The organism is Paenibacillus sp. MCAF9, from assembly GCF_052114265.1.
Classification (GTDB): Bacteria; Bacillota; Bacilli; order Paenibacillales; family Paenibacillaceae; genus Pristimantibacillus.
Map to the genome: position 1 here is coordinate 230,687 of NZ_JBFREL010000003.1, position 57,671 is coordinate 288,357.

Genomic DNA, 57,671 nt, shown 5'->3' on the forward strand with positions numbered 1-57,671 from the left:
AGCTCGTTCCCAAAAATGCTATATTCGGCTTGTTTAAAACTTTTTCAAATGAATTTTTCCCTTATTTTAAAAATATTTACAAATTAAAATAAAAAAAAAGAAATAAAGATGTCTTTATTTCCGAGATTAAACGATATGCTTTTGGTTTTTAGCTATCCCAGTATTACCACTTAACAGCTTCAGTTGCTGCCGTCTCTTGCAATTCCGCTCCTATCTGCTGTTCAAACCTTAGCACGACCATATTTTCTTGTCAATCGAGCCGGATTTGCACGGATTTGACAAGTAGAGAACTTGTGATAAAATTAACATATGACAAGAAAATATGGTCGTTAGCGGGCTGATTAGACATTCTATTGCTAATCAGTCTTTTTTATTGTCGGTTTGACAGTACCCCATTCGATTAGGAGGCAACAAATGATGAGCAATACTATCCAGTTAAACGAACGGGTCGATTTAAGCAAATCCAAGATTAATCTATTAAGAAAGCAAGGACAGGTACCAGCTATTGTATACGGCAAGGATGTCGGCAGCATTTCTGTTATCGTCGCTGAGAAAGAAATATTATCAGTCATAAAGCACAACCCGCGCGCCATTTTAAATGCAGCTATTCCGGAAAAAGGGAATAAGCCAGTATTAATTCAAAATATACAAAGAGATCCGTTGAGCAATAAAATTGTTCACGTTGATTTCTATCAATTGAATATGAATGTGAGTTTGGATTCGAAAGTAACGATTCACTTCTCCGGAGAACCAGTAGGTGTCAAAGAAGGCGGAATGCTTCAAGTTGAGATGTACGAAGTAGAGGTTCGCTGCATGCCAGACAATCTGCTCAGCGCATTCGAGGTAGATATAAGCGGCCTTAAAATAGGAGATCATCTACTAGTTTCTGACCTCTCCTTCCATGAAGGTATCGAAGTTTTGTCCGATCCTGGTGATATGTTAGTTAAAATCTCGCAGGCACAAGCCGAAGAAATAGTCGCTTCTGCATAATTATCATATAAATAGTAAAGGGAACCCTATACAAAATGTACAGGGTTCCCTTTTATTTATCCGGATCTCTATCTTTATCGTCATGAACGACTACAATAAACTGTCCAGGACTGACATCAAAATATTTGCATAACCTCCATAACAGATCCCGCGGATACTGAACCATCTCATCCTTATACATCTTCCGAACAGAATCAAAATGATAGTCAATATCTTTGGCAAGCTGCCTAATCGATAGGTTTGGATCTTTAGCTCTCATGATTTCTTTTAAATTGCTATGAACCCCCGACATTTGTACACCCCCACTTCGATAAATATATAACGGCCTAACTATATAATCAACCATTCCAACCTCTAGTATTCCCATTTCTTCAATATGACGATATGTAAGGTTTCTTTTTTGTTAGAACACACAAAAAAACGGCTCTATCTCTAGAGCCGTACGATTTATATACTTTGGTGCGGTAGACAGGATTTGAACCTGCACGTCCATGGGACACTACCCCCTCAAGATAGCGTGTCTGCCGTTCCACCACTACCGCACATTGTAAATTGTACGATCCTTCCCTCACATCTTCTTGATCAAGAAAATGGTGAGCCATGAAGGACTCGAACCTTCGACACCCTGATTAAAAGTCAGGTGCTCTACCAACTGAGCTAATGGCTCTCGTGTGATTGCAACGAGCTCCATAGAGCTGGTACACTTTGAGGATTTATGGTGACCCGTAGGGGACTCGAACCCCTGTTACCTCCGTGAAAGGGAGGTGTCTTAACCACTTGACCAACGGGCCGTCTGGAACTAAGAGAACAAATATGCTTGAGACAACAAAAATGATTATATCAGCTTATCATCAGAAGTTCAAGCATTTTTTTCTCAAGTTTTTTAAAATATAATTTTAGCCTTACGATTCAATCGTTTCAGCCTTAAATACATTGTCTAACTTGTCTTCAGGCGTAAGTCTTTTCTTAAGCGGCACCTTAACGTCTCTTCCCAATTCTTTGAAGAAGGTTTCAACGTCACATTCGATTTTGTCCACAAATACTGATAATTTGCCTCTTTCGATAATCGCTTCATTGCCTTCTGCTGGTACAGTTACTTCGATTGAGTATTTTTTCATTAAGGTATTGCTGTACCGTGCGAAAATCTCAAGCAATTCCTCGTTGTTAAATTTGCTAATCGCTGCTTGTCCCTTGTTCGTAAAGTTTAAGTTTATTTTCATGTTTACAGCTCCTCATCTCTAATGATGCATCTGTTTTCACGGCTCGAGCAACTTATAACGAAAAAACCACTCTCTAGTCAGATTTATGATCTGAATATAAAGTGGCATCATCTATCAGAAAAGTGCATGCAAAATGACACCTTCTAAGTTCACCTATATACATCGGCAAAGAGTAAGTTATGGTGCGGTAGACAGGATTTGAACCTGCACGTCCATGGGACACTACCCCCTCAAGATAGCGTGTCTGCCGTTCCACCACTACCGCACATTTATAAGTCGAACGTTCATCGCTCGCATCTTCTTAATCAAGAAAATGGTGAGCCATGAAGGACTCGAACCTTCGACACCCTGATTAAAAGTCAGGTGCTCTACCAACTGAGCTAATGGCTCTCGCTGTAATTGTAAACGAGCTCCGAAGAGCTAGTACATTTTTTTGTGTGAATAATTGGTGACCCGTAGGGGACTCGAACCCCTGTTACCTCCGTGAAAGGGAGGTGTCTTAACCACTTGACCAACGGGCCATACAGAACACTTCAAATGAAATTTCCACGATGCTGCAACCACTGTGGCAAATAAAAAAGACCGGATGAACGGTCTTCCCGTTGCAAACACTTGTGAGAAAAATGTGGCGGAGAGAGAGGGATTCGAACCCTCGCACCACTTACGCAGTCTAACCCCTTAGCAGAGGGTCCCCTTGAGCCACTTGGGTATCTCTCCAAATCTGGCTCCCCGAACAGGACTCGAACCTGTGACAACTCGATTAACAGTCGAGTGCTCTACCAACTGAGCTATCAGGGAAAAGTAAAAGTGACAAGTAATAATATATCATGTACTACTTTGATTGTCAATCACTTTTAACACTAATTTTCCGCGACATTTTCCACAAGCGTATTTAGCCGGATCAATCTTCCTTTTGCGCAGATACTCCATCCCGCATTTGGTACAAACAAGCTTGTACCGAAATGGCTGCTGCTTACGCTGCGCGCGTTCAGGCAAGGACTGACAATAGCGTGAGCCGCCTACTTGAGCAAGCAGCTGTTTAAATTCAATATCGCGATGCTGGTATCCCCGCTTCAATATATGCAAGTGATAATGGCAAAGCTCATGCTTAATAATTTTCTCGGTTTCTTCATGCCCGAAAGCCGAAAGCTGATGAGGACTGATCTCAATATTATGGGACCTTGTAAAGTAGCGTCCTCCTGTTGCTTTAAGTCGGCTGTTGAATGTAGCTTGATGTAAAAACGGACGATTAAAAAAGGTTATCGAAATATGCTCAACCCATTGCTGAAGCGCCTCATTATTCATTCATTATTCTCCCCCAACTACTTGAATTTTAAAGCTGGCATAGGCTACACTGTCAAGTAGGAATTATTAAATGTGCAGAAAATTTACAGTATATGTACGGTAACAAACTAAAGGGGAGATCAATAATTATTATGGCAACTATGCGCTACGTCCTATTGAAACAAAATGACATCATCTTTTTCGTGGAAATGCCTGAATCGCACGCTTATCAGCTAAGCGCGCTTAACCTCCGGCTTCATAAAGAAATTGACAAGCTAACGGCAGAGCATGTTCCAGTATTGCCTTATGCTGTAGCAGAGAGCAACGATGTTGAGCTTCATGATACTTCCATTAAAATCATCTCAGGCCTGGATTACATCAACAGCCTTGAGAAGGATTTTGCCAGCGTACAAGAGAAGTCCTATCCGCTTATTTCGCTTCTAACAGAAATTCGCGCCCTGCAAGCTCAGCTTGAACAGTGGTACGAAGAGTATGAAGAAGAACAGAGTATATAGGTAGGACCTGCACGGACACACGCCCTTCCCCATATTGTAATATTACAACAAGTTAGGCCTGGGGAAGGAGAACGATAGGTATGCCACAGTGGCTGTGCAATCAAATGATGCGTGCATTTCAAAAGAAAGACCGCAGACAAATTAAGCTGCTTAATGACTGCTGGTATTTTTACCGCAACAAACAAGGTTCAAAGGAAGATGGCACCGGAACCGAATTCACCGAATTTCAGTAATGAATCACTGCCCAACCACATAACCGTATACGGCTGCTGCCATACTTTTAAGGGATTAGCTCGTTTAAACGGTGAATCAAAGCAGAATGCAATGGCGAACTCCTAATTACTTATCGTTAGAATAACAAAAGCGACCCCCATTATCTGAGGGTCGCTTTTTTTGTTATTGTTTGGTTATCGATATATTAAAATTTGTTAAAAAATGTAACATCATCAACCGATAGACGAGTCGTTTCACGGCCTTCTACTGCTGCTTTGCCGATTGGAAGCATCAATGTCGGCAAATAACGATCCGAAATATTAAACAGTTCCATCACTTGATCACGGTTATATCCGCCCATAGGAACGGAATCATACCCTTTAGCACGAGCTGTCAGCATAAGCTGCATCGCCACTAGGCCTGTGTCAAATACAACGATTTCTTTCAAGCGCTCTGCTGGCAAAGCTGAGTACATTTTCGTAGAATTCTCAATAAAGTTGTTGCCCACTTCTTCAGTCATGAAACCTGCTTCAATCGCAGATCCATAAATTTTTTCGGACAACGTGTACATTTCCAAATCAGCTAGAACAATAACAATCGCTGATGCAGCAGCTACCTGCTTTTGGTTAAATGCGATGGGAAGCAGCTTTTGCTTCAGTTCAGGATCAGTTACAACGAGAAAACGCCAAGGCTGCATATTCGATGAAGATGGCGCTTTGATCGCAGTTGCAAGAATATCTCTGATTTCTTCCTCAGAAATTACTGCACTGCTGTCGTATTCACGTACAGAACGACGGCTATTTAAAACATCAAAGAAAGTTGCATTCAATTGTTCATTCGTTTGAGTTTCTTGTGAATTGCTTTGAGTTGTTGTCATATGGTTCCCTCCAAAGGAAAATTTTTATCTGTGCAAGATTCTACTCAGTTAATCTCGCGAATATACTGTGCTTCGCAGGGCACAGTTAATGAAAGATGAACTGTATCATTTATATACACAGTATAGGTCGTTCCGATACTTTTGTCAATCGACTAACTTTAGTAAATTTAATTACTTTTTAAGAAGAATTAGGCAATGTTTTTTGAGCAAGCTGCGCTATTGTAAACTGCTGCAGTGTTTCGATCGTATTTTGTTCAATCTCATTTGCAATATCCATGAATGCTGATTTCATATTCAATCCAGCATCATTCAGGCTGATTGTATCCAGCATGCCGCTGCAGAGAGGTTCTCCTACTTTGAGAGCAATGTACACCTCAGCGAGCGATATCGCCTCTGGAGGGCGTTTCAGCCTATAACCTCCATCGCGGCCTTCTCTTGTTTCAATCAATTGCCCAGCAGCCAGCTTAGCCAGTACTTTCCGCAATTGTGTTGCTTCCGAGTTCAAGCAGCCGGCAATAGCCGCACTTGGATAACATTCTGATTTGTGCGATAAAATGACGAGTGCCTGCAAAGCGAGTCCAAACCATTTTGAATGGGTCGAGCCGCTTGCCTTTTCTGTCTTCATAGTCATCTCACTCCTTTTGTAGGGTAGTAGGCGATGCCCATGCACTTGTTAAATTATAAAGGGCTTGCCTCCTAACAGGCAAGCCCTTTATATATGGAAACCGTTAGTTAGGCTTGCGCATTGTCAAGCTTACTCGGCCTTTTTTCGAATCGACACTAAGCACCCATACTGTAACCGTATCACCGACAGATACAACATCCATCGGACGTTTAACGAATTTATCGCTGAGCTGCGAAATATGAACGAGCCCATCATTTTTGATGCCGATATCGACAAACGCACCAAAATCGATGACATTGCGCACTGTCCCGTGAAGTTCCATGCCTGGAGCCAGATCCTCGATATTGAGTACATCCGTATGGAAAATCGGAGGAGGAAGCTCTTCACGCGGGTCGCGACCCGGACGAAGCAAGCTATCCATGATGTCCCGCAAAGTAGGTACGCCCACGCCAAGCGTTGGCGCGATACGATCTGCGTCTAGCTCCGCAAGCTTCGTTCTTAGCTCCTCTGAGCCTAACTGCTTAAGGCTAAGGCCCATCTCACTAAACAGCTTGTCTACAACCTCATAAGATTCGGGATGAATCGGCGTGCTGTCTAGAGGATTGACTGGTTCGGCAATTCTCAAGAAACCAATACATTGCTCATAAGATTTTGCGCCAAGACGCGGTACCTTCTGCAGCTGGTTTCGTTTAATGAAGCGTCCGTTTTCGTCACGGTATTTCACGATATTTTTAGCGATGGTAGCATTAATGCCCGCCACATAGGATAACAAGGACGCTGATGCTGTGTTCACATCGACGCCAACATGGTTAACCGCTGATTCAACTACACCGCCAAGCGTCTCATCAAGGCGCTTCTGACTAACGTCATGCTGATATTGTCCAACTCCGATTGCTTTAGGCTCGATTTTGACGAGCTCTGCAAGCGGGTCCTGCAATCTGCGGGCAATCGACACTGCGCTGCGCTCAGCGACGTCTAGCGCCGGAAACTCCTCCTGAGCGAGCTTAGAGGCCGAATAAACGCTTGCGCCTGCTTCGTTGACAATTATGTACTTAAGCTCAGCGCCGCCCGCTCCGGCCGCTTTGCGCTTGCCTATTAAGTCAGCAATAAATTGCTCCGTCTCACGCGAGGCTGTTCCATTGCCTATGACGATCAATTCTACTTTGTATTTATCAATTAAACCATTGATAAGCTTCTCAGCTTCAGCCACTTTGTTGTTCGGAGGAGTTGGATAGGATACCGCGACCTCCAGCAGCTTGCCAATATCATCAATGACTGCTAGTTTGCACCCGGTACGGAAAGCCGGATCAATTCCGAGCACGATATTGCCGCGAACGGGCGGCTGAAGCAGCAGATTGCGCAAATTTTCAGAGAAAATGGAAATGGCATGCTCCTCTGCCTTTTCAGTCAGCTCGCCACGAACCTCACGCTCAATGGATGGCGAGATAAGACGCTTATACGAGTCTTCAATGACCGATACAAGCACATCGCGTACAGATTGCGCAGTCCCGTTTCTAAGCAGCTTTCTCTGGATATGCTCATGAATGCGTTCCGTAGGAACATCAAAGGCAACACGCAGCACATCCTCGCGTTCAGCACGATTAATCGCAAGAACACGATGTGGAGGAAGCTTCCGAACCGGCTCCTGATAGCTGTAATACATTTCGTATACCGTTTCCTCAGCAGCATTTTTTGCTTCTGTCTTGATTAGCGCTTGATCAAATGTGAATTTGCGAACCCAAGCGCGAATAGATGCATCATCGGCAATATTTTCGGCAATGATGTCCGAAGCTCCATTTAAAGCATCCTGAGCGGTCGGCACACCTTTTTCCTCGTTCACATAACGGGCAGCTTCAACAAGCGGATCACCGCTGCGCGGCTGTGACCACAGCCATTCTGACAGCGGCTCCAGCCCTCTTTCCTTCGCGACGCTCGCACGAGTCTTCCGCTTTTGCCGATATGGCCGGTATAGATCTTCTATCTCTTGCAGCTTAACCGATTGGGTTATCGAAGCGCGCAGCTCTTCAGTCAACTTACCTTGCTCATCAATTAGACGAATGACCTCGCGTTTGCGCTCTTCCAGGTTCCGCATATATTGCAGCTTCTCTTCGATTGCTCTTAGATCATTCTCATCCAGCTCACCCGTCATCTCTTTGCGATAACGCGCGATAAATGGAATGGTGTTGCCCTCATCGAGCAAGCCAACTGCAGATTTCACTTTTGTTACCGGGATCGATAACTGTGTAGCTATTCCAGTAATGATTCGCTGACTTTCGGCAGCTTTCTGTTCCACTGTCAATTTCAATTTTCCCGTATTTTCTTCTACATCATCTGTAAAATGCTGTACCTTTGTATCCGCCAAACGTCATGCCCCTTCCTCATGCTTCATGCACCCGTATATGGGTTGTTCGCCATTTCAAAACCAATCGTCGTACGTCCGCCATGTCCTGGATATACAATGACTTCTGGGTTTAGTTTGTACAGCTTCAAGCGAATGGAGTCATATAAATCACGTTCACGTCCGCCCGGCAGGTCCGTTCGGCCAACTGACATTTTGAAGAGCACATCGCCTGAAAACAGATGGTTACCATGCAGGAAGCTTACGCTGCCGGGAGAATGCCCCGGTGTATGCATGACTCGGAATGATAATCCAAGCAGCGATAAGGTTTGACCTTCCGCGAGCGCATATTCAGCGGGGTCCGTTGAGAGCGGAGGCGTTACATCCTGCCATCTCATTGAACCATTTTTACGCGGATCCGTAAGCCAGTCTGCCTCCAAGTCATGGATGTACACAGGACAGTCAGCTAGCTTTCGCACTTCATCCACGCCGCCCATATGATCGAAATGAGCGTGAGTCAATAAAATTGCTTCCACCCTTACACCTTTAAGGCGCTCGATCAGCTTGCGCGGATTCATTCCTGGATCAATCACGATGCCGCGTTCCTGCCCCTCTTCACCACTTACCGTTGCAGGCTCCTTCACCGTGATGAGATAAGCATTCGTTTGCAGGGGACCTAATGTAAAAGTTTCAATCTTCATATTCTCACTCATATTCGTTTAAAATGACTCCAACAAAGTGCGGAGCTCTTTCACAATAACGGATTGATATTCAGTTCCTTCTCCATATCGACGGCCAATTTCCTGTCTTGTAATCGCCAGCTTCTCTTGATAGTCGGCTGCTTCACGATCTGGATTTTCTTTTTTGAACGCGAGCATAGCTTCCTGAACATGAGTAGGACGCGGTCCCCACTTGCCTAGCACTGCTCCGCCTGTATCCGCAACAATAACGACAGGTACAGAACGGCCGCCAAGCGTCAAAAATTGATCCATCGTGTCGAGATGCTCTTCCATAATGAGCACGTCAATCGGCACGCCGCTGTTCTCTAGCGCTTTGAATACAACAGGAATGTTGCGTACAACATCGCCACACCAATCAGCCATCAGGATCAATACACGAAGATCGTCACGATTGTTAAGCGAATCAAAATATTCCTTGTCGCTCTCATCGGTCCAAGCGAATTTTTCCGACCAATCCAAAAACTGCTCTTTATTTTTGGTCATGCCGTCAATAAATTGTTGCGGGCTAATCCCTTTGCCCAGTTTATCTGCAATGCTTTGGCTCATATGAATCCCTCTTTCGTCTATTTAATGGTTGCTTATCAGAAAAAATGCAAGGTTGACTGTTCTATTATACCGATTTGCGGCGTGAGCGTACAAATTTGAAAAGGACATAAATAATAAGGAGTGCAATTGCGATAAGAATAGCAGGCTGTACATAAGGCGCAGCTTTCTCATCGATTTTATCCCAGTTCTCGCCAAGCGATTTGCCCAGATAAATAAACAATATAGACCACGGCAGAGATGCAAGTGCAGTCAGCAATGTAAATAATCCAAAATTCATCCTTGCCATACCGGCTGGAATTGAAATAACCTGTCTCATTACCGGCACAAAACGTGCAGTAAACACGATGCCTACGCCATACTTGTTAAACCAATTTTCAGAAATATCTACATGTTTTTGTTTGATCTTTATATATTTACCGTATTTCTCGACGATTGGCCGTCCGCCATATCTGCCAATCCAATATAAAATCCAGTTTTGTCCAATTGCACCTAACGTACCAAACAACACTGCCCCCCAGAAGGAAATATCTCCTTTGTATACGAGATAACCTCCAAAGCCGAGCACAATCTCACTTGGTATAACTTCAATCAATAGTCCGATCAAAATACCAAAGTACCCTAGACTCTCTACCCATTGCAATACATTGTCCAATACTTCATGAATAAAATCCATTTCTGTTCTCAATCCGCCTTCCTGCATAAAATATGGCTCTCGCTTGCTTTTACTGCGCTGAAGCTATTCTAACATACGATACAGACAACCTTCCACTTTTGTCATGTGCTGACAAGCCCCTGCATAGACTAGCCTTAAATGATACGAATGGATGAGGTGAGCGTTTCATGTCAAAGGTCTTTATTGTAAGTAAACGACAAATTCAACTGTTTATTGTAGTTGCAGTCCTTATCGTATTCACCGGCGTTTACTTAAGCTGGGACAGATCAAAAGAGGTAGATGGACAACCGTCAGAGCCGCGAATTTTCCAGATTGTTACGGTTGAATACAAGTCACAAACCGCTGACGGCAAAGAGCATGAAATGTATCGCTGGGATCCGGGTCAAATTGTTGTCCAAAAGGATGAACTAACTGAGCTGCATATTAGCGGTGTAAGCGGGGCAAGCCATCCCTTTGTCATTGAAGGCCTTGACATAAAGGGAGAAGTACTAAAAGGCAAAACGACGGTTGTAAGATTCACTGCCAAAAAAGAGGGGACTTATCCTATTTTATGCTTGACCCATACTGATATGCGCCACGGCGGACCAATGGTTGGTTATATCACAGTAGATTAGCAGGCAAACAGCTGTAACGAGTGACCTCCTTCTCCCCGGGCGCATACATATGGGGTAGAGAGGAGTCGGTCTATAATGAAAGCTAACGCGCCAAAACATACAGCCGGCTTACCGACTGCGCGTAAAATTCGCAGAGCCTGCAGCAACGAGCTATACCGCACCGTGAAGCGCATGAAAGTTTGGGTGTCCAAAGAGAAAATGGAGCAAGCTGAAAAACTTTATTTTAAAAAGGTTATTGTCAACCTGATCTGGGTTCACGAAAATAAAGATAATCGGAAGATCCAATGCGACTGGTGGGAAGAGAATGTCAGCGCTGAAATTGCCGAGTTATGGGAAGTCGATCGCAACCAGCTTTGTATCGCGTTTAGAGAAGCTTTTGGCGGTTAAGATGGTTATTGGATAAACAAAAAAGAGGCTTTCCCCTTTATTATTGGGATTGCCTCTTTTTCTGTGCAGCTGCTTGTTGCTTAGCTTGTAACGATTAACCTTCTTCCTTCAATCGGTCACAGGATACCGTCTTTGTGTTCACAGGATTGTTGCCGACCATAACGGTTGCCATCCCATTCGCCTCGTCGACATTTTCAATCCAGACCGAATCCTCATCCAGATGAACTTTAACTGTCTGTTCAGATTCGTATATTTGCTTCGCGCGTGCTACGTCCATACTGCCTACCCCTCCTTTTTTATAAATGCATTGAACAATTGCTATCTGGATTCACGTTCCATCGTATCTGTTGTTGATTCGTCAATAAGGCCGTTTTGCAGCGTTACATTGCCGCCGCCCAATCCTTCATTAACCATCCTGTCGATATCCATAAAATAATCCTCTCGACCCTCATGCTTCGGATCTGCCGCCTCTTGTTTTTGCTCGTCGTTAGTATCTGTCATAGTTATACCCTCCCATTTGTTTTGGCGAATACGTATACCGTGTAGGCCTGATTTCGCATTCGCGGCGGTAATAACATGGTTTATCCACCTTCGAAAAATATGCCCGAAAACGCAGTCAAGCATGCATCGTTCACAATAGAGGCGATAACATGCGCAGTAATGCTTCTGCTGCCTTTTGTCGATTCGGTCGATTCTTAAAGGTCTTTTGGTCTAATTCTCGGCTATGCTTTAAATCCTCCATAAAATCCGTTTCCAGCTTCTTAATCGTCCCTTCGTCAAAAAGCACTGCGTTCAGTTCAAAATTACTTAGCAAGCTGCGCATATCAACATTTGCTGTTCCAACTGTGGCCAGCATGTGATCTACAATCATCACCTTCGAGTGAATAAATCCTTTCTCATAACGATAAACCTTCGCTCCCGCATCCAGCATCTCTTGCATATAGGATAGCGTGGCAAGCAGCACAAGCTTGGAGTCCGCAATGCCCGGTATAATCAACCTCACATCTACCCCGCTGAGTGCAGCAGTTCTGAGACCCATAAGCAGGCTGGAATCTGGTATAAAATAAGGTGTCGTTATATATATCCTAGTCAAAGCCGCTGTGATCGCTGCAAACATGACCTCGTCAATCTTATGAGCATGCTGTCCCGGTTTACTTGAGACCATCAGCACCCTTTCATTTCCTAGGCAATGATGCGGCGTCATATACGCTTTACCATCCAGCTCTTCTTTTGCCGCGAAAGCCCAGTCGTTCATGAACAGCTCCTGCAGGTAATATACGGAGTCCCCTTTCAGACGCAAATGAGTATCCCGCCAGAAGCCCAGCTTCGGATCCTTTCCTAAGTATTCATCACCGATATTGATACCTCCGATAAAACCTACGGTCCCATCTACTACAACGATTTTGCGATGATTGCGATAATTTAATTTTCTGTCAAAAAAGGCGATGCGCGGCGGTAAAAAGCAGCTTGTCCGAACTCCCGCAAGGTGAAGCTCTTCGATATATTTATCACTTAAATGCAGGCTTCCTATCCCATCATATACGATTCGGACCTCGACTCCTTCTCTCGCCTTACTCGTTAACACCTGCAAAAAACGTTTTCCAATTTCATCATCTCTAATCATGTAATAATCCATATGTATATGATGGGTCGCTCGCCTCAGCTCTCTCAATATCTCCTCGTATGTGTCATCACCGTTATTCAGAACGAATGCTTCATTATTACGGGTAATTGGAAACGGAGCTAAGCCAGTAAGCATGGCAAACAGTTTCTTTTGTGTCTCAACCTGCTCATTTTCCATATCCGCTGCCTCTGTAACCTGCTGGGATAATTGATTCGCATAGCGTATAGTCTCCTGCTTAAATCGTTCCATACGCCTGCGTCTGACAAAATCTTTCCCAAGCATGATATAGGCTATAAAGCCTATGAACGGGAACATAAATGTAATGAAAAGCCATGCAGTCAACTGTACCTGACGACGATGCTCCATCACAAAAACCACTGCGAGCTGAATAATATATACGATTAATATTGCCGACAGCCAAATGAACCCCATAGTTAAAATAACACCTCGTTTTCTCCTTACCGTGCAGAATCTTACATGTCCCTCTAGTTTGAACGCATGCTTACATACCTATTCTTATAAAATCTTATAAGATGAAAAAAAGCCCGCCGATTAATTGCTAATCGGACGAGCTTTAGAATTTGAAGTATTGCAGATTAATGATTAAATCTGATAATTGGATTATTGCTTCATTGTCACGCCAGCATTATTATTTTCGATATGAGTAAGGATAAGGCGGTGCATACTAAGCCTTCTAGTTACAAACTGCGGTAAAAGGCGATAATTCATGCCTAGCTTATAGCCGATCAGCTTAGCTGCGGATTCAGCGATCAGCTTGGGAATCAGATGCCATTTGCCGGTTCGATTGAGCTCATTCAGCTGCAGCTTAACGAGCTTTGAGCCTGCTTTGCCAACCGCGCTGTAAGGCGTGATCCATGTATTGCATCGCATAGAAATTCCATTATCGAAGTAACGCTTGAATTGCTGCTTTATCGAATAGTCATGTGAATGGAACACTAGAGCCTCTGCGGAATAAGCAACCTTATGACCAGTTAAGATGCATTTGGCAGCCATAAACAAGTCCTCATTAAAGATGACAGGCTCCTGAAACCGTCCCATCGTCTCAAACGTCTCACGCCAAATCGCTGAGCATACGTTGGAGCAAAAAAATGTTTTAATCCCAAGTTCCTCAATATCCTCATAAGCTTTCAATTGCGACTGTGCCGGATAGTTATGTTCCCTTGCCAGTCGTTCCAGCACATTAGCTTCTGGTCTCGGCAGCTGCCTTGCATAGGCATACGCAACATTATTCCCAGATAGAAGTGGGCTGGTCAGCTCTTCAATGAGCTTATCGTTGCAAGGGAGAGCGTCCTGCGTCATAAAAAGCAAAATATCGCCGCGCGCTTGCATCGCTGCAACGTTGCGAGTGCCGCCGTGATCGAAGTCTCGGCGTTCAACGCGCATCACTTGGGCACCTGCCTTGAGTGCTCGCTCCTGCGTTCCATCGTCCGAGCAGGAATCCATAATGATGATTTCATATGGAGGAAGCGACTGATACTTCAATCGCTCTAATAGCTCTTCCAGCTCTGGCCCTGCATTTAATGTAGGAATAATAATCGATACTCGGCATGCTGAATTGCTGTTAGTAAGCATTTTTGTTAATCAAGCCCTTCAGTACCGTTTTGAAAATAATTTTGATATCAAAGAAAAAAGTCCAGTTTTCAATATAAAAAATATCAAACATAATACGGTCTTGTATGGAAGTGTCGCCTCTTAAGCCATTGGTCTGTGCCCAGCCTGTTATCCCTGGTCTAATCTGATGCTTAACCATATATTTTGGAATTTCCTCTTTGAACTGATTCACGAAATAGGGACGTTCTGGCCGCGGACCAACCACGCTCATATGGCCGAGCAGAACGTTAAAAAACTGCGGCAGCTCATCCAGACTCGTGCGACGAAGGAAGCTGCCAAACTTGGTGCGCCTTGGATCGTTCTCTACCGTCCACTGTGTATCGGATACTTTATCCGTTGATACACGCATAGAGCGGAATTTAAACATATGGAACGTTTTGCGATCGAGTCCCATCCGCTCCTGCTTAAACAATACCGGTCCAGGCGATGTCAGCTTAAGCCCTATGATAGCGAACAACATGATTGGAGACGTTATAAGAATTGCAACTAATGAGAAGGCGATATCAAACCAGCGCTTTAATATTCGATTGCTCAGCTCATCGAGTGGAATATCCCTTACATTAATAAGCGGGATGCCTGCAAAATTATCAAAAAATGGCCTAGCCGGCAGCAGATCAAAGAAATCAGGAATGATTAACGTCTTCACGCCCGTTCGTTCACACATTTCAATAATTTCCGCATATTTCGCATGCGCTTCAAGCGGCAGTGCAATGATGACCTCATCAATAGGCATCATATCCAGCTTTTGCTTCAAAGCGTCAAGCCTTCCGATAATCGGCTTCATATACTGATGCTCAGGCGCATGCTCATCTTGATAATCATCCAAAAAACCGACTACCTCATATCCAAGATCCGGGTGCTGCTGCAGATTCGTGTAGAAACTGCGTCCCACTGAACCAGCCCCAACGATAAGCACAAAACGTTTATTAAAGCCTTTGCGACGAAACGAAGCGAGGACCGATTTGACCCAATATCGGTATGACGCAATGGCGATAAAATTCATGAAAAAGAAAATGGCTAGAAATTCACGAGAGATATGTACTTCACGGGTAAAGAAGAACAAGCTAAGTAAACCTAAAAAGCTAATCGTTTGAATCTGTAAAATACGAAGCACTTCGTAGGAATAATTTTTGCGTCGTTTGGGCGAATAAAACTGAAAGTAAAAACCGATCAGCACTGCTGAAAAGGAATAAATCGTTCCCCATAGTAAATAAGTAGAGAACGCTACCGAGTTAAAGCTTGGCAGCAGACCGCTATAAAATTTAAGCCAATACGCGGCCATAAAGACGACCAATGTGCAGGATAAATCCGCCAGCATATATAATTGCGTCAAAAACCGTTGGTTTTGCCTTAGCATTCGCCGTGTTCACCCGCATTCTCTCAAATTTCGACTCTATCTGCATTGTACCAAAAATAGGATAAGAGGAGAACCCCATATTTTCCCATTTAAAATTAATTTAATGTTTAGTATGTCGTTTATGAACTGCCTTTTCCTGAATCCATTTACGTTTTTGAAGCATGCTCGGAAGCGATTTGAAAATAGTTGACCAACAGCGTAACAATCCAGGCTCACGTAAAACAATATAACCAAGCTTCACCGCTTCCGTTGCTAGGATCAACGGCCCTATTAATAGAGAGTGCCAACCGATAGGTTCATTTTTTATAAGGGTGAAAAAACGGTTCTGATAGGAATGCTGACGAACAAACAGCGGAACGCTGCTCCTGCTTCCCTTTTTCCAGCCTCGATGGTGTACTGCGTTTGCTTCAGGTATGTAATATGAGGTCCAGCCAAGCTTCTGTGCTCGCCATGCTACATCTACGTCTTCCTTATAGGCAAAAAAGCGTTCATCAAAAAATTCGCCATCATATTCGATATCACGAATCATAGCCTTTCGATATATCGCTGCTGCACCAGATACGCCAAATACGGCTCTTGTTGTACTCCAGTCCGCTGCTTGGTCGCCTGCGGCTAGATCATATGCATTTCGAGTTCGTTTCATTCCAAGTCCTGCACTATCCATTACTTCAATATTAGACGCAAAAACAAGCCGTCCGGTTGCACTTCCAACCGCCGGCTTTTGTTCCATAAAACCAATAATTTCTTTTAAATAATTCGGGTCTAGCGTAACATCCGGATTTAACACAAGAACATAATCGGAGGATGTCTCACGTATAGCCTGGTTTTGGCCGCCGGCAAACCCATTATTGATTGTGTTCGCTATGAAATGGACATACTCTGCGAAAGGTTTCACTTGATTAGCTGTTCCATCGGTTGACGCATTGTCAATGACGACAATGCGTTCTACAGGGAAGCTTTGTTTTAAAACAGCTTGCAAGCAGTTTTGAATGTCTTTCGCACTGTTATACGTTACTATACAAACGCTTACTGTTGGCATTACATATATCACTCACTGTCTTTGAGATAGTGGTTAAGCGCTTCTCTCCACGGCCGCAGCAAGTTAAGCCCATTACTGCGGATAGCAGTATGATCCATAACTGAATATGCAGGTCTTGGAGCTGGCCTTGGGAAGTCAGCTGTCGTACAAGGCTCAACAAGAATAGTCGTGCTGCTGTCTTCAAATATAGCATTTGCGAACTCAAACCAAGAGCAAACTCCGCTATTGGATGCATGATAAATACCATAATAATCAGTTTGTACCAGCTCAAGCAAAAAGGCTGCAAGATCATAGGTGTAGGTAGGCGATCCGATTTGATCTGCAACTACTTTAAGCTTATCTCGCTCACCAGCCATTTTTAGCATCGTCTTCACAAAGTTATTGCCGTACTTCCCGTACACCCATGAGGTCCGAACAATATAGAAGCGATCATGTAGTGTCTGAACGGCTTGTTCGCCAGCATATTTCGATTTACCATATACCGTTTGAGGATTAATCTGATCATATTCATTGTAAGGGACAGTGCTGTTCCCATCAAAAACATAATCAGTGCTTATATAACAAAGCTTTGCACCGATCTCACGAGCAGCTACCGCAACATTGCGTGTTGCAGCTGCATTCACACGAAAAGCCTCGTCCGGCTCGGACTCGGCTTTATCTACAGCAGTATAGGCGGCGCAGTGTATGACAACATCAGGACGATGCAGTGCAAATAAATTCCGGCAGGCTGGGAGACTCGTAATATCAAGCTCACTTCGGCTTAATCCAATAATTTCAGCTGTCTCCGTCGTCCATTGCGACAATTCTCGGCCAAGCTGCCCATTCGCACCAGTAACTACGATTTTTAAAGTAGCCATATTATTCTTTCGCCTCCAGGCGATCCTTGTACTGGGTGTCATAATATTGTTGATAAGAGCCGGATGCAACCTGCTCCATCCACTCTGTATTGCTAAGGTACCAACGAATCGTTTCCTTGATTCCGTCTTCATAGTTAAATTTCGGCTGCCAGCCTAATTCATTACGAATCTTGTCAGCATCAATTGCATATCTGCGATCATGGCCAAGACGATCCTTCACGTAGGAGATCAGCGACTCAGGCTTGCCAAGCTCTTCAAGAATCGTGCGAACAACCTGCAGATTGTTCCGCTCGTTACGTCCACCAACATTGTATACTTCACCATTAACACCTTTATGCAGTACAAGATCTATTGCGCTGCAGTGATCCTCAACATAAAGCCAATCACGGACATTAAGGCCATCCCCGTATACAGGAAGCGGCTTATCTTGAAGCGCATTCTGAATCATTAATGGAATAAGCTTCTCAGGGAACTGATATGGACCATAGTTATTAGAGCAGCGTGTTATGTTAACGTTTAGCCCAAATGTCTCATGATAAGCTCTGACAAGCAGATCCGCCCCAGCTTTGCTCGCCGAATATGGACTGTTTGGCGCAATCGGCGTATCTTCCGTGAAAAGTCCCGTCTCACCCAAAGTTCCGTACACTTCATCCGTAGAAACTTGAACGAATTTAGTTACGTTATATTGCTTTGTAAGATCAAGCAGCGTCTGAGTACCAAGAATGTTTGTCTGTACGAAAATCTCTGGATGCAAAATGCTGCGATCCACATGAGATTCTGCTGCAAAGTTAATAACAGCGTCGATGCCTAGTTGGAATAACGGCTCCAATTCTGAACGTTTAGCAATATCTGCTTTCACGAATGAATAGTTTGAATGCTGCTCAATCGATCGCAGGTTTTCAAGATTGCCTGCATATGTGAGTGCATCAACATTAATGATTTCGTAATTTGGATAGTTCTTAATCATATACAATACAAAATTGCTGCCTATAAAGCCGGCACCGCCGGTAACTAGTAATTTCACGAGTCTAACTCACCCTTCATATACAAAGTTGATTTCCGCATCGGCAAGCACCGGATGCTTGCCATCCTTATCCGATAAAATCGGAGTAGATGTCGGCCAGTCGATTGCTAGTACCGGATCATTCCAGGCGATGCCACGGTCGTGTTCAGGGGAGTAGAGGTCATCAACTTTGTATTGAACTTCACAATTGTGAGTTAAAGTGCAAAAACCATGAGCGAATCCTTGTGGAACCAAAAGCTGAAGCTTATTATCTGCAGATAATTCAAAACCTTGCCATTTTCCAAAAGTAGGTGAGCCCTGTCTTATATCAATGACAACATCATAAATCTTACCTGCCGAAACTCTAACAAGCTTTGTTTGTGCCTTAGGTCCAAGCTGATAATGCATACCTCTTAGAACATGCAATTTTACTGAAAGGGAATGATTATCTTGTATAAAATCATGATTAAGCCCAAGCTCAGCAAATGTTCTAGCATTATAACTCTCCATGAAAAATCCGCGATGATCACCAAAAACTTCGGGTTCTAGCAATTTCACTCCAGGAAGATTAGTCTCTCTTACTATCAATATCAATCACCGCCTATTACAATTTGAATCTTCCAAATTCCTCACCGTAAATGAGGTCCTTTGAAAGTTCATTCGCCTTGCTATATGATGCATGAGTCCCTGCGTCCGTCCACCAGTTACTTAATACATCATATGACAGCTCATTGGAAGTGATATAGGCATTGTTAACATCAGTAATCTCTAATTCTCCCCGGCTCGAAGGTTTTAAGGAACGAATAATATCAAATACACGATTGTCATACATATAAATTCCAGTTACGGCATAATTACTTTTAGGACTCTTGGGTTTCTCCTCAATCGATACAATCTTTTCTCCTGCAAGCTCTGGCACACCATACCGCTGTGGATCTGGTACCTCTTGAATGAGAATTTTTGCCCCAGACTGCTGTTCTTCAAAACTTTCAACAAATGAAACGATTGAATTACTAAAAACATTATCTCCAAGAATGACAACCATGAGTTCGTTGTTGACAAATCGTTCTGCCATACCTAACGCCTGTGCTATCCCACCTGCTTCATCTTGAACCTTGTAAGTAAATGAAAGACCAAACTCTTTACCACTCCCTAAAAGATTCACAACATCACCCATATGTTCTTTCCCTGTTACTATAAGTATGTCTTCAATAGCTGCTTCTTTCAACTTAGCTATTGCGTGGAAGATCATAGGGTAACGTCCCACTGGAAGTAAGTGCTTGTTTGTTACTTTCGTCAAGGGAAATAGGCGTGAACCAGTTCCACCTGCTAGAATGATTCCTTTCATACTATAATCTCCAATCAGAAAATACTCTTATGTATTCAATCCATAAATAAGCAATAAAATAACAGTTTTTTTATCTTTTTTAAAATACATATTTATGCAGAATAATATATTTTCTTTACTTCTAGTTCAACTTCTTCCTCATTGATATGATTAGGATATTTATCAAAATTAATTCTTTCCTTCTCTATCACATGCGGCCTTTTCAAAACCTGTGTATGAATTGAACCTATATACTCGCCTATGATTCCAATGAAAAACAACTGTACTGAGCTAAATAAAAATAGTCCGATAACAAGGGGAGCAGTTCCTACAGAGAATGAATTCCAAAATAAAAGCTTTGCTAAAAAATAAATAATTGCAACTATAAAACTGAACGCAGACATTAAGAAACCAACCATGGCAGCCATTCTTAATGGTATTTTAGAATGATTAGTAATGCCAAGCATAGCCATATCGTATAATGTATAAAAATTATTTGCTGTTACTCCTCTTTTTCTAGAAGGCTGTATATATTCTATCTTGTAGCTTTCAAATCCAATGTCTGAAATTAATCCTCTGAAATAAGGATATGGATCATCTATTCCACGTAATATTTCAATAACTTTAGCATCATATAAACCAAAACCAGTGTTATTCTTCGTTAATTCAATTTCAGATACTCTATTTATAAAATTGTAGTACATTTTCCGAATAGCAAACATAAGTGCAGATTCTTCACTTTGTGCCTTTACACCAAGTACAACTTTATATCCTTCTTCCCACTTTTGAATAAAGTCCTTTATCATTGTTGGTGGGTCTTGAAGATCTGCAACAAGTAAGATTGACGCATCGCCTCTTGACTGTAGAAGTGCATGATAAGGGGATCTAATATGCCCAAAATTCCTTGCATTCGCAATTACTTTTACATTGCTATCTTGTTGGGCCATTTGTTTTAAAATTTTCAATGTATTATCTTTTGATGCATTATCAATAAATATATGCTCGTACACATATCCACTTAATGTATCAAATACACTCTTTACCTGAGCGTATACTTCTTCAACATTAGCTTCCTCATTGTAGCAAGGCGTCACTATACTAATAAACTTCAAATTTATCACCCGTTAGTGTATATTATTTTACTTGCTTCTTCCATAATACTTTCTAAGGAAGTTGAGGAAGGATAATAATCTATTTCTTCAGCTAGCTTATTTTCAGAAAAGTAAATTGATTTTTGACCGGTAGAATTGTTTTCAATAGAAGTTTCAATTATTCTATATTGCATAGAAAATTCATTATGAAAAAACTCTATCAGCTCAAATTTAGAAACTGGCGCAAGACTATACACATCGTAAGCGGTATTAACAATTGATTTTGCAATACATAAATTTATTAGGTTGCAGAAGTCTTTTGGAGAAACATAATCTCGTATAATATCATTTAATCCAGTATCAAATATTTTATTTTGCCTAATTGAATTAATCATTTCTGTGATCAAAAATTTCGAATTGAGATTAATGAATCTACTAAAAAAACTAAAAACTCTCAGATCGACAATATTGAAATTCTCTAACGATCTATGCTTCGCCTCTGCATTTAATTTAGCGACACCATAGTAATTTTGTTGTTTTAAATTATTTACTTGTATGTTTACCTTAGTATTGTAACCTGCTGGTTCACTAAATTCTGTTCCATAAGCTGCCCCGCTACTTAAATTAATATATAATGTCTGTCTTGATTTATTATTCAGATAGTCTATCACTAAATTGTCGTAGTACTCGGTTATATGGAATATTTGATGATAATCTTCTTTCAATTTTCCAGGATCACCTATTCCAATACAATTAATAACAACATCATAATAGTGATATCCAAATTCATTCAAGGAAAAACATTTAATTAGTGGATTGCGATCTTGTGAGATATCAGTTATGTATGATTTCATATTTTCAAATGACCTTGCATAAAGCAGCAAATTATATTGATTATTTGCAGCCAATTCAAAAATTATATTTTTTGCAATGTGACTTGTTGCACCTAATATAGCTATAGACTTATTTTGCAATTCAGTTAAGTTATCAGCCATTATTTTGGAACTTCCATTTCTTCTACAAGATCAATTAACATAATATCCTTTAATTCTTTGCGTTCTAAATGTGGTGACATGTCTTCAATTGGTCTATTTACTACTAATTTAGGATTAACAGCAGTATCCTGAATCAGAGTTACATTGACGAAAGATGGTCCCTCGCTTTCCAATACTTGCTTAAGAACATCCGTCACTTCTCTACTATTTGTAATATTGTAAGCAGGCACATCATAAGCCATAGCGATATCATTTAATCTAGGAGCAGTATAAACAGTGGATTGCTTCCGTCCTTCAAAATAGAGATCCTGGAACTGTCTTACCATTCCTAAACAATTATTATTCATAACAAATATTTTGATAGGTAAACCATATCTTACAATTGTATCAAGCTCTTGAATATTCAATTGAATTCCACCATCGCCAGCAATGACAATTGCACGTTGGCCAGTGGATAATGCAGCTCCTATAGCTGCTGGCAACGCAAAACCCATTGCTCCCATTCCACCTGAATTAAGCAGTCGCTGATTTTCTTTTATTTTAAAGGATTGTGAGGCCCACATTTGATGTTGACCTACATCAAGACATATTACATCGCCTTCATTAGATAAAACTGATAATTCCTCAATAAACTCATTGGGATCTATTTGTCCTGGATTCACTTTTCCTCTAGTAGGGTATTTTTTTCTATAATTATTAATTACTTGATACCAATCCTGAAGATCTAAAGAATAGTTATTTTCAATTTTTTCATTAAGCTTTACAAGAAAATCTTTCACATTTGAATGAATTGCAACATCTACCGCCACTTTTGCATTTAGTTCTAGAGCATCAATATCTACATGAATTTTTATTGCAGCTCTCCCAAAAGTATCTGGTCTTGTTCCTGTTTGTCGCGTATCTAATCTAGACCCTAATATGATGAGTAAATCGCAATTCGCTAACGTTAGGTTGCTATAACGATTTCCATAAGAACCTATTAAGCCAAAAAATGATTCATGCGTATGCGGAATGGAGTCTAGTCCCATTAAGGAGGATACAACAGGAATACCTGTCTTATTGATAAATTGTCTTAAAGAGTCTTGAGCACCCGCTATTCTTATTCCACCACCTACCAATACAACTGGTCTCTTTGATTGGCTTATAAGTGAAAGCACATTATTTAATTGATTATCATCTACAACAGCTGTTTGTTGTTCCTTTATCATTTCAAAATATTCTTGACTATCATAAAAACTTTCTAAATGATCTGGCTCAATATTATCTCTTTGAAGATTCATTGGAATATCCAGAAGAACGGGTCCTGGCCGTCCTGTCTGAGCAATAAATACAGCTTTTTCAAGATGAAATCTAATTTTTTTGGGATCAATAACCATTTCTGAGTATTTAGTTAAAGAATCTACCACACTAACAATATCCGTTTCTTGAAATCCTATCTGTCTCACGGGCTTATCAAATTTATATTCGTATGTATTTACTTGACCAGTAATAAACAGACAAGGAACGGAATCAAAATAACAACTGCCGATCCCTGTTACAAGATTTAATGCTCCAGGGCCACTTGTGGCCATTGCAACACCTAATTTCCCATTCAGTCGCGCGTATGCTTCTGCAGCAAATGCACCTGCTTGTTCATGACGGACAGAGATACATTCCATATCATCTCTCTTTGCTACAGAATCTAGTAAATGAGCAATCGCACCACCTATAAATTCAAATACATGTGAAACACCCTGTTGTTTAACAAAATCAATTACATAATCTGAAAGCTTCATAGTACAACTCCAATCTACAAGTTAATTATTCAGATTACATTACTTTGATTGCACGTACTCAACAATTTGTTTAATTGAAAAATCATACATATCCTTTTGGTCTCTATATGCGAGTGTCCACTCTATTATTTTATCTATTGTATAATCAAGTGACCATCTTGGCTTCCACTCTAATTGTGAATGTGCTTTAGAACAATCTAATTTTAAATAATGTGCTTCATGGTGATTATTAGCGGTATCTAAAATAAAAGAAGTATCTCCTCCCCATTTATCACACATCCGCTCAACAATCCAACTTACAGGCTTAGCATCTGAATCATTTGGACCAAAGTTCCATGATTCTGCGTAAGTTGTACCTTCTTCATAAAGTCTTTGCGCTAACTTCATATAACCACTAAGTGGCTCTAATACATGCTGCCACGGTCTAATTGCAGATGGATTTCTTATAACTATATCTTTTTCTGCTAATAAGGAGTTAATACAATCAGGAATAAGACGATCTTTAGCCCAATCCCCACCTCCAATTACATTACCTGCTCTAGCTGATGCTATAGCAACCCCATGATCAGCAAATCTATTTTTGTTAAAAAAAGAGTCTCTATACGAAGCGGTTACTAATTCTGAGCAAGCTTTGCTATTAGAATAAGGATCGTATCCTCCTAATACATCAACTTCTCTATATCCCCATTGCCATTCCTTATTTTCATAACATTTATCAGTTGTAACATTTACAACAGCTTTGACATTCCCTGTTAGTCGGACAGCTTCTAATAAATTAACTGTTCCCATTACATTGACGGAATAAGTCTCGACTGGTTCTTCATATGAATATCTCACTAATGGTTGAGCAGCCATATGAATGACTATTTCAGGACTTGAGCTAACCATTGCTTTATGTAGTGACTGAAAATCTCTTATATCACCAATGATTGATGCATGAATTTTTGTTTCAATTTTGCATTCATTGAACAAAGAGGGTTCAGTAGGAGCTAAAAGTGAATAACCAGTCACTTCTGCTCCCAAATGCTGTAACCACATCGCTAGCCAGCTTCCTTTAAAACCAGTGTGACCAGTTATAAATACTCGTTTCCCGTTCCAAAATGTACTCATCATTCCCAAACTTTCCACGGAGCATCACCTGTATTCCATAAGTCTTCTAGATGATTCTTATCTCGTAACGTGTCCATTGGCTGCCAAAAACCATTATGTTTATAAGAGTAAAGTTCACCATTTCTGGCCAATTGCTCTAATGGTTCTTTCTCCAGTATTGTCTCGTCATTCTCGATATAATCAAAAACCTCAGGTTGCATTACAAAGAAACCTGCATTTATCCAAGAACCATCACCTTTAGGCTTCTCTTGAAAGCCTTTGACCTCATTACCTTCTTCTAATTCAAGCGCACCAAATCTTCCGCTAGGCTGAACAGATGTTACTGTTGCTAATCTTCCATGCGACTTGTGAAAATATAAAAGCTCATTAATATTAACATTAGAAACACCATCTCCATATGTAAGCATAAAAGGTTCATTATTCACATATCTTGCGATCCTTTTCACTCGTCCACCAGTCATCGTGTTTATGCCCGTATTGACCAAAGTAACTTTCCATGGTTCAGCCGAATGGTGATGAATAACTGCTTGATTATCACCAGTAAAATCAAAAGTCACATCCGATTCATGTAAAAAATAATGAGCAAAGTATTCCTTTATATAAAACCCTTTATACCCTAAACAAATAATAAAATCATTAAATCCAAATGATGAGTATGTTTTCATGATGTGCCATAGAATAGGTCTTTCCCCAATTTCTATCATCGGTTTAGGTCTAAGATGCGATTCTTCGCTTATTCTAGTACCAAAACCTCCTGCAAGTATAACTATTTTCATATTTGCCTCCAAAATAATTAATGTTTAAGATATTTATTATTTTTCAGTAACGAAAGCATGAATTTTCTCAATTACATAATCAATCATCTCATCTGTTAAACCAGGATAAACACCAACTAAGAAAGTGTCAGCCAAAATTTTATCTGTATTTGTTAAATCACCATGAATCCGGTAATTCACCCCATCAAATGCAGGTTGTCTCGTTAAGTTCCCAGCAAACAACATTCTAGTTTGTATTTTATTCGCTTCTAAATAATTAACGATCTCATTTTTAGTAAAATGAACATTATCTTTTAATGTTAGTATAAATCCAAACCAACTCGGATCGGCATTTTCTGTAGCCTTCGGAAGAATAAAATATTGTTCCAAGTATTGTAATCCTGCAAGAAGACGATTGAAATTTTTAATCCGTGCTTCAGTAAAGGAAGGTACTTTCTTAAGTTGTTCTACCCCAACTGCAGCTTGCATTTCAGTAACACGCAAATTATAACCAATGTGAGAATATGTATATTTATGGTCGTAACCTTCAGGTAATGTACCTAGTTGCCAACCAAATCTCTTTTTACAAGTATCATCGCAACCAGAAGGACACCAACAGTCCCTTCCCCAATCTCTAAAGGACTCTATTATCATTTTTAATTTTGCATCATTTGTGTAAACCGCTCCGCCTTCGCCCATTGTCATGTGATGAGGCGGATAAAAACTAGAAGTAGCTATATGACCAAACGTTCCTGTGAGTTTGCCATTGTATTTTGAACCTAGAGCGTCACAATTATCTTCAATAACCCATAAGTTATATTTTTTTGCGACTTCCATAACCTTATCTAATTGAAAAGGATTTCCCATCGTATGTGCAATCATAATTGCTTTTGTCTTAGGAGTAATAGCTTCTTCAATTCTATCTGCCATAATATTATATGTACCTAAATCAACATCAATAAATACGGGAATAGCACCATTTTGCACGATTGGCGTTACGGTAGTTGGAAATCCTGCAGCCACTGTTATGACCTCATCGCCAGGCATAATTCTTCTGTCACCAAGCTTTGGCGATGTGAGTGTTGAAAATGCAAGTAAGTTTGCTGATGACCCGGAATTGGTTAAAAGTGCATAACGAACCCCTATAAATGCAGCAAATTCCTTTTCAAATTGCTTATTATATCTACCCGCTGTCAACCAAAAATCCAATGAGGAATCAACTAGGCTTTTCATTTCAAGTTCATTATAAACACGACCACCGTAATTTAATGGCGATTTTTCAGGTTCAAATTGTTGCTTCTTTTCATGAAACAAATGATAGAACTGGCCAACTTTTGATAATATTTCTAGACGCATTACTTTTTCAAATACAGCAGTGGGCAATTCTTCAATTATGGTAAGTTCTTCTTTCATATAAATACTTTGATTCCTTACATCACAAAGGTATAACTCTTGATATTTTTCACTAAATATCTTAATTTCGTATTTCTCATCATTCAATATTGCATCACTTAATTCAATTACATAATATTTATCATTCACAAAATTTATAGTAACAGCTTTCTTTCCTTCTTTCGTATGCACAAGACTTCCGTTAAATATCACTTCTATTCACTCTCCATTATTTTTACTTTAAAACTCCAATATTTTTGACCAACGAAGCTAATCGCTGTTGTAATAACCATTGAGAATAACTGTGATATGACAGGATTTTGTTTGAAAATCTCAACCAATAAAACCAATAACGCAGAATTGATTATAAAGGTTAATAGATAAGTTAAGCCAAACTTTAATACCATACTGAATGAATGATAGCGGATATTAAAAGTCCAACTTTTATTCCATAGATAACTATTAGTGACGCCAATAATATGAGATATTACCAATGAAACCAAATAATTAAAATGAAAAACCTCTAAAGAAAGATAAAATACAGAAAAACCAACAATAGTGTTTAATATTCCCACAACAATAAACTTCATAGTTTGATTCATCATAAATTTTCTTTCGAATCCTCTCCCTATACTATGAATAATTTCATTAAAATACCAATCTTATTTTATTTTTTTGATAATTTTATTGTAATATCCTCTTTCCAATAAAGAATATTTAGATTATTTACTTTATAAACTTCATCAGGTTTTCCAAATGTAGAGGTGGCTGTCTCCAAATTAATATTTCCCCAATTTGTATCATCAAAGATGAGGAAATGCGACTCTTCATCATACCAAGTAGACTTCGATAACCAATTATAAGGAGTCATACTTTCATTAAAAATAACAGGCCTTACCTTTACATCTCCCTTACTTTCCATTGTTATAATAGAGGAGTGCCAATATGCCCCATAGCCGTTTTTAGCGCCGATGTCAGACAAAAGATCTGCTACCTCTATATAAACAGAATTATTTTTAGAAAAATCAATCTTTTGCAATGAAAACAAAGAATAACAAATCATTATACTTAGCACAATTTTACTTAGCCCATTCCTTAGGAGCCTACTAGGAATATACATTCCCACATACAATGCAATATATATATAACTTGGAACTAAATATCTTGTCGTCCATATATCGACAGGCATGTTGCTCAAAAAGTATTCTAGTGTATTAATAGCAATTGCACACAAGAGAAACATCTCAAATGTTGTATATTCAGTAACCTTGAATTGTCTTATACTTTTAAATATTATCCACCCCACAAAAAACAGAACAGATAAACTTATCATAAGAATAAACGTTGAAATAGGGGATACAAATTCCCCAAAAAAGTTTGCTTGGTACAATTCTAAATATCCTTGAACTAATAAAGAAATATTCTTTTTTATTTCTGTTATTTCTAAAAATCTAACATGCCCAATTGAAGGTATATTAAAGTTAATGGCAATTAAAACTAGTTTTGAAGAAATATATGCTGCAACTATCGTTACAAATGAATATAATTCACTTCGATTAACTATGAGTTTGTATAAACAAACTAGGCAAAATGGCAATACAAAAAACCAAGTTGCAAAAGGATCAGCAATTAACGTTAATGTTACCAAAAAATACAATAATCCATATTTCAAATACGCATTTTTAGCACTTTCCCAAATAAACAATGCAGTTATTATATATAATAATGAACTAACATGTAATGGGCCTGTAAAAATCATACTTGATAAAAAAAAGCTTGGAACACCAATTAGTGTAAAAGTATAAAAGGCACTCAGATAAGAAATCCCTTTTTGTCGTTTCAAACTAAAGAGAACACATACTGCTACTAGCAATGTGTAAAATAAGGCGGAAACAATATAAATTACATTCGATGAGAATCCAAACAATTTTATAGCTATTGCATAAAATAAGAGATCAGTTGTTATATATGCCCCTGTAGACAAAAACCAATCTCTCAGTAATATATTTCCATTTGCTATTTCCTGAGCCTGTAATAAAATTGAGGCAGCATCAGAATTCATATTCATTTTCAATGCTATTCCGTAATAATATATAAACAGAATAATAGTAAATAGTAATAACCCTATCCACTTATATCCTAAATGTATATTTTTCTTTTTAATAATATTTTTGTACATTTTAAGCTAATATCCTCCTTATAAAACTTTATATAACATTAATATGAGTATTTTAATTTCACTCAGATACTTAGGGTGTTTGAATTAATACACTTTTTAATTCTATAGCCTCGAGTATACGGAGTTAACATTCCTAAATGAAAGAGTAATCACCTTAATAGTAGAATAGCTTCCAATGCAAATTGAACTATTTTCACTTTAGAAGAGCTAATGTGTCTGATAATTTATATATTTCTTTTTCATCAATATTAGCCCCAAGGTTACTTCTAATATACTCAACGACTTTATGTAGCATAATTTCAGTTATAACAGATGGCTGGGCATCATTTATAAATTCTTTATACCTTTCTGCTATCATTTTAATGTCTAATTCATTAACCGCATATGCTCTAGCATTAGTTCCTATTGATAGTATTAATTCAGGGTTGTAAACCAACTCTTTTAACTTTTCAGTAATCATTTCAATCTCATCTAACTCTGTAAGCATTTCAGGTGATTTTAACTTTACACAACATTCATCTGGAACTTCAGAAAAACTACCCAAATCATTTACTATTGAACACTTACCTTTAGAAAGTATTCTCATAAGACTACCAGAAGTCTCACCATTATATGGGTACCTTAAATTCAAGCAAATATCAGTAATATCAATATAATCTTCAAATTCATCTAAATTTGTATAACCTGTGATATTCACCTTATTTGAAAGATTATTGTCTTGAATATATCGTTCTACCTCATTTTTAATACTCGGAGAAGGTTTCCCAACTAAATACAGTATAGTTTGATCATTAAACTCTGAAATATTCTTGTATGCTTTCAAAATTGGTAAAATACGTTTGGTTTCATGTATATGTCCAAATGCTGAAATAACAATTTTATTCTCATCAATTGATAACCTTCTACGAATATCATCAGTATTATCAATATCTTTGATACGAGCATAGTGCGGTATTTTTTTAACATTCCTCTTTATATCTTTTTGTAATAATAGTTTTTTTGCATAATCACTATGTACGATGATTTTATTTGCATAGTTTGTTACTGCACCGTTGCATGGAAATTCAAACTCTTTTAAAGAAATATTTCCAGAAACAAGCTCACTAATATAATCATCTACTATTTTCCTATCAAAATCTTCATATAAGAATTGTTTATATTGTTCGATACCACTATTTTTTGAAGCTAAAAAGTGCAATATTCCATGTAAATTATAATCGTGTAATACAACTGTTCCTGGATATTGTTTTAGATAATCTATCATGAAAATATGATATTCACTATTCCCCACTTGATAAATTATATCATCATACTGATTACTTCTTTCTTTAAAATAACTGTGTTCATATACCGAAACATCTTCTGGTAGTCCACCATCATGTAAATAGTTTGTATCGATAAAAACATCTATAATAAAATAATTGGAGAGTTCACATATTATATCTACACTATAATCTGATATACCAGACTTCACAGGTGGTAGTGGTGTGAAGAATGCAATTTTTTTCTTTTCTCCTGTCTTTGTCTTCTCACTTTTTAAAGTTTTAAAAACATCCAACGTACTTTGAGAAACCTTGTCCCAAGTGAATTTTTTAATTCTTTCATATCCCATTTTTTTCAAATGTTCTAAATCAGTATTTTCTAATATTTCTATTAAGCCTCTAGTAATATCCTTTACTTTAAAAGGGTCTACTAGAACAGCTGCCCCTATAGCTATTTCTCCTAGACTTGAGTTGTTTGATGTCAGTACTGGAGTACCACAAGCCATTGCTTCAACTACAGGTAAACCGAATCCTTCGTATTGCGAAGGAAATGCCACAATATGAGCAAGATTATAAAGTTGGATGAGATGTTCTAAAGGGATAAAATTAGTTAGTATTACTCTATCTCTAATATTGTGTTTAGCCGCGATATCATAATAACGCTCTTCTGATGCCTTGCTTAGCTTACAAGCAACAACAAGTTGATATTGAATAATTAAATGATTTGGCATTTTTGAAAATGCGACTATCAAATCACCTATATTTTTACGATCATCATCCCCACCAGTGCACATAATGAATTGATCTTTAATATCATATTTCCCCATCAATTCACTAGCACTCTCAGAAGGTATTTCAATACTCGTATAACATTCATCCGTACCAGCATATATAACACTAATTTTATTAGAATCAATATTTAAATGTTTAATGACATCGTCTTTTGCACTTTGTGATATGGCTAATAAGTTATCCATCTTTTGAATATTATTTATTTGTGACATGTATTCATCATGCATACCTTTGTTGTTTAGATACTTTTCTTTATATATATAAGGTATGATGTCATATAAAGTTGCTACTGTCTTAACTCCATCAAACCAATCCATATCATAGGAAATACTTCCATCAAATATTGATGTAAAATAAAATACCTCTATATCATATGTGCTAATAAACTTCTTAACTACTCCACCTAAAATATCTTTAAATTGCTCACGTTTCCCTAAAAAACCATCATCGCCTAAATAGATATAAATCTCTGTAACGTTATTGGAATAATTTAGTATTTCCTTTAAATTTGTATCCTCATAGAAGTTCAAAAGGAAATAATTATTAACCTTATCTAAATCAAACATTTTTTTTAATTGACTTGTACTATAATTACCTATTCCTCTGTTCTTTGAGCCAGGTCCTAAAATAGCTAAAACATCAATTGCTATATTCATTTTGATTTTCCCTTTCTCTAAGAAATCTTCCATCTATGAAGATTGAGTTGATTCCTGTAAATGCATACTCATCATAGCCTTTGCTTTCTAAGAAATCTTTTATATCCGTTTTTTTTGTTTTGTAATTTAGTTTAATATCATAACTGATCATTTCTGTTACTATTATTAAAGGTCGCTTTTCTTTATAATCTATAGATTCCAATATCTCCATATCCTTACCTTCAATGTCTATTGATAATATTGTAGGGGCCTTACCAAGATATTTCTCTACAATTGTTGAATATGAAATAGTTTCAACAACTTTTTTATCTATAATTTTTAAATCAGGATTTTTCTCACAGAATGACGTAGCCGCTTCAAAATCAGGAGTACTCATTCCATCCCCATTTAGAATATAAAATTCAATATTTTTATCAGTCTCTATATCCACACATTTATTTAATATAATATCTCTATGTCGATAAAAGCTTAATTCAGGTATGAGGTTAGAATTAGCTTCAACTAAAATTCCTTTAGCACCTTTGCTATAAAAATAATAAGTATTGCTTAATTCTTTGGCATGGTTTGCACCTAAATCAATATAATCAACGGATTCAACAGGAATTCCTAACACATGAATAATATAAGCTAGAATACTATCTTCACCCGATTGTGAATGAGTTTTTTTATCAAAGAATAGATCATTACTTTTCTTAAACAAATCGATCTCATCCAGTTTTTCAAATATACTTCTAGTATTCTCACTTAATTGTTCTTGTACTTTTTGTTTCTTTTCAAGAAATCTTACTTCTTCTGTTAATTTAATAATTAGGGAAGTTTGTTCTTCTTGTCTTTGCATTAACTGAGCTACTACATCGCTGTGTTGCTTTTGCTTCTGCACTAAATGAGCTACTGCATCATGCTCTTTATCGTGCTTCTCAATTAGCTGAGCAACTATATTGTCAAAGTGTTCATGTTTTTTCATTGTCTTCTCTTGATTCTCTTCATAACTTCCCTCTATCTTATTTGTCTTTAACGTAAGCTCACTTACTATTTCAGTCATTCTACCTATTGCAGGTGTAACCGCACTATTAAACTTCGTCTGTTGAAATGCAATCGGTTCCACATACCACTTAAGTAGCTTCCTTACAACTTTCTTAGCAAAAATAATTAGTGGACCAATAACTTTTCTATGAGAATGCAAATATCTATAAGCATAGTTTTCTCGTGTTTGAAGCATACTATTTATATAGCCTCGAATTTCTAATAGGAACAGATTCGTATCAAGAGATGTTTCTTGGTGTTTTTCTATCTGTTGTTCATTAATATTCAAACCTTTTAATAATTTTTCAAATATGATCTCTTGTTCGATATTTCGAAATAACTTTTTCAATTGGAAACACCTCATTTTCACATTTAACAATCTTTGAATTAATTCACTTCCCAGTTATGATTTATAGAAAAAAGTCCAACTGCTTTATCATTTGACACAACTGAAAAGTCCATGTAAAATTTGATGAAATCTAACGCTATATGATTATCATCAACAATAGCAACATTGAGCTTGTAGTTACCTGTTAGTAAATTAAAATCATGTATATAAAATTTAACTGTTCCATTTTGATTTAAAGATTGAATCTTTAATTTATCGAGTTGAGTATTGTTTCCATATACGAGTACTTTATCTGATGTATAAATTCCCACACCAAATATATATTCTTTCTGTGGTTTTATAATTTTATAGTCGATTTCAATAGTTATTAATTCACCGGCGGCAACGATATTCGTGTTTTCTCTCAATTGGTTTAATATTCTTGCCTCTGTAATAATAACTTCCTTCGATCCCCATCTAGTCTCATCTGTGAAACTCGAAACATCATTATCATCTTGAGACGACTCAACTTTAGTAGCTGAATCGTTAGATTCTGATTCTTTACGGTACTCTTCTTGCCGTTGATTAATATATTGTTTATTCATACGTTGCGTATAAAGATTTACTACTCTATCTGCTTCACCATGTTCTATAACACAACCTTCATTTAACCAATAAACTCTATCGCAAATTTTTTCAATTGTTCCTAAATCATGTGTAACAATAACAATTGTTGCTCCATCTCTTTTAAATCCTTCTATTTTTTCATAACATTTCTTTTGGAAATTAGCATCTCCTACAGAAAGTATTTCGTCGATTAACAGTATTTCCGGTTCCACATTTATAGCAACTGAAAATGCTAGTCGCATGTACATACCTGACGAATAGGTTCTTACAGGGTTTTCAATAAACTCTCCTAATTCAGAAAACTCAATAATTTCATCGATTTTTTCGTTAATCTCTTTTCTCGATAAACCAAATATTGAAGCATTAATATATATATTTTCTCTTCCTGTAAAATCCGGATGAAAACCTGCTCCTAGTTCGATAAGACTTGATATTCTTCCATTAACTTTGATTTCCCCACTATCCGGGTATAGTATTTTTGTAATAAGTTTAAGTAAAGTGCTTTTCCCACAACCATTGTGTCCAATTAATCCAATAGTTTCGCCTCTTTGAATGTCCAGGCTCACATCGTTCAGAGCATAGAAATTGCTATACTCATTACTTCTTAACTTTAATATTTTTTCTTTTATTGTTAGTGGCTTATCACGATATATTTTAAAGGCTTTGCTCACATTTTTTATAGATATTACAGTCTGATTATCCATATTACAGGTCCTCCGCAAAGGTTTTTTCACTTGCCTTAAAAACAAGAAGCCCTATTATTATTAATACTATTCCAACTATAAGTGCATATAATAATGAACTCCAATCAGGTTGTTTACCATCTAATAGAATATTTCTAAATGAATTTATGATAGGCACCATCGGGTTCAATTCTATTATATTAGCGACTTTATCGGGAAAAATAGTAATTGGAAATACAATAGGTGTTAAATAAAACCAAACAAATGTTATAACACCAACTATATGTTCTAAGTCTCTAAATTTAACATAAAGTGCTGATAAATTTATTGCTAATCCCAATATAAATATTATCTCAATCAGTAAAACGACAGGAAGCCATAAGACATTAAACGTCAAATGAACACCTGTCACCAAAAGAGCTGCAAATACAATAATCAAACCGTAAATGTAGTTCATTAAATTTGTACATACAACTGACAATGGAAGTATTAATCTCGGAAAAAAAACCTTCTTTACTAAACTTCCACCGCTAACAATACTAACTGTAGAGACCTGAACAGACGTAACAAAAAAAATCCAAGGTAACAATGCAACAAATAAGAACATTGGGTAATTCTCTTGTTCAATACGTAATAAATATGGGAATACAATTGAATATACAATTAGTTGTAGTAATGGATTAACAAATGTCCATAAAAACCCAAGAAATGATCCTTTATATCGTGAACGCAAATCTCTTCTTACAATACTAAACAGCATCTGTCTAAAGTCGTAAATTTCTTTAAAGTTATTCAACATAATCTTTCAATGCCACCGTTCTATAAAATCTTATGTTTGTTTCTTTTTCCAATATTGATAGATATCATAGAGGCTAGTTTCTAATTGAATTCTTGGTATCCAACCTGTTTCTTTTGTTATTTTTTGGTTAGATCCGTAGTATTCTGGAACATCGTTTGGTCTTAACTTCTTCTCGTCAATGATTATTTCAATAAACTTAGAGGACATATTAACTAATTGATCAAGAATAGCTCTGATTGAAGTACAAGCTCCAGAGCAAACATTATATATTTGCCCTGAGACTCCTTTCTCAAATAATAAGCGATATGCTTCTACTATGTCCCTTACATCAGTGAAGTCACGTTTGCTACTAAGATCTCCAACATATAGTATTGGATCTGCTTTACCCAGTTCTATATCAACCACTTGTTTTGCAAAGTCACTGGTAACAAAGCCGAGCATTTGGCCCGGCCCTATATGATTAAATGCTCTTGCATGTATGATCTTTAGACCAAAATGTTCACTATAATAATGCGCTAATGTACTAACAGAATACTTCGAAAGGCCATATGGGTTTATTGGGTTTGCAGATGTTTCTTCAGTAATTGGCAATAGAGATACCATTCCATATTCTTCTGAGGAACCAATAGAAACAACCTTAACAGTATCTATTAAAGATGAATGTTTAATTGCCTCAAACAAACCAATTGTATCCATTAAATTAGATTGAAAGGTTTCCTCAACACGATCCCAAGAATATCTAACTGAACTTTGCCCCGATAGATGAAATATAACATCAGGCTTGATATCCTCTAATGTTCGCCGAAGTTTTTCATGATCAGAAAAATCTATTTCAATAATATGTAAGCCTTCAATTGAAATTGTCGATTCCTTTCTGGTGCCGCCCCATACTATATACCCATTAGCTAATAAATTCAATGCTAGATAATACCCTACGAAACCACTCACTCCTGTAATTAAAGCTCTCATAGATACACTCCTTAAATACGATTAGCGAGAGAAATCTTTTTCATATCACTATCAACCATCATCTTCACTAATTGATCAAATGAAACTTCCAATTTCCAGCCCAGCTGTTGTTTTGCTTTTGTGCAATCCCCTAGTAATAAATCAACCTCTGCTGGACGTACGAATCTAGGATCAATAACAACATAATCTCTCCAATTAAGATCAGCATGACTAAAAGCGATTTCTACAAGCTCTTCTACCGTATGAGTTTCACCTGTAGATATTACGAAATCATCCGGTTTATCTTGTTGCAGCATCAGCCACATAGCCTTAACGTAATCACCTGCGAAGCCCCAGTCCCGTTTCGAATCGAGATTTCCCATCCGAAGTTCTGTTTGTAACCCCAGTTTAATTCGCGCTACGGCATCTGTTACTTTTCTAGTTACAAACTCGACGCCGCGACGAGGAGATTCATGATTAAACAAAATCCCTGAACAAGCAAACATATCAAAACTTTCTCTATAATTTACAGTTATCCAGTGCCCATAGACTTTAGCAACGCCATAAGGACTGCGCGGGTAAAAAGGTGTCGTTTCAACTTGAGGTGTTTCTACAACTTTACCAAACATCTCACTGCTGGATGCTTGATAAAATCTAGCTTCAGGCTTAGTCAATCGTACAGCCTCAAGCATATTTGTTACTCCAATTCCTGTAACTTGTCCTGTTAAAACAGGTTGATCCCAAGACGTGCCAACAAACGATTGTGCTGCTAGGTTATATACCTCATCCGGATTAGAAATTCGAACGGCATTTATAAGTGAACCTTGATCAAGCAAATCCCCATCTATAAACTCAATTTCATTTTTTATATGTTCAATATTCTCTAGAATTGGAACACTCGTTCTTCTACGTAGTCCATATACTTTGTATCCCTTTTCTAGTAATAGCTCTGCCAAATAAGATCCATCTTGTCCAGTAATACCTGTAATTAGTGCATTTTTAGTCATTGTGATTCATTCTCCTTATATATGTTTATAGATATTGTTCCAGCTTTTGCATCCTTAATTCCTTAAGCAGCAGCTTTACTTCCTGCGCTTTATCTTTAGTACAAATTAAGGTTACATCTTCTGTATCAACAATAATTAAATCCTCGATTCCTAAGGTTGCTATTAACTTACCATTGCTTTCTATAATGCAACGTTTAGTATCTATATTTAATATATTTCCTTTAATCACATTTCCATCTTCATCCAAATCATCAATTCTTTCTAGCGCTGTCCAACTGCCAACATCATCCCAACCAAATAAGCATGGAATCACGAATATGTCGTCCGCCTTTTCCATAATGCCGTAATCTATCGATTGATCTGGCATTTTGACGAATTCCATTGCAATTATATCATTTTGATTTGTTTTTCCAAAAGCATACTTCATCGTTTCTAAAATATCGTGCATTTCAGGCATAAGCTCTTTTATGTATTTTCTAATCACTGTTGTTTTCCATACAAAAATACCGCTATTCCAATAGAAATTCCCAGCCTCTAAATATACTTGGGCTGTTTCTAAGTTAGGTTTTTCTACAAATTTATTAACTTTAAAAACACTAACTCCGTTTAATGGATTATCCATACCGGTGCTTTCTATGTAACCATAACCCGTTTCTGGATAGGTTGGTTCAATACCCAAAGTTACTAGGTTCCCATTTTCATTTGCAACTTCTACAGCCGTCTTGAGAATTTCGATAAATCCCTTATCATTCTGAATAATGTGATCAGAAGGCATAACAATCATCGTGCTATCAGGATAACGATCTTCAATAATCAAAGAAGCAAGCCCAATACAAGGAGCTGTATTTCTGCCTACTGGTTCAATAATGATATTTTCGTGAGGTAGATGAGGTATTTGTGCTTTCAATAGCTCTGCATAAAGCTCATTGGTAACAATAAAAATCTTGTCTATAGAAATTAGTAGTTCCAATCTCTCTATTGATTGTTGAATCATAGACTTATTGCCTGATATGTTTAAAAATTGCTTCGGCAGGTTAGTTCGACTCTTTGGCCAAAAACGCTCGCCTTTGCCCCCTGCCATAATTACACAAGTAATTGTCATATTAACCTCCATTATTCCATTTCATTATGTATTCCAAGCGTTTCGTCATGAGTTGTCCTACTTGCTCTGGCGAAAAATCTGTTTTTATCGTATGCTCGCCTTCTTTAGCAATCTCATCACGATAATCTGGTTCATTAACTAGTTTCTTCATATAATAACTCGCATGATCAACGTCTGGCTCTGCCCAATACTGATACGCTTCATATGGCCCAAAAGTGCTGCCAAGCTTTACTAGTTCATATTTCACTGGACATGAGTTACTATCATTCATAAAATCTGTATTAGATGACCAATTCGTTCCAATGACTGGTTTTCTCAGAAACATAGCTTCTGCTAAACCAAGACCAAAACCTTCACTTCGATGAAGGGATATGAAACTATCTGATACATTGATTAATGCATTTATATCATTTCTTGATAGTACCTCTTTTATTAAGTAAATATTTGTATAGTCATCGATTAATTTTTCTAATAACTTCATTTCATTAGATTCAGCATTACTAATGTTCACTTTAACAATTAGTCCCACATTAATATCATCCTTACCAAAAGCTCTTTTAAAAGCTTCGATTGACGCTTGTGGATTTTTACGTTCCTGATAGCTTTTTACATCATACATGGTTAAAAATAAAAATGTATCTTCAGGAAGATTATAATAACTTCTGTTTCTGTATTGTTCTATTTTCACTTCAATACTGTGGGGAATACGAATAACGGGAACTGGACTTTTAATTGAAATCGCTTCTGCAACAAATGTAGAAGGTGCCCAAACTTCATCTACTAGGCCAAAACTTTCTGTCCATTGATCAGGGAAATCAGGTAATTCCCAGTGCCAATAACCAATATTGTATTTATTATTGAATATTCGATTCCCATAGTGAGCATAAATTTCCATCATTTGCTCAGCATTAATATGAAATACGTTTATATCATATTTGGGATCTTCAATTTCCTTATGTACCCAAGATGTATCTGACATCCTGGCGCTATTAGTTCCTTTGAAATTTATAATTCCAAACTCCAAATTACCTGCTGTCAGTGATTTAGCCGCGATTCTGCATGATTCTCCAATTCCCATTTCTGCTCTAGCATATCCAATTAAATTAATTCCCTTTTTTCCAATGTGAATTTTTATAGATTTATTCTTTTGCTCAATTGGAAAAGCTGATTTTAATAATGCTTTCTTTACTTGCCTCATAATATGCGCAGGTACAATTATTCCAGCAACTTTTTTAGTTGGCACTGCCATTTTATATAATATTTTTGAAATTAACCTTTTCATAAAGACACCACCGCAAATTTCATTAACATCTTTGTAATCTCATAATGCATATTTGTATTCCCATCATATAGAACAGTGGTTCTTTCAAAAATGTTGCTTAATATGTAAGATTGCACAAAGAAAATGTCTATATACCCCTGCTATCTTACCAAAATTCCTCCCACATTAACACCTTATTCTACCTTTACACCGAATAAATTGTAGAATTTTTCCGATTTCATCTCTATTTCGACAAAACCTCATATTCTACAAATTTGTAAACTACATACAAATCGCATCTCCTAATATAGTAATCTACTCCCCCATTTGTTAAAATACAAATAAAGCTAAATGTTTCATATCTACATAACGATGGATGAGGAGTACATACGAATGAGTGCACGGAACAAATCAAAAAGGAATACGAACACTTTAAATGCTGATTTTGCGCTTTTGAGGTGGATTGGGGCGATTGGAATCGCTCTATTTCTAGTCATCTTCCCCTATGAGAGAGCATTGTTTAACGGTTACGAATTAAGCTTTGAAGGCCCTATTTATGGAGCACTCATCTTCGGTTATGTGATGCTTGCCTTTACTGCATTTTATGTGTATCGCAACTCACAGATGAACAGTTATCGCGGAATTTTGTCGATTGCCGTCATGCTGCTTCCATTCATTTATTGGTTGTCATCATTACAGGCGGTTTCAACCTATTACGCGAAGTTTATGACTCTCGTATTTTTCCTACTTGCTGCTTTATTCATAGGCGCTCTGTATTTTGCAGAAAATAAGCTTACGCGCAAAACGATCGAATATGCGGTTATGCTCTCCTCCTATTTAATTGTACTATTTGGTTTACTCAACCTTTTTGGTCAAATCTATTATAAGGATGCGCTATGGCTTGCACATGACGGCTACCGGCTTTCATCGGTATTCCAATACTCAAACTCATACGCCGGCTTCCTAGTCGCTTTATTTCTAGTTAGTTTGTATTATGCCGTTCACTGCGTGCGTCCATCTGCAAGAATCATTCATGCTGCCATGCTTGTACCGATTTGGATTTCATTCATGCTCACCTATTCACGCGGTGCAATTGTTATTATTCCAGTTATGCTGCTTATTGTGCTGCCTTTCTTACGCTTAACGAAGCAAATTACATACATCGTGTTTATGGGCGTATCTGTAGTGGTTTCCATGGCTGTCCTTGGAAAACTAACAACGATTGCTGATAAAATAGCTGCACTAGTTCAACCAACTGAAACGAAAGCACCAAGTACAATTTCCTTGTTCAGCTCACTGCCTATGCAGGGCTGGGGATTACTTGTGCTCGGCCTACTCATTGTTACTGGCCTTATTATGCTTTACCATGCCAAAGCTGCTAATTTCCTAGAAACAAAGCTTACCAAGCTTTCTTCGTACAAATGGTCATTTGCGGCTGTGCCTGTCATTACAATCGTGCTTACTGCTGTAGCAGCGGTCAGCCTTCTTGGCAGCAGTGCTATTCGCGGCTTGCTTCCTGACAAAATTGCTGCACGCTTTGAAAATATTAACCTCCAACAGCACAGCGTTTTGGAACGTTTAACCTTTTACAAAGACGGTCTTCGTGTAGCTGAGGATTACCCTCTGCTTGGAGGCGGCGGCGGCGCTTGGCAAGCCATGTTTGAGCAATATCAGAATAACCCTTATTGGAGCAGACAAGCACATAGCTTCTTTGTACAAGTTCTTGTGGAGAGCGGTTGGCTTGGTCTACTAGCAATCGTCGGACTGCTCGTGTTTGTATATTTTTTATACATCCGATCCTTTATTCGTTATCCCGAGCTTAGAGGCAGCCATTTTGTCTTTTTCATTTTTTCTTTGGCGCTGCTAGTCCACAGTGTGATCGATTTTGATATGAGCTATATTTATATTATCTCTCTCGTCTTTATTTCTCTCGGTTGTATGCTTGCTCCATATAGCCACAAGCTAATAATCGAACGCATGAATGGCAAGCTTAATAAATCTTGGACAAAAATCGCATATCCAGCGGTTATGGCGTTATTGTCTATATTCCTTCTCGTCATTGCCATTCGTGAAACTAACGCAACTAGCAACTATAATAAAGCTATCGACTTGGCAGTTGGGCAGCAAACTTCTTTAGAACAACTTCTGCCTATTCTTGATCGTGCAATTAAGTCTTCACCAACACAGCCTTATTATAAGCTAACGAAAGCTGACTGGCTGGAGCAGGCTTATAAGCAAACGAACACCGCTACATTCCTTGATCAGGCACTTAGTACAGTTAAGGAAGGCAGAAAATATGATCCTTATAATCGAAGCCTTCTAATGTCGGAATATCGTTTTCTGCAAGAAAAAGGACTTTTTGAAGAGTCGCTCGCAACGATTAATGAAGGTGTCAAAAAATTCCCTTGGGACATCAATCTATATGAAGCTGCGATAACCTCATACGCCAAAGCAAATCAAACTGCACTGACGGGCAAGGATGAAGCTAAAGCAAAAGAATATGCTCAGCAAGTTGTCGATCTCTCTAACGAAGTTAAAAGAAGAATCGGTCAGCTAGCTTCACTTCCAGCCGAGCAGCAGCAAGGACGTACATTTGCAATGACACCAGGTATAGAGGAAGCAGTAGCCCAAATCGAGCTTGCTTTGGCACAATAAAGTGTTGTGATGATCTCGTATTACAAAGACTGCCCGCTTGCACAATTCATGTGCGACGGGCAGTCTTTCTCGTTTCATACAAGTTTCACGCAAGTTTCTTGTATGTTTCACACAAGTTTTATGGCATGTTTTACTTCGTTTAAGAATAAATAGCAATAGAACGTTCTGATCGTTTATAGCCAATCTTAAGTAGGAAGGAGAAGTCTATTGAAACGAGTCCAGAAGCCAAAATGGTCATTTGTCGTGCTGCGCGGCGCTGACAAAACCGTTAAACAGTTTCACGTTTCAAAGCGATCGGTCTTTGCCGCTCCAACGGCGGTAGTAATAGCGGTTACGGGCTGTATTGCGGGGCTTCAAATAAAGTCGGCCTATGAAATGAACCAATTGGAAGAACAGATGTCACAACAAGACGAACGATTTGCCCAAACCGTTTCCGATAAAAACGAAGCTATTGTCTCGCTGCAGCAAGAGATAATCGGATTGTCCGAGCAAGCAAATGAAATGAAAGAGAAAATCGATGATCTACAGCAGCTCGAATTAAAGCTGAAGCAATTTATCGCAAACTATGGCAGTAAACTTGAAACCTCTACCTATCTGACGCCGATAGACAAAAGTGAGACAACTGTAAAAATTCTTTCCAATACTTCCTCAACAGGAAAACGGAGCATTAACGATTCGAAGCAAAGCAAACAGTTTATTTTGCTCGCACAGGAAACAGGACTTCATCTCGCCGATTTGCAGCGGATGGTAGAGACGATGGAGGATTCATTAACGTTGACGCTGCAGCTCGCACAAGCGACGCGAGTCTCCGTTGATGCTTATCCTTCCGGCTGGCCGACACGCTCCAAAATGCTGACCTCTGGATTTGGTTATCGAAGAGATCCTTTTACTGGACGAACGGCTTTCCACGCTGGACTAGACATCACTGGCAAGCTAGGAGATCCCATATTTAGCGCAGCAGACGGCACAGTATCGGACACAGGCTTCAATAATTCGCTGGGCAAATATATCGTCATTGATCATCTCGGAGGCCTGCAAAGCGCCTATATGCACTTAAAGGAAATCGAAGCAAAAGAAGGGGACACCGTCGTTCGAGGCGAAAAGATCGGTTTGCTCGGATCGAGCGGCAGAAGCACTGGTCCGCATTTGCATTTTCAAATCATGCAGAAAAACGAACCTGTTAACCCTTTGCCATTTTTGTCATTAATAAAGGAGGATTAATGTTTATGTTCAAGGACCATAAGCGGCTGGCAGCCACTGATACATTAATTGGCCAAGGCACGATAAGCGAGGGCCGGCTAATTTGTGAAGCAAGTCTTCGCATTGAAGGGGAGCACCGAGGCGATATCGAATGCAAAGCTGACGTCATCATTGGAGAATGCGGTCTTGCTCGCTCGAATATTACGGCGCGTGATATTACTATTGCAGGAAAGGTGTTCGGAGATATCGTCACCAAGGGTAGGCTAATCATTACTTCCTCCGGTACTTTAACGGGGGCAATTACAACCCAAACACTTATCATTCAAGATGGCGGCAAGCTGAATGGCAACTGCCACATGGAGCAAACAGCTGACAGCAAAAATCGTGTGCCAGCAGAATCCGATCCACCACACATCATCGGTAAAGAAACGGTAATTAAAGAATCCAAAGAGAAATCTCGCCAAGCAGGATAATACAGCAAAAAAGCCGTTCTACACGTGCATGTCTTCCGAAGAAGCAGCATGTATAGAAACGGCTTTTTAAATTCATCTAAAGTCTAAGCTGCAACATCGCGTTTCTTAAAGGTATACYATGTAATGGCGATGAAAAGAGCATAATAAACACCGAGAACCACAAGCGAAAAGCCTAAGGTCATGCCCTCTCTCATCGGATTTCCATCCAAGTATTGCGTTAGATTCAAATGAATAAACAATAGATAATCGATCCATTTGTAATCGAGCATTGCAACTAAACCAATAAAGCTGTTAACGCCAAGAAGGAGAAACAAAGCCATACCAATTGCTAAACCGCTGCTGCGGAATACAGTAGAGAGCATGAACGCAAGCGTTACGGTAACAACAAGCGAAATTAACGTCAAGCCATAATACTTAAGCATGTAGGAAACCGGATTCGTACCTTCTGCTCCAACGAAGGTTGGCTTTATATCCGGCGACGCATTAATGCCGAAGCAAATCCAGTTCACAAATATCGTCACAGCAAACAGTACAATAGCAAGCAAAAGAGCGAATATCATAATCGAAATATATTTTGACAACAATATTTTTGAGCGTGACCAAGGTCTTATTAGGAGAAGCTTGATGGTACCGCTCGTAAATTCCTCTGCAACGCCGCCAGCAGCGATTACTACGGTAAAGATCGTAACGAGCAGAAACAAAATGGAGGATTCCATAAAAGCAACATCCCACATCGAGGCATCTCTTCCACCAAATATTACCCATAAAATAGAAATAGCCAGTACTAACAAAATCAATATGCCGGTCATCACCCATGTGCGAGGACGACGGTAAATTTTCATGTTCTCATTTTGAATAAGCGGCAAAAAATTACCCAATTCGTTCCCCTCCTGTCACTTCTAAAAATTGGTCTTCAAGTGTCTTAACCTGTATGCGAATGCCATAAACCTTGATTCCAGCATGAACGAGAGAAGCATTAATGGAAGCTGTGTTTTCCTTATCCGTTTCAACCGCTATGGCATCTTTGCCTTCAAGGACCGCAGTAAAGCCAGATGTGAACAGCACATCCATCGCTGCCTGCTGACTGTCCACTTCAATAACAACACGGTTATGTACTTTAGCTGCATGCTCGCCCTTAATGGTTCGCACGTCTATGAGCTTGCCATTTTGAATGATCGCGACACGATCACACATAAGCTCCATTTCAGATAATAAGTGGCTCGATACAAATACAGCAATACCTTCTTCTTTGGAAAGCATGCGCAAATAGTCACGTAGCTCTCTTATCCCTGCCGGATCCAAGCCATTTGTAGGTTCATCCAAAATAAGCAGCTGAGGTTTATGCAATATAGCCTGTGCTACGCCAAGCCGCTGCCGCATGCCGAGCGAATAGGTTTTCACCTTATCCCGAATTCGCCCTTCAAGACCAACAAGCTTAACAACCTCATGAACACGATGCTCTGTGATGCCTGGAATCATTCGTGCATAATGAATTAAATTATCATAGCCGCTCAAGTATTTGTACATTTCAGGATTCTCAACAATCGCTCCAACATGGCGAATTGCCTTTTCGTATTCCTTTGTAATGCTATGTCCTCCAATAGTGATTTCACCATCTGTGAGCGACATTAAGCCAACCATCATTCGAATCGTAGTGGTTTTACCCGAGCCGTTGGGACCAAGGAAACCAAATACTTCCCCAAGCGGGATATCAAGCGTTAAGCGATCAATAATCGTTCTGCCGCCGATTTTTTTGGTTACATTTTTTAATTTAACAATAGGCTGATCCATATTTGTGCTCCTCCTTCAAAAATCCAAATCCTATTCATTATAAACGATTAAGGAAACAATTGGTAGTTTACAAAAAAATACACCTCCACTCTACAGTTAAACTGTAGGGCAGAGGCTCTCATTATCATTTGTGCGATAGGGCTGTATAACATGTTCGGCAACTTTCGCATCTGCACGAAGGAACATTTTATAGTCATAGTTACTGGTCTTACCCGGCGATCCTACTATAGCATCCAGCCTATCCTGCTCCACGCTGCATGTTAAGCAATAACCCATTGGATGTACCACTCGGAAAAATCCTGTTCGAAACAAAATATCTGCTTCAGGACTTAAAAGCATCTCCCCGCAACTAACACAATAAAAACGGTCCTTTGAACATATCATTCGATAGATCGCTCCCTCTCTCTTTCGTAATGATTGTATCAACCTCAACATTAAAAACGGCATTAAGCGTTAAATGGCAGAAGTTCTATCATAACGTCGATTGCAATCCATCCAAACATGCTTTAACAGCATATTATACACTATTTAATTGACTAGTGATTTCATCCCATGTCGTTCCAAGCCTTATAATGTCATCCTCATTAATCTGTTTGCCTGTTTGAACCTCAATTAGCTCAACGTCCGTTATTGCCCGCAGGCTGTGCCTCGTTCTCTCCGGAATCGATACGGTATCGCCTGGCTCAACGTGACGGTACAGATCATCCAGAATCAGCACTCCCTCTCCTGAGATAATGGTCCACGCTTCTCTTCGCTTAAAATGCATTTGATAGCTTATATTTTGGCCAGCTGCAACAAAAACCCGTTTTGTAACACAATGAGTTCCTGATGACAAGACAACGGAATCAACAATCTTGGAATGCCCCCACCTGCGCTCCTCATACTTTGGACGCTCATTCATGAGCTTAAGCTTCGCATCGAGCTCAGTACTCGCATTTTTGCTAGTAACCAAGATGCCGTCGGGACTTGCCGCAACAATCACATTCGTAAGCCCAATAATGGAGATAGGAATGTCCAGCTCATTGATGAGCTGGGATTGCTCGCTGTCATCCGATATTTCGCCCATGCCTAGTCGTTCAAAGGCCAGCTCCTCGGATAATGTTTTCCATGTGCCAAGATCTTTCCACTCACCGTCGTAGCAAATAACTGAACGAGAGGTTTCTTTTTGCGATACTTCAATTTCGAAACTTGATTTAGGAATTTTCGTATACTGTTTATATAGTTCATCATAATGGATAGGCAGCCTGCGATTCATGAGCAAAGTTATCATATAATCAAGCTTGAAAGCGTAAATACCGCTATTCCATAACGCTCCGCCTTTTATTAATTGATTAGCTTCAGCCTCATACGGTTTCTCTTTGAATGTGTGTACCCTACGTTCATAGCTGTCATCCTCATTGCTGTGCCGATTGGCTTCTGGAACGATATATCCATATTGCTCTGACGGATAACTTGGCTTAGTCCCAACCATAAGCAGCTCAGATTTGCTTTCTCTGATCAGCTTTGGAAGTCCTCTTATACATGAGAAAAAATCACAGCTTACATAAGCATCAACGGGTATGACAATGACCGTTTCATTTAAAGATACGCCCGCGATTGAATACAAATAAGCAGCGGATAGCGCTATCGCAGGAAACGTGTCGCGCTGCTCAGGCTCAATGATAAGCGGTGCTTTTGCACCTACCTGTCTTTGTAAAATCTCCACCTGCTCACGGCAAGTCGAAATGCGAGTATGCTCCTGCAAATCCGACTCTTCCAACTGGCGCCATATACGCTGCAGCATTGATTCCATGCCGCCGTTTGGACTCTCCAGTACAGTTAAATATTGTTTAGCTCGACTACTATTCGACAAAGGCCATAATCTCTTCCCAGACCCGCCTGATAACAAAATAATTTTCAAAGCATGTCCCCCTTCTACGTTGTTATTGAATGCTACTTCCTATCAGATCGTTAACTACTGTAATACAGCCGTTTTGTATTCAATAATCTGCTGTATAAATAATGAATTTTTTTCTGCTGTGGCTGACTTTCTAATATTTCTTGGTTCATGACACCAATAATAAGAGAGCGAAGCGTATTCGAGCATTCAAATAACACGCCATGAGCGAATTGATTATCTTGTTTCAAATTCCAAACGATCCGACCGCGAATCATAATCTGTACATTCGAAATCGTCATTCGAAATTCAACAAGATAATTGGATTGAATCGGTAATTGCAAGCCGGATAAGAAGCATAAACCATTTTGGCTTAAATTAAGTAGAAGTACTGTAGTCGTAGATGGCGTCAACAATTGTCCATCTTTACTAATTAGCCGCAGCTCTGCCTTAACGCCCTCTGTGAAGCGTAGCCTAATGTGGTTGCGCGAGGCATCATTTGAATTCGTCGCCATGCTTAATTCCTCCATCATACCTAATAGCAATAACAATCCTTGTTACAGCTCAAATACTGGACTCCATTTCTATTAATGCCTATTCCTCTAGCAAGAAATCTATTTCAAGTACAGTGACGGCTGCGTCCTAAGCCGCCTCTCCGCTATCCATCTCTACTTTATCTCTTAACCTCTGACCAACTACATATAAATTACTAATAATGATAGATATATTAACATCATTATACCCGAGTCCGCGGATGGAATATGTCGGTTAATGGGCGCGGCTTTCTTCTAATTTGGTGGCATTTTGTCGAAAAACAAAAGGGACTGTCGTCTGAAGTAATGAAGCTACTTCAGGGACAGTCCCTTGACTCGTAAATACGATTTATAAAATAAGTCTGAATTACTTGCCGCCTGCGCGTGCAAGCTCTTTCTTGTTCGCTTCGAACGCTGCAAGAAGTGCTGCTTCGCCCACTAAGCCTGTATCTTCAACCTTGCGGATCTGTTCAAGCATACGCTTGTAGTCCTTAGGAATAACTTTAACGAATTTCGAAAGCGATGCTTCCCAATCATTCAATAGACGGGTACCAATCGCACTCTCTGTATACTTAACATGTGATTCAATCAAACCACGAAGCTCAGCAACATCTACAGAGTCTTCTAGGCGCTCCAGCAATACCATCTCCAGATTGCAATGATTGTAGAAATCGCCTTTCTCATCGTAGATATACGCGACTCCGCCAGACATACCTGCCGCAAAGTTACGACCTGTGAGGCCAAGAATAACGACGCGTCCGCCTGTCATATACTCACAGCCATGATCGCCGACACCTTCTACAACTACATTTGCGCCGCTGTTCCGAACAGCGAAGCGTTCGCCAGCTGCACCGCGGATATAGGCTTGACCGCTAGTAGCACCATACAGCGCTGTGTTACCGATAATAACATTGTCCTCAGCCACAAAAGTTGCCTTTGGTGACGGTGCTACAATGATTTTACCGCCGGATAGCCCTTTTCCTACATAGTCATTCGAATCGCCTTCGATTGACAACGTGATTCCTTTTGGCACGAATGCACCAAAGCTTTGGCCAGCCGTTCCGACAAAATGGTAAGAAATCGTATCTTCCGGCAAACCTGCTGCACCGTATTTACGCGTAACTTCACTGCCAAGAATCGTACCAACAACACGGTTCGTGTTCAAAATTGGGAATGTTCCGCGCACGCGCTCGCCATTCTCTATCGCAGCCTTTGCAAGTGGAACGAGCTTCTGCATATCAAGCGACAATTCAAGACCATGGTTTTGCTCTTGAACATTGTAGCGAACTGCATCCTGTGGTAGATCAGCTTCGTACAGCAAGCCAGAGAGATCAATACCTTTTGCTTTGTAATGCTCAAGCAGCTGCTTCGTTTCTAAAATATCGACGCGTCCAACCATTTCTTGAATGGTACGGAAACCGAGCTCTGCCATAATTTCACGCAGCTCTTCAGCAATGAAGCGCAGGTAGTTAACAACATGGCTAGGATCGCCCATAAATTTTTTGCGAAGCTCAGGATTTTGTGTTGCAACGCCTACTGGACAAGTATCCAATTGGCATACACGCATCATGATGCAGCCTAGCACGATAAGCGGAGCCGTCGAGAAGCCATATTCTTCTGCTCCAAGCAGTACAGCAATCGCAACGTCACGGCCATTCATCATTTTGCCATCTGTCTCAAGAACGACACGGTCACGCAATTTGTTTAGCATTAGCGTTTGATGTGTTTCTGCAAGACCAAGCTCCCACGGCAAACCTGCGTGACGAATCGAGCCCATTGGAGAAGCTCCAGTTCCGCCATCATAACCGCTGACCATAATAACATCTGCGCGGCCCTTCGCAACGCCAGTCGCAATCGTACCAACGCCGACACCAGATACCAGCTTTACATTGATTCTTGCGCGTGGATTAGCATTTTTCAAGTCATGTACAAGCTCTGCCAAATCCTCAATAGAATAAATATCGTGATGCGGCGGCGGCGAGATCAGTCCTACGCCAGGCGTGGAACCACGAACCTCGGCTACCCAAGGATATACTTTAAGGCCAGGCAATTGACCGCCTTCACCAGGCTTAGCGCCTTGAGCCATTTTAATTTGAATCTCATCTGCATTAACCAAGTAGTTGCTCGTTACGCCAAAACGTCCCGATGCTACTTGTTTAATTGCGCTCCGTCTGGAGTCGCCATTCGCATCTGGTATAAAGCGTGCTGGATCTTCTCCACCTTCGCCCGTATTCGATTTGCCGCCTAGACGGTTCATCGCAATAGCCAGACTCTCATGAGCTTCTTTACTGATTGAACCAAATGACATCGCACCTGTTTTGAAGCGTTTTACGATGGATTCAAGCGATTCAACTTCCTCAAGCGGAACGGCTTGACGGCCTTCCTTAAACTTGAGCAAAGAACGAAGCGTAAGATGTTTTTTGTCCTCTCCCTGTACAAGCGCAGAGAACTTTTTGTATAGCTTGTAGTCATTCGCACGAGAAGCCATTTGCAGCGTATGAATCGTTTGCGGCGTGAACAAATGGTCTTCGCCATCTTTACGCCACTGGTAATCGCCGCCGGAGTCAAGCTCTTTCTCTCCGCCTTCTTGCTCAGCGAAAGCGCGGTTATGGTGCTTCAACGTCTCTTCGGCAATAACATCTAGACCGATGCCGCCGATGCGGGACGGTGTCCATGTGAAGTACTCGTTGATCACATCTTCTTTCAAGCCGAGCGCTTCAAAAATTTGAGCGCCACGGTAAGATTGAATAGTCGAGATACCCATTTTGGACAATATTTTAATAACGCCTTTAGTGGCTGCTTTAATATAATTTTTCACTGCTTTATCATGCGATACGCCGCGAAGCAAACCTTGCTTAATCATGTCGTCAAGCGATTCAAATGCAAGATAAGGGTTAACTGCGCTTACGCCGTAACCAAGCAGCAATGCATAGTGATGCACTTCACGAGGTTCGCCGGATTCCAGCAAAATAGCAACCTTTGTCCGTGTACCTTGGCGAATAAGATGATGATGCAGTGCCGCTACTGCCAGCAAAGCTGGAATTGCAGCATTTTCCTTGTCGATGCCACGATCGGATAGAATAAGCAGATTATGTCCCTTCGCAATAACACGATCAGCCGCTTCACACATTTGTGTAAGCGCAGCGCGCAAGCCCGTCTCACCCTCATTTGCAGGGAAGAAGATCGGGAGTGTAATGGAACGGAAGCCAGGACGGCGCACATGGCGCAGCTTGGCGAATTGCTCATTAGACAAAATAGGCGTATCCAATTTGATGTGTCGGCAGCTCTCTGGCTCTGGATTAAGCAGATTGCGTTCTGGACCAATCGTTGTACCTGTCGCAGTAATAATCTCCTCACGAATCGCATCAATAGGCGGATTCGTAACTTGTGCAAACAACTGCTTGAAGTAATTGTACAAACGCTGCGGACGCTCTGACAACACCGCCAGCGGTGCATCATAACCCATTGAAGCGATAGGCTCCATGCCGCTGCCAGCCATCGGCTCAAGCACTTTGCGAATGTCCTCAAAAGTATATCCGAACGCTTGCTGTCTCATTTGAACAGTAGCATGGTTTGGTTCTGGCAGCTCAGGAGCTTCCGGCAAATCTTCCAAATCAACAAGATGCTCATTCAGCCATTCGCGATATGGATGCTCGGTCTCGATTTCCGCTTTCACTTCTTCATCAGAAATGATGCGGCCTTGCTCTGTATCTACAAGCAGCATGCGTCCTGGACGCAAGCGGTCTTTGTACAAAATATCCTCTGGCGGAATCTCAACGGTTCCAGACTCGGAGCCGAGAATAATATGATCGTCCTTCGTTACGTAATAACGAGCTGGACGAAGACCATTGCGGTCAAGCACCGCACCAATTTTTACGCCGTCAGTAAAACCAAGCGCAGCTGGACCATCCCATGGCTCCATCAATGTGCTGTGGTATTCATAAAATGCTTTGCGCTCGTCGCTCATGCTCTCATGATTGGACCAAGGCTCTGGCACCATCATCATTGCGGCATGTGCCATTGAACGGCCGGACAAGAATAGGAACTCCAGCGTGTTGTCGAACATTGCTGTATCCGATCCATCCGGGTTAATAACAGGTTTGATTTTCTCGATATCATCACCGAACAATTCAGAGGCAAACAAGGTTTGACGGGCATGCATCCAGTTCACATTGCCGCGAAGGGTATTAATTTCTCCGTTATGAATCATATAATGGAAAGGATGAGCGCGTTCCCAGCTTGGGAATGTATTCGTACTAAAACGGGAATGTACAAGCGCCATTGCCGAAACAACGGATTCATCGTTCAGCTCGGTATAGAACGAACGCACCTGCTCTGTCGTAAGCATTCCTTTATATACGATTTTTCTGGAGGATAGGCTAGAGAAGTAAAACATATTGCCGCCTTCTTTGCCGGCATAACGAATCGCAAGCTCAGCGCGCTTACGAATAACATATAATTTGCGTTCAAATGCCATATTGTCCTTCAGGCTGTCGTTCATGCCGATAAACAATTGACGAACATAAGGCTTAACAGCTAATGCGGATTCACCCAGTTTCTTATCATCCGTTGGAACCGTACGCCAACCGATAACCGATTGGTTTTCCTCTTGAACGATCGTTTCCACTTCACGCTCAATTGCACGGCGAGCTTCTTCATCCTGCGGCATAAAAATCATACCTACGGCATAGTGTCCTTCGGCGGGAAGTACAATTTCTTGCTTCTTTAGTTCAGCCGCAAAAAATGTATGAGGAATTTGAAGTAAAATACCTGCTCCATCTCCCGTATTCGGTTCGCTGCCTTGACCGCCGCGATGCTCCATATTCTCGAGCAGCATCAGCGCTTGGCGAATGACCTTGTGTGACTTGATTCCCTTGATGTTGGCCACAAAGCCCATGCCGCATGCGTCTTTCTCAAACTGCGGATCATAGAGCCCCTGCTTCGGCGGCAATCCCAAAATATGTTCTTTCATTGTGAGCAACCTTTCTATGAGAAGATTTTTGGGCAAGCGTGAACGTGTTGAAATTAAGCACCGATGAATACGCATTACGCTTCATTTTTGGCTTGTTTTATCATAGAATGGTAGTCAGCGAGGCACACCGGCCTGCTCCTTGACATTCCTAAGCTAAACAGAAACGTCTCTTATAGAGCGTTAACGTTTAATTGACCACACCCGGCCTTTACCGCGTCATAGCGATTATCCTGTTATTTTATCATTAGGCCCAAGCGGAATCAATTTAATATTTTCATAATAGTTTGCACTATTTTACTACTAATTCAATTATCGAACACTGTTTAGTTACCCGTTAGCTTCGATTCTCTGCGGAGTATCATCATAGCATACCCTGCAGTTTTTATTTCCTTTTATTTTAACAGAGGAGTGTGTACTTATTGTATAGCAAGTTTAGGAAAGCAGCGTTTCGCGCTGCATCGTCAGTATTGATAACTATCGTGCTTACAACCGGTATTTTCTCTCCACTAAGTATAAGCACTGCCGGGAATAACGCTCCTACTGCTCATGCTGCCTCTGTAGTTGACAAAAAGAAAGATGATCACACTTACCGCATCGTCGCGGTTGGTGATTCATTAACTGCCGGCTACGAATATGGCTTTACCGAACAATCCATTCCATATGGCTTCGTAGAGCATGTATACGAACAAGCTCTATTCCATGGACTTCGTGCAGAGTACATCAATTATGGGGTGCTAGGGCTCCGAACATCAGGATTAAAGCGATGGATTCAAGCTGTTGTGAGCGGTGCCAGCGTAAAAAGCTCTGATATTCAGAGCGGACTGCCCGATCCACGCGCAGAGCGAATATTTGCTGAAACATCGCTGCTCCGCTCTGCCTTAAGTGAAGCTGATCTAATCGTAATGACAATAGGCGGCAACGACTTGTATGCTGTTCTCGACAAGCTAAATAAGGGTGCCGATCATGCCGAGACGATAGCTGTGCTGGACAAGGCTTTGGACACTTACGAGACGGAGCTTGAGCCAGCTCTAAGATTGCTGCTTTCTCAGCAGCCAAATGCCCAAATCATTATCGCAGATCAATATCTGCCAATACCTCCTCCATTAAAGGTTGGATCGCTCATCTTTCCTCTTTACCCTGAGGCTGACCGGTTGTTTCTGAAGGATAGCATCAAGCAGCTCCGGGAACGTTTAAATCAGATAATCGAACGGCTTGTGAAAGAAGGATTTAATGTTAAAATCGCAAAAGTCTCATCTTCCTTCATAGATAATGAGCTAAGCTTTACTTCAATTGCAAAAGGGGACATACATCCTAGCAGGGCGGGTTATGCTGCAATGGGGAAATCCTTTTCGAAGGCCATTTGGGGAGATTATCGTATCGTTAAGCCAAGAGCAAAGGATAGCGAGGCTGCTCTTGCTATTGTCGTTAATGGAAAAGAAATGATTAGCGCAAATAAACCAATGGTTGTTCAAAATCGCACCTTCGTACCTCTACGGAGCATTGCAGACGCATTTGGCGCTGCCACCAAATGGAACGCCGCTGCGCAGACGGCAACTATAAAAGTTGCCGATAGAGCGGTGGATATAACGGTAGGACAATCCTCTTTCCGTGAAAACGGTACAGTTAAAGCACTAAATGCACCGCCTGCTTTCATCCATACCGTTGGCAAAGCAAGCACGTTATATGTTCCGCTTGCCGCTTTATCAGAAGGATTGCAATTCCAAGTGATTTATCGCGATACTCTAAAAACCGTCTTCATTAATAAATAATATAAGGCTATTTATATTCCTTTAAGAGCTGCTGCATTTGCTCCAAGCCTTTAGCCGCCCAGCGCTGCAGTCGATCCAGTGAAGCAATTTCGGCTTCTGCGGCAGCTCTTAAAGAATCGTTATACTCTGGAATAAGGCCTGTATGCCGCTTTACGTCACGCAGCAAAACATTTGTTTTTTCTGTAAAGCTTAGTGCACGACGCTCATGAAACATCGGCACGTCTGGATTATAAGGATTATGCAGGTCACCTTGCTCAGGATGCTTTAACACAGCTAATACCTTGACGAGAGCACGAGGCCCGTTAATTTCAACAAGCTCGCCTAGATAATGACCGGACCGGATTTCAGCTCTAACGTTATCCCCTATTTTCAAACTATCGTCAACCTGGTTATTACGTTCCATATTGAACCATCCTCACTTTATTATGTTATATTTGCTTGTAAAATATATGTAAATATAGTTGTCTACTTATTTACATATAATAATAATGTGTACATCTTCATTCTAGGATAATTTATCCACCACATTATTCGCAACCCTAGCGGATAAAACTTGTGTTAGTCGCACTTGCATCGTAATATGGAATTAGAAAAGTAGGTGGAATGAATGCGTAAGAAAAGAGTGCTTCTGCTCTCTGAAGGCTTTGGCTCTGGTCATACCCAAGCTGCCTATGCGCTCGCTGTCGGACTCAAGCAATTAAGTCCGGGGATTCAGACCCGCGTCATCGAGTTAGGAAATTTCCTTAATCCGGTGCTTGGTCCGTGGATTATATCTGCATATCGCAAAACGGTAAGCAAACAACCAAAGATGGTCGGTCTTATGTACCGCAGCAACTATAAGAAGTCGCTTAACCGCTTTACACAGCTTGCGCTTCATCGTGTGTTTTATACCCAAACGTCACAGGTCATATCCCAGCTGAAGCCAGAACTAATCGTATGCACCCATCCTGTACCGAATGCTGTCGTTGCTCGGCTCAAACGTCTAGGATTAGACATACGGTTATATACGCTTATTACAGACTATGATGCACATGGGTCATGGGTAAACCAAGAAGTCAATAAATACCTCGTTTCAAGCGAGCTTGTGAAAGAGCGGCTCATGGAAAAAGGGGTTACAACAGACCGAATTGAAGTAACAGGAATCCCTGTTCACCCCAACTTCTGGCATACATACGAGAAAGAAGAGATTAGAGAGCAATTTGATTTAAAAAACATGCCGACCGTACTCATAATGGGCGGCGGATGGGGAATTTTATACGAGGACAATGCCCTTGAATATATGACCAAATGGCGCGAAAGCACACAGCTCATTTACTGCGTTGGCTCAAACGAGAAGATGAAGGAAAAAATGCTTGCCGATCCCCTTTTTCAGCATCCGAACATTCGTATACTTGGCTTCACTCGCGAGGTGAACAAGCTGATGGATGTCTCCGATCTTCTAATTACGAAGCCTGGCGGCATGACCTGCACAGAAGGAATGAGCAAAGGAATTCCAATGCTGTTTTATGAGCCGATTCCTGGACAAGAAGAAGAGAACTGCGAATATTTCATCAATAACGGATTTGGAGAAATGCTCGATTCGAACGATACTGTCGATAAGTGGTTCAAGCTTATCCATGAGCCCTACGCTTCAGGCCAGTTTAGAGACAGCCTGCTTACCAAACGCAATCAACAATACGACCCCACGAGTTGTCCGAACGCCGTCCTGCGACTGATGCAGTGACGGTTTTCTTTTTAAAATAAGAATGAAGCATAAATTGTATGCCCTTATCCAAATAGTATAACTGATGAAGGGAGCTGTTTATTATGAGTTCGAAGATGACAGACGGAAAAACGATTATTTTGAGGTTGGAAATTGATACGAATCTTGCGCAGTTTGGCCGAGCAGCTACAGCAATCGAACAAGCCAAAGGCGATATTATCGCCATAGATGTCATACATACGGACAAAAACAAAAGCTTGCGCGATTTAACTGTGAAAATATCGGAGCACGGCGCAGCAGAACGGCTTACGACAGCGCTGAAATCTTTAGAAGGCATTCGGCTCGTTCATATATCCGACCGTACCTTCTTGCTTCATCTTGGAGGGAAAATTTCAATTCAGCCGAAAACGCCGATCCAAAACCGCGATGACTTGTCCCGTGTCTATACGCCGGATGTGGCTAGAGTATGCCAAGCGATCGCTGAAGAACCATCCAAAGCTTATACGCTTACCATAAAAAGAAATATGGTTGCCGTCGTTTCCGACGGGAGCGCGGTGCTTGGTCTCGGCAATATCGGTCCGTATGCAGCTATGCCAGTCATGGAAGGCAAAGCGATGCTGTTCAAGCAATTTGCCGATGTCGATGCGTTCCCGATCTGCCTCGATACGCAGGATACCGAAACCATCATTGCAACGATCAAAAACATTGCGCCTGCCTTTGGCGGCATCAACTTGGAGGATATTTCCTCCCCTCGCTGCTTTGAAATTGAACAAAGGTTAAAGCAGGAGCTTGATATCCCTGTCTTTCATGATGATCAGCATGGTACTGCGGTCGTATTATACGCAGGGCTGCTAAATGCGCTGAAGCTGACAAATCGCAGCCTCCAAGAGGCTCGCATCGTTATTTGCGGAATCGGGGCAGCAGGAACCGCTTGTACAAAAATGCTGATCGCCGGAGGAGCAAAACATATTATCGGTGTGGATCGGGCTGGGATATTGTCCGCTGACTGTGTTTATGACAACCCGATGTGGCAGTGGTATGCTAATCATACGAA

52 protein-coding genes and 8 tRNA genes (1 of these 60 cut by a window edge) are annotated in these 57,671 nt (G+C 40.0%); 11 read left to right on the top strand and 49 right to left on the bottom strand.

Annotated elements, in window-relative coordinates; genetic code table 11:
• The first annotated feature begins 414 nt into the window (after positions 1 to 414).
• Entirely contained in the window at positions 415 to 990 is a 576-nt protein-coding gene (locus AB4Z45_RS06510) for a 50S ribosomal protein L25 (RefSeq protein ID WP_441908390.1), read from the top strand.
• Positions 991 to 1,042: 52 nt separating this feature from the next.
• On the opposite strand, the gene AB4Z45_RS06515 is transcribed toward AB4Z45_RS06510, so the two are convergent.
• The 11 genes from AB4Z45_RS06515 to AB4Z45_RS06565 all read right to left on the bottom strand — a co-directional run bounded on the left by AB4Z45_RS06515 (position 1,043) and on the right by AB4Z45_RS06565 (position 3,515).
• The gene (locus AB4Z45_RS06515; protein ID WP_441908391.1) at positions 1,043 to 1,282 is read right to left on the bottom strand and encodes a helix-turn-helix domain-containing protein; all 240 of its coding nucleotides are present in this window, start codon (positions 1,280 to 1,282) and stop codon (positions 1,043 to 1,045) included.
• A gap of 165 nt (positions 1,283 to 1,447) precedes the next feature.
• A tRNA-Leu gene (locus AB4Z45_RS06520) sits at positions 1,448 to 1,532 on the bottom strand.
• A gap of 49 nt (positions 1,533 to 1,581) precedes the next feature.
• Positions 1,582 to 1,657, bottom strand: a tRNA-Lys gene (locus AB4Z45_RS06525).
• A gap of 49 nt (positions 1,658 to 1,706) precedes the next feature.
• Positions 1,707 to 1,781: transfer RNA gene (locus AB4Z45_RS06530), tRNA-Glu, on the bottom strand.
• A 111-nt stretch (positions 1,782 to 1,892) separates the two neighbouring features.
• On the bottom strand, positions 1,893 to 2,210 hold the full coding sequence (locus tag AB4Z45_RS06535; RefSeq protein ID WP_076267429.1) for a hypothetical protein: 318 nt from the start codon (positions 2,208 to 2,210) through the stop codon (positions 1,893 to 1,895).
• Between the two features lie 180 nt (positions 2,211 to 2,390).
• Positions 2,391 to 2,475 (bottom strand) — tRNA-Leu (locus AB4Z45_RS06540).
• Between the two features lie 49 nt (positions 2,476 to 2,524).
• Positions 2,525 to 2,600 (bottom strand) — tRNA-Lys (locus AB4Z45_RS06545).
• A gap of 56 nt (positions 2,601 to 2,656) precedes the next feature.
• Positions 2,657 to 2,731: transfer RNA gene (locus AB4Z45_RS06550), tRNA-Glu, on the bottom strand.
• A 105-nt stretch (positions 2,732 to 2,836) separates the two neighbouring features.
• Positions 2,837 to 2,927: transfer RNA gene (locus tag AB4Z45_RS06555), tRNA-Ser, on the bottom strand.
• A 5-nt stretch (positions 2,928 to 2,932) separates the two neighbouring features.
• Positions 2,933 to 3,008 (bottom strand) — tRNA-Asn (locus AB4Z45_RS06560).
• Between the two features lie 27 nt (positions 3,009 to 3,035).
• A complete protein-coding gene (locus tag AB4Z45_RS06565) occupies positions 3,036 to 3,515 on the bottom strand; it encodes a SprT family protein (protein WP_441876414.1) in 480 nt (159 codons plus the stop codon).
• Positions 3,516 to 3,646: 131 nt separating this feature from the next.
• On the opposite strand from AB4Z45_RS06565, the gene AB4Z45_RS06570 reads away from it, so the two are divergent.
• Positions 3,647 to 4,009 carry a hydrolase/acyltransferase gene (locus AB4Z45_RS06570; protein WP_441908392.1) on the top strand — a complete coding sequence of 121 codons (363 nt, stop codon included), beginning with the start codon at positions 3,647 to 3,649 and terminating at the stop codon, positions 4,007 to 4,009.
• Between the two features lie 80 nt (positions 4,010 to 4,089).
• Positions 4,090 to 4,242 carry a cortex morphogenetic protein CmpA gene (gene cmpA / locus AB4Z45_RS06575; protein WP_144376923.1) on the top strand — a complete coding sequence of 51 codons (153 nt, stop codon included), beginning with the start codon at positions 4,090 to 4,092 and terminating at the stop codon, positions 4,240 to 4,242.
• Positions 4,243 to 4,427: 185 nt separating this feature from the next.
• Here the strand turns inward: cmpA and AB4Z45_RS06580 are convergent, their stop codons facing one another.
• From AB4Z45_RS06580 to AB4Z45_RS06605, 6 genes are all read right to left on the bottom strand, one after another.
• On the bottom strand, positions 4,428 to 5,099 hold the full coding sequence (locus AB4Z45_RS06580; protein ID WP_441908393.1) for a nitroreductase family protein: 672 nt from the start codon (positions 5,097 to 5,099) through the stop codon (positions 4,428 to 4,430).
• Positions 5,100 to 5,277: 178 nt separating this feature from the next.
• Positions 5,278 to 5,724, bottom strand: a complete 447-nt coding sequence (locus AB4Z45_RS06585; RefSeq protein WP_441908394.1) for an RrF2 family transcriptional regulator — start codon at positions 5,722 to 5,724, stop codon at positions 5,278 to 5,280.
• Positions 5,725 to 5,827: 103 nt separating this feature from the next.
• Positions 5,828 to 8,086, bottom strand: a complete 2,259-nt coding sequence (locus AB4Z45_RS06590; protein WP_441908395.1) for a Tex family protein — start codon at positions 8,084 to 8,086, stop codon at positions 5,828 to 5,830.
• A 23-nt stretch (positions 8,087 to 8,109) separates the two neighbouring features.
• Complete coding sequence (locus AB4Z45_RS06595) at positions 8,110 to 8,763, bottom strand: MBL fold metallo-hydrolase (protein WP_441908396.1); 654 nt, start codon at positions 8,761 to 8,763, stop codon at positions 8,110 to 8,112.
• A gap of 18 nt (positions 8,764 to 8,781) precedes the next feature.
• Positions 8,782 to 9,348 (bottom strand): thioredoxin family protein, encoded by a 567-nt coding sequence (locus AB4Z45_RS06600; RefSeq protein WP_441908397.1) that lies wholly within the window; start codon positions 9,346 to 9,348, stop codon positions 8,782 to 8,784.
• A gap of 64 nt (positions 9,349 to 9,412) precedes the next feature.
• Positions 9,413 to 10,021 carry a DedA family protein gene (locus AB4Z45_RS06605; RefSeq protein ID WP_076271826.1) on the bottom strand — a complete coding sequence of 203 codons (609 nt, stop codon included), beginning with the start codon at positions 10,019 to 10,021 and terminating at the stop codon, positions 9,413 to 9,415.
• Between the two features lie 167 nt (positions 10,022 to 10,188).
• On the opposite strand from AB4Z45_RS06605, the gene AB4Z45_RS06610 reads away from it, so the two are divergent.
• Positions 10,189 to 10,635, top strand: a complete 447-nt coding sequence (locus tag AB4Z45_RS06610) for a cupredoxin domain-containing protein (RefSeq protein WP_339204574.1) — start codon at positions 10,189 to 10,191, stop codon at positions 10,633 to 10,635.
• Between the two features lie 75 nt (positions 10,636 to 10,710).
• Positions 10,711 to 11,022, top strand: a complete 312-nt coding sequence (locus AB4Z45_RS06615; protein ID WP_441908398.1) for a dehydrogenase — start codon at positions 10,711 to 10,713, stop codon at positions 11,020 to 11,022.
• Positions 11,023 to 11,116: 94 nt separating this feature from the next.
• Here AB4Z45_RS06615 and AB4Z45_RS06620 read toward each other — a convergent pair whose 3' ends face one another.
• The 26 genes from AB4Z45_RS06620 to AB4Z45_RS06745 all read right to left on the bottom strand — a co-directional run bounded on the left by AB4Z45_RS06620 (position 11,117) and on the right by AB4Z45_RS06745 (position 39,667).
• Positions 11,117 to 11,299 carry an H-type small acid-soluble spore protein gene (locus AB4Z45_RS06620; RefSeq protein ID WP_339204576.1) on the bottom strand — a complete coding sequence of 61 codons (183 nt, stop codon included), beginning with the start codon at positions 11,297 to 11,299 and terminating at the stop codon, positions 11,117 to 11,119.
• A 41-nt stretch (positions 11,300 to 11,340) separates the two neighbouring features.
• The gene (locus AB4Z45_RS06625) at positions 11,341 to 11,523 is read right to left on the bottom strand and encodes a hypothetical protein (RefSeq protein ID WP_076271822.1); all 183 of its coding nucleotides are present in this window, start codon (positions 11,521 to 11,523) and stop codon (positions 11,341 to 11,343) included.
• Between the two features lie 130 nt (positions 11,524 to 11,653).
• Positions 11,654 to 13,078, bottom strand: coding sequence for a cardiolipin synthase (cls, locus tag AB4Z45_RS06630; RefSeq protein WP_441908399.1), 1,425 nt, complete (start codon positions 13,076 to 13,078; stop codon positions 11,654 to 11,656).
• 189 nt (positions 13,079 to 13,267) lie between these two features.
• Positions 13,268 to 14,239, bottom strand: coding sequence for a glycosyltransferase family 2 protein (locus tag AB4Z45_RS06635; protein WP_441908400.1), 972 nt, complete (start codon positions 14,237 to 14,239; stop codon positions 13,268 to 13,270).
• On the bottom strand, positions 14,229 to 15,635 hold the full coding sequence (locus tag AB4Z45_RS06640) for an undecaprenyl-phosphate glucose phosphotransferase (RefSeq protein ID WP_441908401.1): 1,407 nt from the start codon (positions 15,633 to 15,635) through the stop codon (positions 14,229 to 14,231). The genes AB4Z45_RS06635 and AB4Z45_RS06640 overlap by 11 nt, the downstream gene beginning before the upstream one ends.
• Before the next feature lie 100 nt (positions 15,636 to 15,735).
• Positions 15,736 to 16,674 (bottom strand): glycosyltransferase family 2 protein, encoded by a 939-nt coding sequence (locus tag AB4Z45_RS06645; protein ID WP_441908402.1) that lies wholly within the window; start codon positions 16,672 to 16,674, stop codon positions 15,736 to 15,738.
• Positions 16,675 to 16,682: 8 nt separating this feature from the next.
• On the bottom strand, positions 16,683 to 17,531 hold the full coding sequence (rfbD, locus tag AB4Z45_RS06650) for a dTDP-4-dehydrorhamnose reductase (RefSeq protein WP_441908403.1): 849 nt from the start codon (positions 17,529 to 17,531) through the stop codon (positions 16,683 to 16,685).
• A gap of 1 nt (position 17,532) precedes the next feature.
• Complete coding sequence (gene rfbB, locus AB4Z45_RS06655; protein WP_441908404.1) at positions 17,533 to 18,555, bottom strand: dTDP-glucose 4,6-dehydratase; 1,023 nt, start codon at positions 18,553 to 18,555, stop codon at positions 17,533 to 17,535.
• 9 nt (positions 18,556 to 18,564) lie between these two features.
• Entirely contained in the window at positions 18,565 to 19,122 is a 558-nt protein-coding gene (rfbC, locus tag AB4Z45_RS06660) for a dTDP-4-dehydrorhamnose 3,5-epimerase (RefSeq protein ID WP_441908405.1), read from the bottom strand.
• A 16-nt stretch (positions 19,123 to 19,138) separates the two neighbouring features.
• Complete coding sequence (locus tag AB4Z45_RS06665) at positions 19,139 to 19,882, bottom strand: sugar phosphate nucleotidyltransferase (protein ID WP_441908406.1); 744 nt, start codon at positions 19,880 to 19,882, stop codon at positions 19,139 to 19,141.
• Positions 19,883 to 19,974: 92 nt separating this feature from the next.
• Positions 19,975 to 20,982: a glycosyltransferase family 2 protein gene (locus tag AB4Z45_RS06670; protein WP_441908407.1), complete on the bottom strand. Its 1,008-nt coding sequence runs from the start codon at positions 20,980 to 20,982 to the stop codon at positions 19,975 to 19,977.
• Positions 20,979 to 21,947, bottom strand: a complete 969-nt coding sequence (locus tag AB4Z45_RS06675; protein ID WP_441908408.1) for a hypothetical protein — start codon at positions 21,945 to 21,947, stop codon at positions 20,979 to 20,981. Before AB4Z45_RS06675 ends, AB4Z45_RS06670 begins: the two co-directional genes overlap by 4 nt.
• Positions 21,947 to 23,722, bottom strand: a complete 1,776-nt coding sequence (locus AB4Z45_RS06680; RefSeq protein WP_441908409.1) for a thiamine pyrophosphate-binding protein — start codon at positions 23,720 to 23,722, stop codon at positions 21,947 to 21,949. The genes AB4Z45_RS06675 and AB4Z45_RS06680 overlap by 1 nt, the downstream gene beginning before the upstream one ends.
• Positions 23,723 to 23,761: 39 nt before the next feature.
• The gene (gene rfbG, locus AB4Z45_RS06685) at positions 23,762 to 24,835 is read right to left on the bottom strand and encodes a CDP-glucose 4,6-dehydratase (RefSeq protein WP_441908607.1); all 1,074 of its coding nucleotides are present in this window, start codon (positions 24,833 to 24,835) and stop codon (positions 23,762 to 23,764) included.
• Positions 24,832 to 25,608 (bottom strand): glucose-1-phosphate cytidylyltransferase, encoded by a 777-nt coding sequence (rfbF, locus tag AB4Z45_RS06690; RefSeq protein ID WP_441908410.1) that lies wholly within the window; start codon positions 25,606 to 25,608, stop codon positions 24,832 to 24,834. Before rfbF ends, rfbG begins: the two co-directional genes overlap by 4 nt.
• A 36-nt stretch (positions 25,609 to 25,644) precedes the next feature.
• Entirely contained in the window at positions 25,645 to 27,192 is a 1,548-nt protein-coding gene (gene rfbH / locus AB4Z45_RS06695) for a lipopolysaccharide biosynthesis protein RfbH (protein WP_441908411.1), read from the bottom strand.
• Between the two features lie 2 nt (positions 27,193 to 27,194).
• Positions 27,195 to 27,584 (bottom strand): GtrA family protein, encoded by a 390-nt coding sequence (locus AB4Z45_RS06700; RefSeq protein WP_441908412.1) that lies wholly within the window; start codon positions 27,582 to 27,584, stop codon positions 27,195 to 27,197.
• Between the two features lie 62 nt (positions 27,585 to 27,646).
• On the bottom strand, positions 27,647 to 29,158 hold the full coding sequence (locus tag AB4Z45_RS06705; RefSeq protein ID WP_441908413.1) for a hypothetical protein: 1,512 nt from the start codon (positions 29,156 to 29,158) through the stop codon (positions 27,647 to 27,649).
• 193 nt (positions 29,159 to 29,351) lie between these two features.
• On the bottom strand, positions 29,352 to 31,868 hold the full coding sequence (locus AB4Z45_RS06710) for a glycosyltransferase (protein WP_441908414.1): 2,517 nt from the start codon (positions 31,866 to 31,868) through the stop codon (positions 29,352 to 29,354).
• Complete coding sequence (locus tag AB4Z45_RS06715) at positions 31,852 to 33,240, bottom strand: FkbM family methyltransferase (RefSeq protein ID WP_441908415.1); 1,389 nt, start codon at positions 33,238 to 33,240, stop codon at positions 31,852 to 31,854. The genes AB4Z45_RS06710 and AB4Z45_RS06715 overlap by 17 nt, the downstream gene beginning before the upstream one ends.
• 38 nt (positions 33,241 to 33,278) lie before the next feature.
• Entirely contained in the window at positions 33,279 to 34,550 is a 1,272-nt protein-coding gene (locus AB4Z45_RS06720; RefSeq protein WP_441908416.1) for an ABC transporter ATP-binding protein, read from the bottom strand.
• A 1-nt stretch (position 34,551) separates the two neighbouring features.
• Entirely contained in the window at positions 34,552 to 35,328 is a 777-nt protein-coding gene (locus AB4Z45_RS06725) for an ABC transporter permease (protein ID WP_441908417.1), read from the bottom strand.
• Positions 35,329 to 35,358: 30 nt separating this feature from the next.
• Positions 35,359 to 36,297 (bottom strand): GDP-mannose 4,6-dehydratase, encoded by a 939-nt coding sequence (locus AB4Z45_RS06730; protein ID WP_441908418.1) that lies wholly within the window; start codon positions 36,295 to 36,297, stop codon positions 35,359 to 35,361.
• A gap of 11 nt (positions 36,298 to 36,308) precedes the next feature.
• Positions 36,309 to 37,283, bottom strand: a complete 975-nt coding sequence (gmd, locus tag AB4Z45_RS06735; RefSeq protein WP_441908419.1) for a GDP-mannose 4,6-dehydratase — start codon at positions 37,281 to 37,283, stop codon at positions 36,309 to 36,311.
• 25 nt (positions 37,284 to 37,308) lie between these two features.
• Complete coding sequence (locus tag AB4Z45_RS06740) at positions 37,309 to 38,385, bottom strand: mannose-1-phosphate guanylyltransferase (RefSeq protein ID WP_441908420.1); 1,077 nt, start codon at positions 38,383 to 38,385, stop codon at positions 37,309 to 37,311.
• A 1-nt stretch (position 38,386) separates the two neighbouring features.
• Positions 38,387 to 39,667, bottom strand: a complete 1,281-nt coding sequence (locus tag AB4Z45_RS06745; protein ID WP_441908421.1) for a glycosyltransferase — start codon at positions 39,665 to 39,667, stop codon at positions 38,387 to 38,389.
• Between the two features lie 372 nt (positions 39,668 to 40,039).
• Here AB4Z45_RS06745 and AB4Z45_RS06750 point away from each other — a divergent pair, with 372 nt between their 5' ends.
• From AB4Z45_RS06750 to AB4Z45_RS06760, 3 genes are all read left to right on the top strand, one after another.
• Positions 40,040 to 42,301 (top strand): O-antigen ligase family protein, encoded by a 2,262-nt coding sequence (locus tag AB4Z45_RS06750; protein ID WP_441908422.1) that lies wholly within the window; start codon positions 40,040 to 40,042, stop codon positions 42,299 to 42,301.
• Between the two features lie 207 nt (positions 42,302 to 42,508).
• The gene (locus AB4Z45_RS06755) at positions 42,509 to 43,522 is read left to right on the top strand and encodes a peptidoglycan DD-metalloendopeptidase family protein (RefSeq protein ID WP_441908423.1); all 1,014 of its coding nucleotides are present in this window, start codon (positions 42,509 to 42,511) and stop codon (positions 43,520 to 43,522) included.
• 5 nt (positions 43,523 to 43,527) lie between these two features.
• Positions 43,528 to 43,974: a bactofilin family protein gene (locus AB4Z45_RS06760; RefSeq protein WP_441908424.1), complete on the top strand. Its 447-nt coding sequence runs from the start codon at positions 43,528 to 43,530 to the stop codon at positions 43,972 to 43,974.
• A gap of 83 nt (positions 43,975 to 44,057) precedes the next feature.
• Here AB4Z45_RS06760 and AB4Z45_RS06765 read toward each other — a convergent pair whose 3' ends face one another.
• The 5 genes from AB4Z45_RS06765 to gltB all read right to left on the bottom strand — a co-directional run bounded on the left by AB4Z45_RS06765 (position 44,058) and on the right by gltB (position 53,146).
• Entirely contained in the window at positions 44,058 to 44,852 is a 795-nt protein-coding gene (locus AB4Z45_RS06765; protein WP_441908425.1) for an ABC transporter permease, read from the bottom strand.
• Positions 44,845 to 45,765: an ABC transporter ATP-binding protein gene (locus tag AB4Z45_RS06770; RefSeq protein ID WP_441908426.1), complete on the bottom strand. Its 921-nt coding sequence runs from the start codon at positions 45,763 to 45,765 to the stop codon at positions 44,845 to 44,847. The genes AB4Z45_RS06765 and AB4Z45_RS06770 overlap by 8 nt, the downstream gene beginning before the upstream one ends.
• 517 nt (positions 45,766 to 46,282) lie before the next feature.
• Complete coding sequence (locus AB4Z45_RS06775) at positions 46,283 to 47,665, bottom strand: sugar phosphate nucleotidyltransferase (protein ID WP_441908427.1); 1,383 nt, start codon at positions 47,663 to 47,665, stop codon at positions 46,283 to 46,285.
• 50 nt (positions 47,666 to 47,715) lie between these two features.
• Positions 47,716 to 48,156 carry a PilZ domain-containing protein gene (locus AB4Z45_RS06780; protein ID WP_441908428.1) on the bottom strand — a complete coding sequence of 147 codons (441 nt, stop codon included), beginning with the start codon at positions 48,154 to 48,156 and terminating at the stop codon, positions 47,716 to 47,718.
• A 385-nt stretch (positions 48,157 to 48,541) separates the two neighbouring features.
• A complete protein-coding gene (gene gltB / locus AB4Z45_RS06785) occupies positions 48,542 to 53,146 on the bottom strand; it encodes a glutamate synthase large subunit (protein WP_441908429.1) in 4,605 nt (1,534 codons plus the stop codon).
• A gap of 419 nt (positions 53,147 to 53,565) precedes the next feature.
• Between gltB and AB4Z45_RS06790 the strand changes: the two genes are divergently transcribed.
• A complete protein-coding gene (locus AB4Z45_RS06790; protein ID WP_441908430.1) occupies positions 53,566 to 54,915 on the top strand; it encodes a stalk domain-containing protein in 1,350 nt (449 codons plus the stop codon).
• 7 nt (positions 54,916 to 54,922) lie between these two features.
• On the opposite strand, the gene kapB is transcribed toward AB4Z45_RS06790, so the two are convergent.
• The gene (kapB, locus tag AB4Z45_RS06795; RefSeq protein WP_441908431.1) at positions 54,923 to 55,318 is read right to left on the bottom strand and encodes a sporulation phosphorelay system protein KapB; all 396 of its coding nucleotides are present in this window, start codon (positions 55,316 to 55,318) and stop codon (positions 54,923 to 54,925) included.
• Between the two features lie 204 nt (positions 55,319 to 55,522).
• Here kapB and AB4Z45_RS06800 point away from each other — a divergent pair, with 204 nt between their 5' ends.
• Both AB4Z45_RS06800 and AB4Z45_RS06805 read left to right on the top strand, forming a co-directional pair.
• Positions 55,523 to 56,638 carry an MGDG synthase family glycosyltransferase gene (locus AB4Z45_RS06800; RefSeq protein WP_076268925.1) on the top strand — a complete coding sequence of 372 codons (1,116 nt, stop codon included), beginning with the start codon at positions 55,523 to 55,525 and terminating at the stop codon, positions 56,636 to 56,638.
• Between the two features lie 83 nt (positions 56,639 to 56,721).
• Positions 56,722 to 57,671: the 5' portion of an NAD-dependent malic enzyme gene (locus AB4Z45_RS06805; protein WP_441908432.1), read on the top strand. Its footprint extends 466 nt past the window's final position; only the first 950 of its 1,416 coding nucleotides appear in the window; it begins with the start codon at positions 56,722 to 56,724; the stop codon falls past the right edge of the window.

Bases quoted from the DNA above. Each gene is read 5' to 3' on its own strand.
- AB4Z45_RS06510 (WP_441908390.1), top strand. From the start codon at position 415: ATGATGAGCAATACTATCCAGTTAAACGAACGGGTCGATTTAAGCAAA.
- AB4Z45_RS06515 (WP_441908391.1), bottom strand. From the start codon at position 1,282: ATGTCGGGGGTTCATAGCAATTTAAAAGAAATCATGAGAGCTAAAGAT.
- AB4Z45_RS06535 (WP_076267429.1), bottom strand. From the start codon at position 2,210: ATGAAAATAAACTTAAACTTTACGAACAAGGGACAAGCAGCGATTAGC.
- AB4Z45_RS06565 (WP_441876414.1), bottom strand. From the start codon at position 3,515: ATGAATAATGAGGCGCTTCAGCAATGGGTTGAGCATATTTCGATAACC.
- AB4Z45_RS06570 (WP_441908392.1), top strand. From the start codon at position 3,647: ATGGCAACTATGCGCTACGTCCTATTGAAACAAAATGACATCATCTTT.
- cmpA (WP_144376923.1), top strand. From the start codon at position 4,090: ATGCCACAGTGGCTGTGCAATCAAATGATGCGTGCATTTCAAAAGAAA.
- AB4Z45_RS06580 (WP_441908393.1), bottom strand. From the start codon at position 5,099: ATGACAACAACTCAAAGCAATTCACAAGAAACTCAAACGAATGAACAA.
- AB4Z45_RS06585 (WP_441908394.1), bottom strand. From the start codon at position 5,724: ATGAAGACAGAAAAGGCAAGCGGCTCGACCCATTCAAAATGGTTTGGA.
- AB4Z45_RS06595 (WP_441908396.1), bottom strand. From the start codon at position 8,763: ATGAAGATTGAAACTTTTACATTAGGTCCCCTGCAAACGAATGCTTAT.
- AB4Z45_RS06600 (WP_441908397.1), bottom strand. From the start codon at position 9,348: ATGAGCCAAAGCATTGCAGATAAACTGGGCAAAGGGATTAGCCCGCAA.
- AB4Z45_RS06605 (WP_076271826.1), bottom strand. From the start codon at position 10,021: ATGGATTTTATTCATGAAGTATTGGACAATGTATTGCAATGGGTAGAG.
- AB4Z45_RS06610 (WP_339204574.1), top strand. From the start codon at position 10,189: ATGTCAAAGGTCTTTATTGTAAGTAAACGACAAATTCAACTGTTTATT.
- AB4Z45_RS06615 (WP_441908398.1), top strand. From the start codon at position 10,711: ATGAAAGCTAACGCGCCAAAACATACAGCCGGCTTACCGACTGCGCGT.
- AB4Z45_RS06620 (WP_339204576.1), bottom strand. From the start codon at position 11,299: ATGGACGTAGCACGCGCGAAGCAAATATACGAATCTGAACAGACAGTT.
- AB4Z45_RS06625 (WP_076271822.1), bottom strand. From the start codon at position 11,523: ATGACAGATACTAACGACGAGCAAAAACAAGAGGCGGCAGATCCGAAG.
- cls (WP_441908399.1), bottom strand. From the start codon at position 13,078: ATGGGGTTCATTTGGCTGTCGGCAATATTAATCGTATATATTATTCAG.
- AB4Z45_RS06635 (WP_441908400.1), bottom strand. From the start codon at position 14,239: ATGCTTACTAACAGCAATTCAGCATGCCGAGTATCGATTATTATTCCT.
- AB4Z45_RS06640 (WP_441908401.1), bottom strand. From the start codon at position 15,635: ATGCTAAGGCAAAACCAACGGTTTTTGACGCAATTATATATGCTGGCG.
- AB4Z45_RS06645 (WP_441908402.1), bottom strand. From the start codon at position 16,674: ATGCCAACAGTAAGCGTTTGTATAGTAACGTATAACAGTGCGAAAGAC.
- rfbD (WP_441908403.1), bottom strand. From the start codon at position 17,531: ATGGCTACTTTAAAAATCGTAGTTACTGGTGCGAATGGGCAGCTTGGC.
- AB4Z45_RS06665 (WP_441908406.1), bottom strand. From the start codon at position 19,882: ATGAAAGGAATCATTCTAGCAGGTGGAACTGGTTCACGCCTATTTCCC.
- AB4Z45_RS06675 (WP_441908408.1), bottom strand. From the start codon at position 21,947: ATGGCTGATAACTTAACTGAATTGCAAAATAAGTCTATAGCTATATTA.
- AB4Z45_RS06680 (WP_441908409.1), bottom strand. From the start codon at position 23,722: ATGAAGCTTTCAGATTATGTAATTGATTTTGTTAAACAACAGGGTGTT.
- rfbG (WP_441908607.1), bottom strand. From the start codon at position 24,835: ATGATGAGTACATTTTGGAACGGGAAACGAGTATTTATAACTGGTCAC.
- rfbF (WP_441908410.1), bottom strand. From the start codon at position 25,608: ATGAAAATAGTTATACTTGCAGGAGGTTTTGGTACTAGAATAAGCGAA.
- AB4Z45_RS06700 (WP_441908412.1), bottom strand. From the start codon at position 27,584: ATGATGAATCAAACTATGAAGTTTATTGTTGTGGGAATATTAAACACT.
- AB4Z45_RS06705 (WP_441908413.1), bottom strand. From the start codon at position 29,158: ATGTACAAAAATATTATTAAAAAGAAAAATATACATTTAGGATATAAG.
- AB4Z45_RS06710 (WP_441908414.1), bottom strand. From the start codon at position 31,868: ATGAATATAGCAATTGATGTTTTAGCTATTTTAGGACCTGGCTCAAAG.
- AB4Z45_RS06720 (WP_441908416.1), bottom strand. From the start codon at position 34,550: ATGGATAATCAGACTGTAATATCTATAAAAAATGTGAGCAAAGCCTTT.
- AB4Z45_RS06725 (WP_441908417.1), bottom strand. From the start codon at position 35,328: ATGTTGAATAACTTTAAAGAAATTTACGACTTTAGACAGATGCTGTTT.
- AB4Z45_RS06730 (WP_441908418.1), bottom strand. From the start codon at position 36,297: ATGAGAGCTTTAATTACAGGAGTGAGTGGTTTCGTAGGGTATTATCTA.
- gmd (WP_441908419.1), bottom strand. From the start codon at position 37,283: ATGACTAAAAATGCACTAATTACAGGTATTACTGGACAAGATGGATCT.
- AB4Z45_RS06740 (WP_441908420.1), bottom strand. From the start codon at position 38,385: ATGACAATTACTTGTGTAATTATGGCAGGGGGCAAAGGCGAGCGTTTT.
- AB4Z45_RS06745 (WP_441908421.1), bottom strand. From the start codon at position 39,667: ATGAAAAGGTTAATTTCAAAAATATTATATAAAATGGCAGTGCCAACT.
- AB4Z45_RS06750 (WP_441908422.1), top strand. From the start codon at position 40,040: ATGAGTGCACGGAACAAATCAAAAAGGAATACGAACACTTTAAATGCT.
- AB4Z45_RS06760 (WP_441908424.1), top strand. From the start codon at position 43,528: ATGTTCAAGGACCATAAGCGGCTGGCAGCCACTGATACATTAATTGGC.
- AB4Z45_RS06770 (WP_441908426.1), bottom strand. From the start codon at position 45,765: ATGGATCAGCCTATTGTTAAATTAAAAAATGTAACCAAAAAAATCGGC.
- AB4Z45_RS06780 (WP_441908428.1), bottom strand. From the start codon at position 48,156: ATGGCGACGAATTCAAATGATGCCTCGCGCAACCACATTAGGCTACGC.
- gltB (WP_441908429.1), bottom strand. From the start codon at position 53,146: ATGAAAGAACATATTTTGGGATTGCCGCCGAAGCAGGGGCTCTATGAT.
- kapB (WP_441908431.1), bottom strand. From the start codon at position 55,318: ATGGAACGTAATAACCAGGTTGACGATAGTTTGAAAATAGGGGATAAC.
- AB4Z45_RS06800 (WP_076268925.1), top strand. From the start codon at position 55,523: ATGCGTAAGAAAAGAGTGCTTCTGCTCTCTGAAGGCTTTGGCTCTGGT.